Raw genomic sequence first — 57,671 nt, 5'->3', positions numbered from 1 at the left:
TACGCGTCGTAGGGCGCGACTTGGAGGCCGACGACGGCGCGGACCGAGTGGCCCTCGGGGGCGCCCGTCGCGTGGAAGCTGAAGCGGTACGACTCGCCCTTGACGAGCGTCAGGTCGTTCTGGCCGACGGCGGCGTCCCAGCGGTTCGCCGTGCCGCCCGGCACGTCGGCGCAGAGGCCGCCGCCGGACGGCCCGGCGGTGACGCCGCTCGTCCACCAGGACTCGGTGCCGGCGTCGAAGGTGCCGTTTCTGACCTGCTCGACCTCGTCCGCCCCCGCGGGACCGGCGGGCACCGCGGTGAGACCCGCCGCCAGCAGGGCGGTGAGGGACAGCAGGGCGGTTCTGCGTCTGTTCACTTCGTGGGCTCCTCGTGAGGGGGCGGAGCGGCAGGGAGACGGAAGCATCGCGATGGGAGCGCTCCCATGCTGCCGGAGGACATGTTCGCGGTCGAAGCGCGGAGCCGTCAACGGGGTGGACGGGACGCGTCCGAAGGGTTGTCAGGGACACCTCTCGCTCCTACAGTGCCCCCGAAGCGTGAGGTGGGAGCGCTCCCAAAGGCCGTCGCGGCGTTCCCCGTTCGGGTTCCGCTCGCTGCCGCTCCGCGCCGCTCGACCTCACCGCCGGCCGCTCGACCCGGACCGCTGACCGCCGGCTGCTCGACCCCGACCGATCACCGCTGACCGCTCACTCCCAGAGAGGCCCCCCGCATGCGAGCGTCACCCCACCGCTCCGGAACCGCGCGCGGCGTGCTCGGCGCGCTGCTCGTCACCCTGGCCACCGTCGCGGCCCTCATGACCGCCGCACCGGCAGCGCAGGCCGAGACCCTGATCTGCGAACAGTACGGCTCCACCACCATCCAGGACCGCTACGTCGTCCAGAACAACCGCTGGGGCACCGCCGCCGCCCAGTGCGTCACCGCCACCGACACCGGTTTCCGGGTGACCCGGGCCGACGGCTCCGTGCCCACCAACGGCGCCCCCAAGTCGTACCCCTCGGTCTTCAACGGCTGTCACTACACGAACTGTTCGCCGGGAACCCGGCTGCCCGCGCAGATCAGCGGGATCGCCGACGCCCCCAGCAGCATCTCGTACGGCTTCGTCACGGACGCCGTCTACAACGCCTCGTACGACATCTGGCTGGACCCGACGCCCAGGACCGACGGGGTGAACCGGACCGAGATCATGATCTGGCTCCACAAGGTCGGCCCGGTCCAGCCGATCGGCTCGCAGGTGGGCACCGCCACGGTCGGCGGGCGCACGTGGCAGGTGTGGACGGGCAGCAACGGTTCCAACGACGTCATCTCCTTCGTCGCCCCCTCGGCCGTCGCCAGCTGGAGCTTCGACGTCATGGACTTCGTCCGGGAGACCGTCACCCGGGGCATGGCCCAGAACAACTGGTACCTGACCAGCGTCCAGGCCGGGTTCGAGCCGTGGCAGAACGGCGCCGGGCTCACGGTGAACTCCTTCTCCTCGACCGTGAACCTCGGCACCCCCGACCCGGGAGAGCCCGGTCCCGGCGAGCCCTCACCGGCGACGGCCTGCAAGGTGACGTACGCGACGAACGTCTGGCCCGGCGGCTTCACCGCCGAGGTCGCCGTCGCCAACACCGGGACGGTGGCGCTCGACTCCTGGAACCTCGCCTTCACCCTGCCTTCCGGGCAGCGCGTCACGCAGGCCTGGAACGCCGCCGTCACCGGGACCTCCGGGGCCGTGACGGCGACCGGCCTCGCGCACAACGCGCGGATCGCGGCGGGTGCCACGCAGTCGTTCGGATTCCAGGGCACCTACAGCGGCTCGTTCGCCCGGCCGTCCGGATTCACCCTCAACGGCACCGCCTGCACGTGACCAGAGGCGCACCCCACACACAGGAGGCACCCGTGGCTCGACGCAAGAAGCGACTGCTCTCGCTGGCAGCGGTCCTCACGACCCTGCTCGGCGGACTCGGCCTGGTCCTGCTGGGCCAGGGCAGCGCGCAGGCCCACGGCGTCACGATGACGCCCGGGTCGCGCACGTACCTCTGCTGGCTCGACGCCAAGACCAGCACCGGCTCCCTGGACCCGACCAACCCCGCCTGCCGGGCCGCGCTCGCCGAGAGCGGCCCCAACTCGCTCTACAACTGGTTCGCCGTCCTCGACTCGAACGCGGGCGGCCGCGGCCCCGGTTACGTCCCGGACGGCACGCTGTGCAGCGCCGGCGACCGGTCGCCGTACGACTTCACCGGCTACAACGCCGCCCGCGCCGACTGGCCCCGCACCCACCTGACGTCCGGGCGGACGATCCAGGTCAAGCACAGCAACTGGGCCGCGCACCCGGGCTCCTTCCGGGTCTACCTGTCGAAGCCCGGCTACTCCCCCACCGCCGAACTCGGCTGGGACGACCTGGAGTTGATCCAGACCGTCACCGACCCGCCGCAGACCGGATCGCCGGGCACCGACGGCGGGCACTACCACTGGGACCTCCCGCTGCCCGCGGGCCGCTCGGGCGACGCGGTGCTGTTCATCCAGTGGGTGCGCTCGGACAGCCAGGAGAACTTCTTCTCCTGCTCCGACATCGTCTTCGACGGCGGGAACGGCGAGGTCACCGGCATCCGCGGCTCGACCCCGACCCCCACGCCCACCCCGACCCCCACTCCCACGCCCACTCCGACCCCCACGCCCACCCCGACTCCCACGCCGACCGACCCGCACACCGGCTGCATGGCCGTCTACACCGTGACCAACTCCTGGACCGGCGGCTTCCAGGGCTCCGTCCAGGTCATGAACCACGCCACGACGGCGCGTGACGGCTGGGCCGTACGGTGGACACCCGGCCCCGGCACCCGGATCAGCAGCCTCTGGAACGGCGCCCTGACCACCGGCACCGACGGCACGGTCACGGTCAGGAACCTCGACTACAACCGCACCCTCCCGCCGGACGGCAGCGCCACCTTCGGCTTCACGGCGACCTCGACCGGCAACAACCACCCGGTCGGCTCGATCGTCTGCGTCGGCACGTAACTCCCCGCCAGGACGCCGGTTCCCGCCGCGCGCGGGAACCGGCGTCCTGGCCTGTCGGGGGTGACGCGGGAGAGCCGTCCGGTGCGGGAGACGCCCTTGACCCCCCGTGGCGTCAGCCACTACCTTGCGGTCGACGTCGGCCCGCGACGACCGGAAGGAGGCGACCGACCATGTGCACCACTGATCTGAGTCGCCTCGCCCACATCACGGTCTGGGTTCCGGGCCGCATCGCGCACGGCTGCTGACGCGCCGTTCCGCCGCGCCCCTCTCTTGAGCGCACGCGCGGCGCCTTCCGGGTTTTCCGTCATCCCTTCCTGCCGGTACGCCGCTGACGCGTGCCGTCGCGCGCCCGTTCGCGAGACGTGGCGCCGCTGACCAGAGAGAGCTGCCCGACCTTGGCGAACATGATGAATCGACCGATCCAGCACGGAAGCGAGGGCCCCTCGTGGTGACGGCGCGGATCACGGTCAACGGGACCGAGACGCCCCTCGCTCCCGCCCCGGCGCACACCACGGTGCTGGACTTCCTGCGCGAGCGTGGTCTCACCGGTACGAAGGAGGGCTGCGCCGAGGGCGAGTGCGGGGCCTGTGCGGTGCTGGTGGCCCGGCCCGGGGTGACGAAGCCCACCGACTGGGTGGCGGTGAACGCCTGTCTGGTGCCGGCCGCGGCGCTCGACGGGCAGGAAGTCGTCACCTCCGAGGGGCTCGCCCGGGCGGGCGCGCCCGGAGAGGCGCCCGCCCTGCACCCGGTGCAGGAGGAGATGGCGGTCCGCGGCGGCTCGCAGTGCGGCTACTGCACGCCGGGCTTCGTGTGCAGCATGGCCGCCGAGTACTACCGGCCCGGCCGGTGCGCGCACGGTGCGGCGGCGGAGAGCGAGGCGGTGGCCGAAGCGGGGGCGGGGACCGAGGCGGGGGCGGAAACGGGGGCCGACGCCGAGCACGGGCCGAACGGCTTCGATCTGCACGCGCTGAGCGGCAACCTGTGCCGCTGCACCGGCTACCGCCCGATCCGCGACGCCGCGTTCGCCGTCGGCGCGCCGGACGAGGAGGACCCGCTGGCGCGGCGCCGCGACGAGGCGCCGCCGACGCCGGTCGCCACCGTCTACGCGCAGGACGGGAGCGAGTTCCTGCGCAGGAGCACCCTCGCCGAGACGCTGGAGCTGCTGCGCGAGCGGCCCGACGCGGTGGTGGTCGCGGGCTCCACCGACTGGGGCGTGGAGGTGACGATCCGTTCCCGGCGGGCGCGGTGCGTGGTCGCTGTCGACCGGCTCCCCGAGCTGCGGGAGCTGCGGGTCGGCGGTGACGCCGTCGAGATCGGGGCGGCGCTGACGCTGACCGAGATCGAGCGCCGCCTCGACGGGCGGGTGCCGCTGCTGGCGGAGCTGTTCCCGCAGTTCGCGTCCCGGCTCATCCGCAACGGCGCGACCCTCGGCGGCAACCTGGGCACCGGCTCCCCCATCGGTGACAGCCCGCCGGTGCTGCTCGCGCTGGAGGCGTCGGTGGTGCTCGCCGACGCCGACGGGGAGCGGGAGGTCCCGCTCGCGGAGTACTTCACCGGCTACCGGCAGAGCGTGCGCAGGCCCGGCGAGCTGATCCGCGCGGTGCGCGTTCCGCTGCCGCTGTCGCCGGTCACGGCCTTCCACAAGATCGCCAAGCGGCGTTTCGACGACATCTCCAGCGTGGCGGTCGCCTTCGCGCTCGACGTCGAGGACGGGCTCGTCCGCAAGGCCCGCATCGGTCTCGGCGGCGTCGCCGCCACCCCGGTCCGGGCGCTCGCCACCGAGGCCGCCCTGGAGGGCAGGCCGTGGACGGCGGAGACCGTCGAGGCCGTGGCCCCGGTGCTGCGGGCGGAGGGCACGCCGATGGACGACCACCGCGCCAGCGCGGGCTACCGCTCCGCGATGCTCGGGCAGAGCCTGCTCAAGCTGTACGCGCAGACCACCGAGGCGGTTTCCCGATGAGCCAGTTGTCCCAGCGGCCCGAGAAGGCCGTCGTCGGCGTCCCGATGCCGCACGAGAGCGCCGCGCTGCACGTCACCGGCGCCGCGCTCTACACCGACGACCTGGTCCAGCGGACCAAGGGCGTGCTCCACGCCCATCCGGTGCAGGTCATGAAGGCGCACGGCAGGATCACGGCGCTGCGGACCGAGCCCGCGCTCGCGGTGCCGGGCGTGGTCCGTGTCCTGACCGGCGCCGACGTGCCCGGTGTCAACGACGCCGGGATGAAGCACGACGAACCGCTCTTCCCCGACGTGGTGATGTTCCACGGCCACGCGGTCGCCTGGGTGCTCGGCGAGACGCTGGAGGCGGCCCGGCTCGGCGCGGCGGCCGTCGAGGTGGAGCTGGAGGAGCTGCCCTCCGTGATCACGCTGCGGGAGGCTATCGCGGCGGAGAGCTTCCACGGCGCCCGGCCCGTGATGGTGACCGGCGACGTGGACGCGGGCTTCGCCGACTCCGCGCACGTCTTCACCGGTGAGTTCCACTTCTCCGACCAGGAGCACTTCTATCTGGAGACGCACGCGGCGCTGGCCCACATCGACGAGGGCGGGCAGGTGTTCGTCCAGAGCAGCACCCAGCACCCTTCCGAGACGCAGGAGATCGTCGCGCACGTGCTCGGACTGCACAGTCACGAGGTGACGGTGCAGTGCCTGCGGATGGGCGGCGGCTTCGGCGGCAAGGAGATGCAGCCGCACGGGTTCGCGGCCGTCGCCGCGCTCGGCGCCCGGCTGACCGGCCGGCCCGTCCGGGTTCGGCTCAACCGCACCCAGGACCTCACCATGTCGGGGAAGCGGCACGGGTTCCACGCGTCCTGGCGGATCGGCTTCGACGCCGACGGACGGATCCGGGCGCTCGACGCCACCCTCACCGCGGACGGCGGCTGGAGCCTGGACCTGTCCGAGCCGGTGGTGGCGCGCGCCCTGTGCCACATCGACAACACGTACTGGCTCCCCAACGCCCGCGTGGCCGGGCGCGTCGCCAGGACGAACAAGGTCTCCAACACCGCCTTCCGCGGCTTCGGCGGACCACAGGGCATGCTGGTCATCGAGGACATCCTCGGTCGTTGCGCGCCCCTGCTCGGCCTGGACCCCATGGAGCTGCGGGAGCGCAACTTCTACCGGCGGGGCCAGTCCACGCCGTACGGGCAGCCGGTCCTGCACCCGGAGCGGATCTCCGCCGTGTGGGAGCAGGTGAAGGAGAACGCCGCCGTCGCCGAACGGCGGCGCGAGATCGCCGCGTTCAACACGGCGCACCCGCACACCAAGCGGGCGCTCGCGGTCACCGGCCTCAAGTTCGGCATCTCGTTCAACCTCACCGCCTTCAACCAGGGCGGTGCGCTGGTGCTGATCTACAAGGACGGCTCGGTCCTGATCAACCACGGCGGCACCGAGATGGGCCAGGGCCTGCACACGAAGATGCTGCAGGTGGCGGCGACCGCGCTGGGCGTCCCGCTGCACAAGGTGCGCCTGGCCCCCACGCGTACGGACAAGGTGCCCAACACCTCGGCCACGGCCGCGAGTGCCGGGGCGGACCTGAACGGCGCGGCGGTGAAGAACGCCTGCGAGCAGCTGCGCGAGCGGCTGTCGCAGGTCGCCGCCACCCGTCTGGGGGTGAACGCCGCGGACGTGCGCATCGTCGAGGGCGTCGCGCGGGCCCTGGGCGGTGAGGCGGAGCTGGCCTGGGACGACCTGGTGCGCACCGCCTACTTCCAGCGCGTGCAGCTGTCGGCGGCGGGTTTCTACCGCACGGAGGGGCTGCACTGGGACGCGAAGGCGTTCCGGGGCTCGCCGTTCAAGTACTTCGCCCACGGCGCGGCGGCGGCGGAGGTGGAGGTGGACGGCTTCACTGGGGCCTACCGCGTCCGGCGGGTGGACATCGTGCACGACGTCGGCGACAGCCTCTCGCCGCTGATCGACATCGGTCAGATCGAGGGCGGCTTCGTCCAGGGCGCGGGGTGGCTCACGCTGGAGGACATGCGCTGGGACGCGAGCGACGGGCCGCACCGCGGCCGGCTCCTCACCCAGGCCGCGAGCACCTACAAGCTGCCGAGCTTCTCGGAGATGCCCGAGGAGTTCCACGTCACGCTGCTCCGGAACGCCACGGAGGAGGGCGCGGTCTACGGCTCCAAGGCGGTGGGCGAGCCTCCGCTGATGCTGGCGTTCTCGGTGCGGGAGGCGCTGCGGGAGGCCGTGGCCGCGTTCGGGCCGGGCGGCGTCGCCGTCGAGCTGGCCTCGCCCGCGACGCCGGAGGCGGTGTACTGGGCGATCGAGGCGGTCCGGCGGGGCGGTGCGGGCCGGGGTGCCCTCCGTGAGGGGGGTACGGACGCGGGTGGTGCCGACCCGGGCGGTACGGTGCCGGGCGGCACGGCCCCGGGCGCGGTCCGCGGTGACGCGGAAGCGTTGAGCGGTGCCTGACATGACGTGGGTCGCCGCGGTCGCGCGGCTGCGGGCACGCCGGGAGTCCGGCGTGCTCGTGACCGTCGCGACCGTGCGCGGCCACGCCCCGCGCGACGCCGGCGCGAAGCTCGTGGTCGGGCGGACCGGGACCTGGGGCTCGATCGGCGGCGGCAACGTGGAGGCGGTGGCGATCGACCGGGCCCGCGAGATGATCGCCGCCGCCGAGGGCGCGCCGGAGCTCCTCGACTTCGCGCTCAACGACAAGGTGAGCAACCGGCACGGCGTGCAGTGCTGCGGCGGCACCGTCTCGGTGCTGCTCGAACCGCTGGCGGTCGTACCGGCGTTGGCGGTGTTCGGCGTCGGGCACGTCGGGCTCGAACTGGCGCGCATCATGGCGCGTCAGGACCTCGACCTCCATCTCGTCGACAGCCGCGCCGAGATGCTCACGGAGGAGCGGCTCGCCGTCCTGGCGGACGCGGTCGCGCAGGTGCACGTGCACCACACGCCGCTGCTGCCCGAGGAGGTGCTGGAGGAGCTGCCGCCGGGCACCCACGTCCTGATCATGACCCACGACCACGCCGAGGACGCCGCCCTGTGCGACGCCGCCCTGCGAACGCCGGGCCTCGGTCCGGTGGGGCTGATCGGTTCGGCGGCCAAGTGGGTGCGGTTCCGGAAGAGGCTCCTCACCGAGGGGGGCCACGACGCGGCGGCCGTCGACCGGATCAGGACGCCGATCGGGCTGGGCGACCTCACCGGGAAGGAACCGGCGACGATCGCCGTGAGCGTCGCCGCCGACGTGCTGCGCGCGTTCGAGGCCGAGGGCCGCTGAGCCCCCGGCCGCCGTGCCGGGCGGGGGCCGACCGGGCGCGTCGCGGGTGGCGTGCGGGTGGGGCGTCCGTCAGGCGTCCCAGGTGACCGGCAGACTCTTCACCCCGTAGATGTCCGCCGTCTCGGGACGCAGGGCCACCTCCTCGGCCGGCACGGCGAGGCGCAGCGTCGGGAAGCGGGCGAGGAGCGCGGAGAAGGCGACCCGCATCTCGACGCGGGCCAGCTGCGCCCCCAGGCACAGGTGGATGCCGTGCCCGAAGGCCAGGTGCCCGCCGGACTCCCGCCGGAGGTCGAGGGCGTGGGGATCGGTGTATCGGTCGGGGTCGCGGTTGGCGGTGTGGTACGAGAGGACGACGGTCGTCCCGGCCTCGATGGTCTGGCCGCCGATCTCGACGTCCTCCAGCGCGGTCCTCATGAAGGACTTGGCGACGGTCAGGTACCGCAGGAGTTCCTCGACGGCCCGGTCGATCAGCGTGGGATCGTCGCGCAGTGCGGTCAGTTGCGCGGGGTTCCGCAGCAGCGCGAACGTGCCGAGGGAGAGCATGTTGGCGGTGGTGTCGAATCCGGCCGCGAGGAGGATGAGGCTGATCCCCCGCAGCTCCTCGTCGGTCAGGTCGCTGTCGGTGAGTTCGCTCAGGATGTCGTCGGTGGGCTCGGCGCGCTTGGCGGCGACGAGTTCCGCGAGGTAGGTCTGGGTCGCGGTGTAGGCCGCGATCAGCTCCTCCTCGCTCGTCTCGCCGTTCATGAAGGTGTCGATCTGCTCCTGGAAGGAGTCCCGGTCCTCGTAGGGCACGCCGAGGATCTCGCAGATGACGATGGTGGGGATGGGCTTGGCGAACGCCGTCACCAGGTCGGCCGTCGGCCCGTTCGCCTCCATGGCGTCCAGGCAGTCGGCGGTGATCCGCTCGACGCGCTCGGTGAGCAGGCGCATCCGCCGCGCGGTGAACTTGCCCACGAGCGGCTTGCGGTAGCGGCTGTGGTCCGGCTCGTCCATGAGCAGGAACTCGCCGGGCGGCGCGGGCGGGAGCTCGAAGTCGACCACGTTCAGGAGGTCCTTGCGCGCGCTGAAGCGCGGGTCCGCGAGCACCGAGCGGACCAGGTCGTGACCGGTGATCAGCCAGCCGGGCTTGCCGCCGGGGTGGGTGTAGCGGCTGATGGGGCCGTGCTGCCGGGCCTCCGTCAGCTCGGCGGGCGGGTCGAAGGGGCAGCCCGGCGGGCGCTCCGTGGGCAGCGCCGTGACGGTGTGGACGGATGCGCTCATGGCCGTTCCTCGTCTCGCGACATCGGTTGTTCACGTCACTGGAAAGCTACGTTGCGTTCGCTGAACGGTCAATGCGCTTCTTCGCATAAGTGCTGGTAGGGCGCGCAATATTGGGGCAATGACGGTGGCAGTGAAGGCAATGACATGTTGCAATGAAACGTTAGACCCCGGGGCCGGCGAGCGAGGTCAGCCGCAGCGGTAGGTGAAGGCCGCCTCCGCGGCGGGCGCGCTCGGCGAGGTGATCACGAGGCGGGCCACGGCCTCGTGGGTGCCGACCCCCTGGAAGGTCCAGAGCAGGTGGAGCCGCGCCTCCCGCTGTCCGCGCGCCACCTTCTCGCGCAGGGTCGCGGACCGGGTGCCGTCGCTTCGCTCCCAGTGGTACGTCACGGTGCCGGGCCTGCCGTCGGTGCGCACGAGGCCCACCACGTCGGCGGTGCCGTCGCAGCCGGGCGGGCGCGCGGGCGCGGTGACGGTGACGTCCCGCACGGCCACCCCGGGGCCGTACTCCCGCCAGGCGAGGAAGACCAGGACGGCGGCCAGGATGAGGCCCGCGAGCGCGTACCGCCGCCGGGAGCGCGGACGGGCGGGGCGGGGCGGCGGGGCACCGGGCAGGGTGCCGTGCCAGATCTCCGCGGCGGTGGGGGTGTCGGCGGCTCGGCGGGCGGCGGCCCGGGTCACCCCCGGCCCGAAGCGCAGGACCTCGCCCTCCACGCGGTCGGGCGTCGGTGGCGGCACCGGCCCCTGGAACCAGTGGCTGCCCAGTTCGGTGGCGCTGTAGCCGTCGTCGTCGCTCATGTGATCACGCACCGTCGCGTCAGGATCTGCTGGAGGGAACCGCCGTTCGCGGCGGCCGGGTTCGTCGTCGCCCGCGCCGCCCAGGAGCAACCGGAGCCGCGGAACACATGCGGGAGCGTGAGGGTGTAGCGGGTGGCGCCCTCCCGCCGGACGGTCTCCGAGCCGTCCGGCGCACCGGGCGATCCCTGGTCGTCGCCGGTGAACCACTCGACGAGGAGCGTCACCGGCCCCGTCCCGTCCGTCGTGATCTCGACGGTCGCCTCGGCGGTGGCCGGCCCGGTCTGGCGCAGGCCGCTGACGGAGACCGCCTTCACGGAGACCGGCGGCGCGGTCGTCGGCGCGTCCGTCGTCGTCGGCGGGGCCGTGGGGGGCCGGGTCGTGGGGGCGGTCGGGGTGCCGGGGTACGGCGTGGTGGGCGGCGAGGTCGTCGTGGGGTCCGTCGGGGAGCCGCCGGGCTCGGTGGCCGGGCCGGGCGTGGAGGGCGGGTCGGTCGGCCCCGGTTCCGACGCCGTCGGCGGCGGTGTCGGTACCGCCGTCGGCGTCACCGTCGGCGTCGGGGCCGGGGTCTCGGGGACCGCGGCCGTCTCCGGTGAGGGCGTGCGTGGCGTGGTACTCGTCGTGGCGAAGGCCTCGGCGGCCCGGTCGCCTTCGTTCTCCTCTCCCCCGGCGCGGGCGGCGAGGGCGAGCAGCAGCGCCAGCACGAGCGCGGCCGCGCCCGCGGGCAGCCCACGGGGCCACCTCCACCAGGGGCGCGGGGGCAAGGACCCGGGCAGCGGGGGCCGGGGCTCCGGCAGCGGGGGCTCGGGCAGCCTCGTCGTGGCGAGGGCGGTGGTGCCCTCCGCCGTACCGCCGGAGGACGGGAAGAGCAGCGGCAGGAGCGCGGCCAGCGCCGCGAGCCGACCGCGCCCCCGCTCCTCCCAGTCCGGGCCGTACGCGGCGGCGGCGACGGTCTCCAGCTCGGTGACGAACGCGGCCGCGTTCCCGGGCCGCTCGTACGGGGCCTTGGCGAGCCCCCGGCGGATCAGCGGGCGCAGCGGTTCCGGCGCCTCCCCGTCGGGGACCGGCGCCTCCAGGTGCTGCAGGGCCAGTTCCGCGACGTTGTCCCCGGCGTACGGCTTGCGGCCGGTCAGGCACTCGAAGAAGGTCGCGGTCGCCGCGTAGACGTCGGCCGCCGGGGAGGCCGGGGCGCCGCTCCACTGCTCGGGCGCCATGTAGGCGGGCGTGCCCGCGACCCCGGGCCTGCTGTCCCGTCCCGCGGCGATCCCGAAGTCGACGAGCTTGGACGATCCGTCGGCGGCGACCAGGACGTTCTCGGGCTTGTAGTCGCGGTGGACGACGCCCGCCCGGTGCGCGGCGGCGAGGCCCAGGAGCGAGCCCTTGAGGACGACGAGGGCGGCCTCCGGGCCGGTCGAGCCCTCGCGGGCGAGCAGGGCGCGCAGGGCGACGCCGTCCACCAGCTCCATCACGATGGCCGCGCCCCCGGGAGCCTCGACGTACTCGTGGAAGCCCACGACGTGCGGGCTGTCGAGCGCCCCGAGCAGCCGGGCCTCGGACCGGAAGCCGCGCACGAACGCCTCGTCCGCGCGCAGCCGTTCGTTCAGGTACTTGACGGCCACCGGCACCCCGGTCGCGTCGTGCGTGGCGAGCGCCACGCGCCCGCTGCCGCCCGCGCCCAGCTCCCGGGACTCGGTGTACCCCGGGACCACCCATGCGCTCATCCCCGCCCCCTCGGCGTCCGGCCACCCTCCCCCAGAGGGACAGATTCTCGCCACGGCCGGTTCCCGGAAAGAGCCGACGTGGGCGGGGAGGGTGCGGGGCGCCCGGGAGAAGGCCTCAGGCGACCGTGAGGACGATCTTGCCCGTCGTACGGCCCTGCTCGCCGATCGTGTGGGCCTTCGCGGCCTCGGCGAGCGGCAGCACCGTCTCGACCACGGGGCGCAGCGCACCGCGCTCCACCAGGGCCGCGATCTCCCGCAGGCCGAGGTGGTCCGGCTCGACCAGGACCCAGGAGGCCCGCACCCCGTCCGGGGCGGCGGGCACGTCGTCCGGGCCCGGCAGGGTGATCAGCCGCCCGCCCTCGCGGAGCACCTTCAGGGACCGCTCGGCCGTCTCCCCGCCGAGGCCGTCCAGGACGACGTCCACCTCCGAGACCACGTCCTCGAAGCGCGCCCCGCGGTAGTCGACCACCTCGTCCGCCCCCAGCTCCCGCACCAGGTCGTGCTTGGCCGCGCTCGCCGTACCGATGACGTACGCCCCGCGGGCCTTGGCGATCTGCACGGCGAAGTGCCCCACGCCGCCGGCCGCCGCGTGGACGAGGACGCGCTCGCCGGGGCGGACGTCCGCCGTGTCGACGAGGGCCTGCCAGGCGGTGAGCGCGGCCAGCGGCAGCGCCGCGGCCTCGACGTGGCTCAGGGAGGCGGGCTTGGGGGCGAGGTGACGCGCCGGGGCCACCATGTACTCGGCGTACCCGCCGGCCTGGCGCGGGAACAGCGGCATGCCGAAGACCTCGTCGCCGGGGCGGAAGATCCCCACGCCGGGTCCGACGGCCTCGACCGTGCCGGAGACGTCCCAGCCGACGACCGGAACGGGCGCCCAGTCGATCAGGGCCCCGCTGGCGCGGGTCTTCCAGTCCACGGGGTTCACGCCCGCCGCGCGGACCCGCACCAGGACCTCGTTCAGGCCGGGCTCCGGGCGCTCCACCTCGCGCTCGACCAGCTCCTCCGGTCCGCCCCACTGCTCCACGACCACCGCACGCATCCGTCTGCCTCGTTTCCGTCTCGCTCGGTCGCGCCGCCGGAGGCTTCCGGCGGCGACGTGTCCACGATCCGGCACCCGGACCCTCCGCGGTATTGGCCGCCCGGCCACCATGTGACAGGATTTGGCCATGAACCGCACCGCAGCCGCGACACCGCACCGCGTCGCCGTGCTCGCGCTCCCCGGCGTCCCTCCCTTCGAACTCGGCATCCCGTCGCGGGTGTTCGGCAGCGCGAACGACTCCGACGGCCGCCCCTTGTACGAGGTCACCGTCTGTACGGCCGACGGAGCGCCGGTCCTCACCGACGCCGGGTTCGTCGTGCAGCCCGCCGCGGGCCCCGAGGCCCTCGCCGCCGCCGACACCGTGGTCCTGCCGCCCACGCACGCCATGCCCGAGCTGGGCCGGGGCGGCCCGCTCCCGCCCGAGGTCGCGGCGGCCATCGCCGGCGTCCGGCCGGGAGCCCGGCTGGTGTCGATCTGTTCCGGCTCGTACGTCCTGGCCGCCGCCGGGCTCCTCGACGGCCGGCCGGCCACCACGCACTGGCAGCTCGCGCCGGAGTTCCGCCGGGCCTACCCCCACGTGAAGGTCGACGAGGAGGTCCTCTTCGTCGACGACGGCGACGTGCTCACCTCCGCGGGCGTGGCGGCGGGCGTGGACCTGTGCCTGCACATCATCCGCCGGGACCACGGCGCGGCGACGGCCAACCGCGCCGCCCGCGTCTGCGTGGTTCCTCCCTGGCGGGACGGCGGGCAGGCCCAGTTCATCGACCGGCCGGTGCCGGAGCCGACCGTGGCCACCACCACCGACACCCGTGCCTGGGCCCTGGAGCACCTCGCGGAGCCGCTCACCCTGCCGCGGCTCGCCGAACACGCCCGGATGAGCCTGCGCTCCTTCACCCGCCGGTTCCGTGACGAGGTCGGCATGACGCCCGTGCAGTGGCTCACGGCACAGCGCCTGGAACTCGCCAAGCAGCTCCTGGAGACGACGGACCTGCCGGTCGACCTGGTGGCCCACCGGGCCGGGCTCGGCTCCGGGAACTCGCTGCGCGCCCACATGCGGACCGCGTTCGGCATTTCGCCGGCCGCCTACCGCCGCGCCTTCGGCGCCGGCGCCCGGCCGGACGGAGCCGCCCCGGCGACCGGTGCCACCCCGGGGGACGCCGGAGGCGGTCGGAGCGGCACGCGTGCGGCCCGCTCCTGAGGTCCCGGAGCCGTCCGCGCGGGCCCCGGAGCCGTACGCCCCTGGTCAGGGCAGGGGCTGGCCGCCCGTGGCGTTGACGATCTCGCCGGTGATGTAGCTGGAGGTCGGCGAGGCCAGGAAGACGTAGGCGGGCGCCATCTCCGCGGGCTGGGCCGCCCGCCCCAGGGGTGACTGGCTCCCGAAGTCCTCGACGTCGGGCATGGTCGAGGGGATGAGCGGCGTCCACACCGGCCCGGGCGCGACCGCGTTCACCCGGATGCCGCGCTCCGCCAGCATCTGCGCCAGGCTGTGCGTGAAGGAGACGATGGCCGCCTTCGTCATCGCGTAGTCGAGCAGCGGCGGGCTCGGCTGGTAGCCCTGGACGGAGGTCGTGTTGATGACGCAGCCGCCGCGCGGGATGTGGGCGAGGGCCGCGCGGGTGAGCCAGAACATGCCGTACAGGTTCGTCTTCATCACGCGGTCGAACTGCTCCGTGGTGATGGTCTCGATCCCGCCGGGCTGCGCCATCTGGTAGGCGGCGTTGTTCACGAGGACGTCGATCCGCCCCAGCTCGGACACCGCCGTCTTGACCAGCGCCTCGCACTGGCTCTCCTCGCGCAGGTCGCAGGCGACCGGCACGGCGGTGCGGCCCGCGTCGCGGACGAGGCGGGCGGTCTCCTCCGCGTCGTCCCGCTCCTCCGGCAGGTGGGTGAACACCACGTCGGCGCCCTCGCGGGCGAACGCCAGACAGACGGCCCTGCCGATGCCGGAGTCGCCGCCGGTCACGAGCGCCGCCCGGTCCGCGAGCACCCCGTGCCCGCGGTACGACTCCTCGCCGTGGTCGGGGCGCGGCCGCATCTCCTCGGTCGCGCCCGGAGGGTCCTGGCGCTGGTCGGGCTGCGGGGGGCGGGGGTGGAGCGTCTGCGGGTCGGGGACGCGGGGCTCTTCCTGAGAGGACATCCGGTGACTCCTGGGTTGCCGGTGAGGGGGTCGCGTCGGCGGTGCCCCCGGGATACGCCTACGGAGATCGACTACCCGGGGCCCGGCCCACCATCCGCCGCCGTTCGGGTCCTCCCCACCGGGCGGGCGGCCCGGCCCGGTGCGTAGGACGGGACGACGGGGGTACCCGCCCGGGCATGTCCGATCGCAACGCTCCCGCGAAGAACGGCGGGGAACGACACGGGGAACGACACGGGGAACGACACGGCGACCGACGCGGGGAGCGGTACGGGGAGCGGTACGAGGGACCCGGCGAGGAACGCCGACCCGCGGCCGACGAGCCACCGGAGCCCCGGGACGTGGGCCCGGGCCCCGCGATCGAGGAGCGCGCGCCCGACTCGCCCCTGCGGCTCCCCCGGCACGCCTGGGTCGCGGTCCTGAAGGGCTCCGTGCGGGAGTTCCGGTCCGACGAGCTGACGGACCGGGCCGCCGCCCTCACGTACTACGGCGTGCTGTCCCTCTTCCCCGGGATGCTGGTGCTCGTCTCGCTGCTCGGCCTCAGCGGGCGGTCGGCGACGGACCGGGTCCTCGACACCGTGCGCGACCTCGCACCCGGGCCCGCGCGGGACGTGCTCGGCCGGGCGCTGGAGAACGTCCAGGGAGGCACGGGCGCGGGCATCGTCATGGCGGTGGTCGGTCTCGCCCTGGCCCTGTGGTCGGCCTCCGGCTACGTCGGGGCTTTCATGCGCGCCGCCAACCAGGTGTACGACATGCCGGAGGGCCGTCCGGTCTGGAAGGTGCTGCCGATCCGGCTGGGGATGACGGCGGCGCTCATGCTCATGGCCACGGCGAGCGGTCTCATCATCGTCTTCACCGGGGACCTGGCGCGCCGCGCGGGGGACGTCCTGGGCGTCGGCGACACCGCGCTGACGGTCTGGTCGATCGCCAAGTGGCCGGTCCTGGTCCTGCTGGTGATCGTGATGATCGCGCTCCTGTACGGGGCGAGCCCGAACGTGAAGAGCAGGGGATGGCGGTGGGTCACCCCGGGCAGCGTCCTCGCGCTGCTGATCTGGATGGTGGCCTCGGCGGGGTTCGCGCTGTACGTGGCCGAGTTCGCCTCGTACAACAAGACCTACGGCACGATGGCCGGCGTCATCGTCTTCCTGGTGTGGCTGTGGATCAGCAACCTGGCCGTGCTCCTCGGTCTGGAGTTCGACGCCGAGGCGCTGCGCCAGCGGGCGGTCCTGGGTGGCCTGCCGCCCGACGTGGAGCCGTACGCCGAGCCGCGCGACACGCGCGCGTGGACCGAGGAGGACGTGCGGGCGGTGCGCGAGGGGGCGGAAGCGGACGGACAGCCCGCCCCCGGAACGGCCGGGCAGGAGCCGCGCACGCGTCGGGAGGAGTGACCGGGGAGCCGGTCGCGGGTTTCGGGGCGGTTGCCAGGGGCAGCCGCCCCGTTTTCGTACCGGAGGCGCCTCGTGCCCGGCACGCGCGACGCCCGGTCGTCCCGGACGCGTCCGGCCCGCGCGACGGGGGCGTCAGCCGAAGTCGGGGACGGGGTGGTCCGGGGCGAGGGCGGCGGCGACGCGCTGGACGATGAGGTGCGCCGAGTGGCCGCCGGGGGTGGTGGGGCCCTGGGTGGTCGAGACGGCGATCGCCAGGCGCCGGGACGGCAGGTAGGCCTGGGACGCGGAGTAGCCGAAGAACAGCGGGTGCTGGGCGATCCAGTCGCCGAGGACGAGTACGCCCATGCCGTAGTGGGTGGCCCGCGTGTTCGGGAGGCAGACCGTCGCGGGACACCGCTCGGTCGGTGTGCCGAGCCCCACCGTCCCCGGGTCGAGCAGCTCGCGCCGGGAGGCCGGGGAGAGCAGCTCGCCGGAGCCGATGCCCGCGGCCGACCGGTTCAGGTCGCAGATGTCCGTCGTCTCGACGGCGCCGGGCGCGGTGGTCCACGAGGGGTTCCAGAAGGTGGACTCCTCGTACGTCCCGCGGTCCGCCGTGAAGGCGTGCAGGACGGGCTCGGGGATGTCCGGCGTGAAGGCGTTCCGGGTCTCGCGCAGCCCGAGCGGGCGCAGGACCTGCTCCCGGAGCAGCACGTCGAGGCGGGTTCCGGTGATCTTCTCCAGGGCGGCGCCGAGGAGGACGAAGTTGGCGTGCGAGTAGTTCCAGTTGGTGCCCGCCTTGTACCAGCGCGGCTTGCCGGTCGCCAGGGCCACGAGCTCGTCGGCGGTCCACTGGCGGAACGGGTTCGCGACGACGGCCTTCTGGAACTCGGGCTCGCGGACGTAGTCGACGAGACCGGTGGTGGAGGCGGCCAGCATGCGCAGGGTGATCTTCTCGCCCTGCGGGAGGTCGGGCAGCCAGCGGGCGACGGTGTCGTCGAGGTCGACCCGGCCCTGGTCGACGAGGCGCAGGAGCGCGGTGCCCATGTAGCTGATGGCGATGTTCCCGTTCCGGAAGTGCATGGCGGGCGTGGCGGGCACGCCGGTCATGGACTCGCCGAGGGCGCTGGTCACGACCTCGCGGCCGTCGACGGTCACCCGCAGGATCACGGACGTGAGGCCCAGGTCCGCCTTGACCCGCTCGGCGATCCGGAGGACGTCCCGTGCGGGGCTGCCCCTCGGCGGCGGGGAGGCGACGCAGGGGCCGCGGTGGCCGCCGCCGTCGCCGGCCGGGGCCTCGGCCGGGGTGCCGGCCGGTTCGCCGACGGCCGTCACGGGGGCTCCGAGGGTGAGGAGCGCGGTGAGGGCGGCGATCGCGGCGCGGCGCGGCCGGGACGGGGAACGCGAAGGTCTCATGGCCGGAGTATCGGCCGGGGCCGGCCGCGCGGCGGCCGGGCCGCCGTCGACCCGCACGGACATCACCCGTCAGGCCCGGTGGCGCGGCCGTTCGGGGACGCGGGGGGGGATGGCGGGCCGTCAGAGGGGCGGCCGGAGTGTGGCGGCGCCCGCCTCTCCCGGGGACGGCGTCCCCGAGCGTTTCAGGGTGAGCGGCGAGGGGTGCCGGGCGGGTCGATCCGGGTCGCGATGCCGTCGAGGATCAGGTCGAGGCCGAGCGCGAAGTCGGCGTCGGAGGCCGAGGCGTCGGGCGCCTCCGGGCCGGGGACCACGGGATCGGGGACCACGGGGTGGGGGGCGTCCGCGTGGGAGGCCGAGGCGTCGGGCGTCTCGACCTCGGAGGCCGAGGCGTCGGACGCGCCCCGCGCGGGCGTCTCGAACACCGTCGAGGCGAACAACCGGGCCGTCTCGGGGAAGAGTCCGGGGTCCACGAGCCTCGCCAGCGCACGGCCGTAGGCCCCTTCGGCCTCGGCCTGGGCCTGCCCCTCGGCCCGGCTCCGGGCCAACTCCTGCTCCTGCCTGGCCGACTGGACGACATAGCCGCCGATCAGCGAGAGGGCGCCGAGCTTGTGGGCCCAGTCGAGCGGCGTCCGGGCGAGGATCGCGAGCGCCGCCTCCATCCAGGCGATCCGGCGGGGCCCCGAGGGCGGTCCGGCCAGGGGCAGACGGGCGAGCCACGGCCGCTGCCGGTACACGGCGCGCTGTGCCCCGGCCCAGGCACGGAGGCCCGCGCGCCAGTCGTCGTCGGCGGCCGCGGGGGGCGGGGCGCCGAGGGCGTGGTCGGCCATGAGGGCGAGGAGTTCGTCCTTGGACCCCACGTACCGGTAGAGGGACATCCCGGTGACACCGAGCCGCTCGGCGACCTTCGGGAGCGTCACGCCGTCGAGGCCGTCGCGGTCGGCGGTCTCCACCGCGGTGGAGACCACCCGGTCGACGTCGAGGGAGGCGGGGCGGCCGAGGCGTGCGGTCTCCGGGAGCCGCCACAGGCGGCGCAGCGCGGCCGGAACGGTGTCTTGGCTGGTCATGGCCCTCTCTCGACGCCCGGAGGATGCGCGCACATCATGCCGGAGCCCCCGGGGGTTCGCGTGATAGTTTCTCTGACAAATTAAAGACCTCTGCACCCCGGGAACGGAGTGTGACACGGTGATCGGAACGGTGTTCCGCAGCGAGGACGTCCCCGCCGCCGAGCGGCTCGACCGCTGGCGGGAGCTCATCGGCCGGACCAGGGCGACCGACGCGGCCACGAACCGGAGCGGCGGCTTCCGTGCCGACCTCCACCTCATGGAGCTGGGCCCGGTCACCGTGTGGCGGTCGTCCTCGTCCCCCGCGCGGCTGCGGCGCACCGCGCGTGGCGTCCGGCGCGCGGACGCGGACCTGTACCACTTAACCCTGATGGTCGAGGGCCGGCTGTCGGTGGTGCGGGAGGACGGCCGGTCCGTCGGCATCGGCCCCCGCGGACTCCTCGTGGACGACAACGCGCAGCCCTGCGAGGCCCGCGCCGCCGGGCTCCCCGCGGCCGACGGGCGCCCCGGCCTCGTCTCGGGGGTGGGGGTGGACTTCCCGAAGGCGCTGCTCCCCCTGCCGCCGGGGAAGGTCGAAGGCCTCCTGGGACGTGGGCTGCCGGTGGGCACGGGGCCGGGCGCCCTGCTCGCGGACTACCTGGCCGGCCTGGACCGGCAGGCCGAACACCTCCACGCCTCCGACGCGCCGCGGCTGGGAGCGGTCCTGCTCGACCTGGTGTCCGCCGCGTTCGCCCACACGCTGCGGGCCGAGGCCGCGCTGCCGCAGGAGACCCGGCAGGAGGTACTCGCCCGCCAGATCCGGTCCTTCATCAGGCGGAACCTGCACGACCCGGAGCTGACGCCGGGGGTCATCGCCGCCGCGCACCACATCTCCCTCAGCCATCTGCACCGCGTCTTCACCCGGCACGCGCACGGCGAGACGGTCGCCGCCTGGATCCGTTCGCAGCGGCTGGAGCGGGCCTTCCACGACCTGGCGGATCCGTCGCTGCGCGCGGTGCCGATCCACGTGGTGGCGGCCCGCCTGGGGATGCCGCGGGCCTCGGACTTCACCCGCGCGTTCCGGACGGCGTACGGGCTGTCGCCGAAGGAGCACCGGCTCGGGTCGGGGCGGCGCGGGACCGAGCCTGACACGCAGCGCCAAGGAAGCGCGGACGCTACGACAACACGGCCGGCCGGCGGCGCGGAAGGATGATCGGCATGGACCGACCGGACGTCATCGACACCTGCACCCGCATGGCCTGGTACGCCGACGCGCGCGACTGGGACCGCCTCGCCGAGGTCTTCGCCGACAAGGTGACCCTCGACTACACCAGCCTCAACGGCGGCGAGCCCGTCACCCTCGCCCCCGCGCAGATCGTCGAGGGCTGGCGGACCGGACTCGGCGCGTACGCCGCCACCCACCACCTCCTCGGCAACCACCTGGTCACCGTCGACGGCGACACCGCGGAGTGCACCGCCACCTTCCAGGCCACCCATCGCAAGACCGACGACACGCTGTGGACGCTGGGGGGCACCTACCGCTTCGGCCTGGTCCGCACCCGCGCCGGCTGGCGCATCGCCTCCGTGCTGATGACCGCGGTCTGGAGCGACGGCGAACGCTGACGCGGCCGACCGACGCGGCCGACCGTCACCGCCTCGCCCTCGCCCTCGCCCTCGCCCTCACCGACGGACCACCACCAGAACCGCTTGGGAGTACGCACATGACCCAGACACGCCGAGTGACCTTCGACAGCGCCGGCGTCACCCTCGTCGGCAACCTCTTCCTGCCGGACGACGCCGACGCGAAGGCCCCGCTGCCCGGCGTCGTGGTCGCCGGCACCTGGACCAGCGTCAAGGAGCTGATGGCCGACCGGTACGCCGAGCGGCTCGCCGCCCGGGGGTACGCCGCCCTCTCCTTCGACTTCGCCGGGTTCGGCGAGTCCGGGGGCGAGCCCCGGGACGTGGAGGACCCGGCCCGCAAGGTCCGCGACATCCACCACGCCGTGGGGTTCCTCGCCGCCGACCCCTCGGTCGACGCGGACCGGCTGGGCGCGCTCGGGATCTGCGCGGCCGCGATGTACATGGCCGACAACACCGCCCGGGACCCGCGGGTCCGCTCGCTCGCGCTCGTGGCGCCGTGGCTGCACGACGCCGGGATCTGCGAGGACGCCTACGGCGGCCCGGCGGCGGTCGCCGCGCTCGTGAAGGAGGGCCTGGACGCCCGGGCGCGCTTCGAGGCGACCGGTGAGGTCGCCTACGTGCCGGTGGTCTCGCCGACCGACGAGCGCGCCGCCATGCCGTACGACATCGACTTCTACCTCAACCCGGCGCGCGGCGGCATCCCCGCCTGGCCCAACCGCTTCGCCCTCATGGCGTGGGCCGACTGGCTCACCTACGACGCGCTCGCGCTCGCCCCCCGGATCGACCGGCCCACGCTGCTGGTGCACAGCGAGGACGCCGCGATCCCCGAGGGGGCGCGCCGCTTCCACGACGGGCTGGCCGGCCCCAAGGGCATCGTGTGGACGGAGGGCACCCAGTTCGACTTCTACGACACCGAGCCCCAGGTGACGAACGCCGTCGACGCCGTCGACGCCCACTTCGCGAGGACGCTGCGCTGAACCTGGCCCGCGGCGCCACCGGGCACGTCGGCGGCACCGGGCACGTCGGCGGCACGGACCTCTCTCCCGCGGCCGAGCGCGGCCGGATCCTGGTATGGACCTGACAAGCGGAGGGCGCTAGCGTGGCGGGCGGCGCTCGCTGAGAGCGCTCTCAGAGCGTTCGACTCCCCCACACCAGGAGGTCTCGTGAAACGCACCACCCCCCTGCGCGCCGCCGTCGCCGCCCTGCTCCTCGCGGTCGTCCCCGTCGCCGCCCACGTCGGCACGGCGAACGCCGCCCCGCTCCCCGACCCGGCCCCCGGCATGCCCAGCGCGTCCGCGGGACTGCTCGACGCCCTGCGGCGGGACCTGGGCCTCACCGCCGCCCAGGCCGAGGAGCGGCTGCGCGCCGAGAAGGCCGCGACCGCCGTGGAGCGGGCCGCCCGGCAGGCCACGGGCGGCGCGTACGGCGGCTCCTGGTTCGATCCGGCCACCGGCCGGCTCGTCGTCGCCGTCACCGACCGAGCCGAGGAGGCCGAGGTGCGGGCGCTGGGCGCGGACACCCGGCTCGTGCGGCACAGCGCCGCCGCCCTCGACCGCGCCAAGGCCCGTCTGGACGCGCTCCCGGCCCCGGCCGGGGTCGCCGGCTGGCACGTCGACCCGCGGGCGAACAGCGTCGTGGTCACGGTCGTGGGCGCCGAGCGCGAGGCCCCCGCCGTACGGGCCTTCGTCGACCGGGCCCGGGCCGGCGGGCCGGTCACCGTCGCCGAGACCGCCGAGGCGCCCCGTACGTACGCGGCGGGAACCGTGGGCGGCGACCCGTACTACACCGGCAACGTCCGCTGCTCGATCGGCTTCTCCGTGCACGGCGGCTTCGTGACGGCGGGACACTGCGGACGCGCCGGGGCCGCGGTGCGCGGCTGGGACGGGTCGGCCATGGGCACCTTCCAGGGCTCCTCGTTCCCCGGGGACGACTACGCGTACGTCAGCATCCACAGCGGCTGGTGGACGGTCCCCGTGGTGCTCGGCTGGGGCACGGTCCCGGACCGGCTCGTACGGGGCTCCGCCGAGGCGCCCGTCGGCGCGTCGATCTGCCGGTCGGGGTCGACGACGCGCTGGCACTGCGGCACCGTCCTCGCCAAGAACGAGACCGTCAACTACAGCCAGGGCGCCGTGTACCAGATGACGAAGACCAGCGTCTGCGCCGAGGGCGGCGACTCCGGCGGCTCGTTCATCAGTGGCGACCAGGCGCAGGGCGTCACCTCGGGCGGCTGGGGCAACTGCTCCTCCGGCGGTCAGACCTGGTTCCAGCCGGTCAACGAGATCCTCAACCGCTACGGTCTGCGGCTGCACACCGCCTGACCCGGCGCGGCCCTGCCGGCGACCGGCTCGCCGACAGGGCCGCGCCCACGGCGACGCGGACGCGCGTCCGTGACTACGCCGGTCGGCGTCGGGTAGGCGCCGGGCGTGAACGCGCAGGAGAACAGCCGCCTCGCGACCATCGACACCCTGGACGAGCTCGCCTCGCTGCTGGCCGGGCGGTCCGGCCTCTTCGTACGGTGGTCGCTGGGCCCCGACAGCGATCTGCCCGCTCCCGGCAGCCGGGACGACCTGACGGGCGTCCGGCTGCCCGGTCTGTCGGCGAACCCGCTCGACCCCGAACCGTGGTGGGGCGACCGGTCCCTGCGGACCTGGGCGGCGCGGCGCCTCTACGACTACTCCCACCTTCCCGGCGTCAAGGACAGACGTACGCGGCCGTGGGTGCTGCGGGCACGGGAGTGCGGGCGCGGCCCGGACAACGAGCCCCTGGTCACGGACGTGGAACCCGTCGGCTGGATCGGGCGGCGCGTCATCGAGGAGGCGACGGAGGAGATCGCCCGGCACAACGGGCGCTGGGGGACCCTCAACCGCGACCGGGAGCCGGGCGGGGAGCGGGACCCCCGGCGGTCCGGGCGCGGGCCGCCACCGCGACGGCGCGCATGAACGCGCGCCGCGTGGGCAGCGGCAGCCATGGCCGCCGTACGACGTCCCCGGCGCCCGGCGTCCCGGCACCTCCCGGGCCGAGCCGCCCGACACCACCAGCCAGGTCCACGTCCTGGGGAGGCGACCCATGGGTTTTCCGCTGCCGGACAGCGTCGACGCGCTGAAGGACATGATCGGACGGGAGATCTCCTCGCTCCGCGCCTCGGTGCGCAGGACCGCCACGGGCCCCGCCCCCGCCGCGGTCGGCCCGGACATCACCTCGCCGGTGCGCTCGATCGCCTCGGAGGCGCCGGCCGCCCGGGACGGCGCGAGCCCCTGTGCGTGCGGCACGCACGACCCCGGCGCCCCGGGTCTGTGCGGGGCGCTCACGGCCATCCCCGTCTCCGCCGCCCTCCTGGAGCCGGTGAGGGACGACGAGACCGGGGCCGTACGGGACTTCCGGCTGGTCGCCGGCAACCGCGTCCAGTCCGCCGACTGGCTGGAGAGCCCGGACCAGCAGGTCGGGCAGCGGCTCCTCGAAGCGCGGCCCGGAGCGGCGCAGAGCGGGCTCCTCGGCTCGCTCGTCGACCTGGTGGAGAACGGCACCGCCCTGCGGGGGCGCGTCGTCGACTACACCGAGCAGCGCCTCGGCCGGCTCCACCGCGCGTCGCTGCTGTACTCGGCGGCGCCCTGCGGTGAGCAGGTGCTGCTGACGTGGCGGCCGGTGCGGAGCCGGACGGAGCTGCTGACGATCGACGCCCAGTACCTGGCGTCGCTCGGCTGGGGCAACTGGGACCTGCTCTCCGGGAAGGTGACCTGGTCGGAGGGGCTGAGCCGGATATTCCACGCGGACGTGGGGATGCCGTGGTCGCTGGACCAGCTGTGCGACGCGCTGCTGCCGGACGATCTGACGGCGTTCTCGGAGTTCCTGACCTCGGTGCTCGCGGGTGAGGAACCGGCGTGGACGCGGATCCGGTTCCTCGTCGTCGGGGAGATCCGTACGCTCGACCTGCTCGGCCGCCCCGTCGCGGGGACGGACGGCCGCCCGTGGGCCGTGAACCTCGTCGCCCGTGACCTCACCCCGCAGATCCGCAGCCGGCGGCGCCTGGCCGAGACGGAGCGCGAGTCGGACCGGCTGCGGCGGCGGACGGAGGCGGAGCGGCGGGTGGCGGACGCCCTGCGGGAGGCGCTGCTGCCGACGCACTCGGAGGCGCTGGCCGCCGTGGGCCTGACGGTCGCCGCCTCGTACCGGCCGGCCGAGCCGGACGCGGCCGTCGGCGGTGACTGGTACAAGTGCCGGCTGCTGCCGGACGGCCGGGTGCTCGTGGCGATGGGCGACGCCTCGGGACACGGCCTGGAAGCCGTCGCGCGCATGGCCCAGCAGCGGCACGCGCTGGCGGGCCTCGCGCAGACGGGGGCGTCCGCCGGGGAGATCACGACCTGGCTCAACGAGCTGGTGTGCAGTGACCCGGACGGCCAGACGGCCACCGTCGTGACCGGGCACATCGACGACGACCATGTCCTGCACTGGGCGGACGCGGGCCACCCGGCGCCGCTGCTGCTCCGCGACGGCCGCTGCGAGCCCCTGGTCACCGGGCACCGCGGGCCGCTGCTCGGCGCCCTGCCCGGGTACGCGTACGAGACGTCGGCGACCCCGTTGCGCCGGGGCGACCTGCTCCTGCTCTACACCGACGGCATGGTGGAGCGGCGGGGCGAGGACGTGACGAAGGGCATCGAGCGCCTCGCCGACGCACTGACCCGCGCCCCGGACGTCACCCCCGGCCCCCTGATCGAGTTCCTGCTCGCCGACCCCGAGCAGACGGGCCACGAGGACGACGCCTGCATGCTCGCGATCCGCATCGACTGACCCACGCCGCCGTCGCCCGCCCCGGTCCCCCGTCCACAGCGACGTGGGGGAGCCGGGGGCCACGACGCGGCGCGGTCGGTTCCCTGTACGGTGCAGTGGTTTCCGTTGGAAGGGGACGGGACGCGACCGCGAGGAGACCCGCATGTTCATCCAGCCCTGGGACGCCGGCCTGGACGAAGCCGAGTGGCAGACCTGGATCGCCGAGGGGCACGACTTCGGCCTCCTCAGCGTCAACGGGCTGCCCGGCGAGGCGCCGGCCGCCGTCCCCACCCACTTCACCGCCGCCCCCGGGCACCTCCTGGTCCACCTCGCCCGGCCGAACCCCGTGTGGAAGGCGATCGAGCACGACCAGCACGTGCTCTTCACCGTCTTCGGGGACTACGCCTTCGTCCCCGGTCCCTGGCGCGCCAAGGCCGGTACGCCGCCCGCGGACGGCGTGCCCACCAGTTACTACACCGCCGTCCAGTTCACCTGCCGGGCCGTGATCGTCGACGACCCCGAGGGGAAGGCCGAGCTGCTGCGGCGCCAGCTCGCGCACTTCCAGCCGGACGGCGACCACGCGCCCGTCGCGGTCGGGCAGCCGCCGTACGGCCGCATGCTGTCCGGCATCCGCGGGCTTCGCCTCGACGTCACCGACGTACGGGCGAAGTTCAAGTACGACGACCACAAGCCCGTGGAGCACCGGGCGTCCGTCGCGGACCGGCTCGCCTCGCGCGGCGAGGGGCTCGACGCGTCGACGGCGCGGCAGCAGCTGCGGCGCCTGGACCGCATGGGCCCCTGGAACTCCTGACGCCCACGACGGGGACGCGCCGCCTCCGGAGTCATGGCGACGTCCGGAGGCGGCGCGCTGTACGGCAAGGGCCCTCACGGGCGGGCCGTCGCCGTCAGGAGGCGGACGGCACCGTGTCCTCGAAGGCCGTGCCCGCCGCGCGGTAGGCGCCGACCTTGGCGGCGACCTGGGCGGGGGTCAGGACCTGGTCCTTGACGTGCAGGACGTAGTCGACCTTCTGGTCGTAGGCGCGCGGGGTCGTCGAGGTCTGGCCGGCGAGGTCGATCAGCCACTGGTTGAAGTTGATCGACATCGGGCGTTCGGGGAGGTAGCGGGCGTCGTGGCGCCCGAACTCCTGGCCGTCGACGTAGTACACGATCGAGGTGTTGTCGATGGTCAGCACGAGGTCGTGCCAGCCGGCGTAGCTCGTCCGGACCTCGGAGTGCTGGTTGACGGCCTCCCAGGGGTCGGGCCGGTAGGTCTCCCACGAGGTGGTGTAGAGGATGTTGGCGGGCTCGCCCCAGCCGCCGTTGGGCAGGTACTCGAAGTCGTACTCGGCGTAGTCGTCGGCCATCGGCGCCTTGAGGTCGTTGATGGTGAAGAAGGTCTGGACGATCCGGTCCCCGTCGGGGCCGGAGAGCGGCGCGTCGGAGAAGCGGACGCGGGCCGCGTAGGTGCCGTTCTTGAACTTGACGGCCCGGGTGAGGATCTCGGTGTGGCGCGTGGACTCGCCGGTCCCGGCGGTCGAGGTCCGCAGGTTCATGATCGAGTTGGTGCCCTCCTTGGCGAAGGTGACGTTCTCCGGCGCCCAGGTGGCGCCGGGCACGCCGGGGCCGCCGGAGTTGGAGCGCACGCTCCACCCGTGGGCGCCGATCGCCGGGTCCGTGTGGCCGGTGTAGTCGAAGTCGTCGAAGAGCGCGGCGCCGGTCGGCGGAGGCGTCGTGGGGGGCGTGGTCGGGTCGGTGGGCGTCGGGGTGGGCTCGTTGCCGGCCGGGGCGGTGCCCCAGACCTGGACGCCGCCGACGGTGGCGGTGACCTTGGACCAGTTGGCGTACGTGGTCTGGGCCGGGCCGAAGGAGTAGTCGTCGTTCTGGTTCAGCGGCTGCCAGTTGGAGCGGTGGAAGCGGAGCTGCATGTCGCCGGTGTCCGCGCCGGGCGCGAGCGAACCGGCACCGGCGGTGAAGCCGACCTCCAGGTAGCGGTCGGCGGTCGCGGTGGGGTGGGCGAGGGTGCCGAAGGTGCCGGTGAGATGGGCGCAGCCCTTCACGGCCCAGGAGCAGGCGTAGGTGTACGAGGCGCCCGCCTCGGCCTTGAAGTAGTAGCGGACCTTGACCTGGCTCAACGGCACGCTGGAGGTACCGGTGTTGACGACCTTGAGCCAGGGCTCGACCTGGTCGCCGCCGGTGGCGCTCTGCCGGTACTGCACGGTGACGGCCTCGCCGGCCGCGGCCGCGGGCAGGGCGGTGAGGGCGGTGGCGCCGAGCCCGGTGACCGCGGCGACGGCGAGCGCGGCCCGCACGCGGAGGCTGCCGGTCCTGTTCCTGTCGCTCATGGGGATTCCTTTCCTCGGGTGGGGAGGGACGGGGACGGGGTGGAGAGGCGGCGCGGCACCCCGAGGGCGTCGAGCCGGGTCCTGTGGTGGCGGAGGCGTTGAAGGAAGCCGGGCCAGTCGTGGCGGCCGGTCCAGACGGCCTCCGCGAGGGCGCAGAGCCGGGGGAAGGTGAGGTACTCGGCGTGCGCGGCGGTGGGGACGTACTCGGTCCACAGCTGGGCCTGCGAGCCGAGCACCCGGGCGGTCTCCTCGGGGCTCCAGTGGGCGGGCGCCGGGTCGTTGCCGTGGACGGTCCGCAGGTCGACGATCCCGCCGGCCTGGCCGGGCGGTTCGGCCGGGTCCTCGGACTGGGGGTAGTCGAGGTAGGTGGAGCGGTGCGGGGTCATGACGACCTGGTGGCCGCGGCGGACGGCGGTGCGGCCGTGGTCGGCGTCGCGCCAGGGCATGACGGTGAAGTACGGGGGGAGGTCGGCGCCGTTCTCGGTCCAGCCGAGCGGTTGGCGCCCGGCGGCGAGGAGGTGGTCGCCGATCCGCTCCGTGAACCAGCGGTGCAGGCTCCCGGGGCCGTCGAGGCCCTCGTCGGCGATCCGGCGGAGCGCGGTCGGCGCGGTGTGCCATTCGGTGGTGGGGCACTCGTCGCCGCCGACGTGGACGTACGGGGAGGGGAAGACGTCCATGACCTCGTCGAGGACGTCGCGGCAGAAGGCGAGGGCCGTGTCGTGGACGCCGAGGACGGTGTCGCAGACGCCCCAGCGGTCCCAGACGTCATGGGTGCGGCCCGGGTGGTTGCCGAGTTCGGGGTAGGCGGCGAGGGCGGCGCGGACGTGGCCGGGCATCTCGATCTCGGGCACGACGGTGACGCCGCGCTCCGCCGCGTACGCGACGAGGCCGGTCAGTTCGGCGCGGGTGTAGGCGCCGCCGCGGGGTGCGCCGCCGATCTCGGTGAGGCGGGGGCGGGCGGCGACCGGCATGCGCCAGCCCTGGTCGTCGGTGAGGTGGAGGTGGAGGACGTTGAGCTTGTGGAGGGCGAGGAGGTCGACGTACCGCCGCAGGTAGGAGGCGGGGCGGAAGTGGCGGGCGACGTCGAGCATGGAGCCGCGCCAGGGGAAGCGGGGGACGTCGGTGACCTGGACGCAGGGCACGGACCAGTCGACTCCGGTGACGGGCGCGTCGCCGAGGGCGTCGACGGGCAGCAGCTGGCGGAGCGTCTGGACCCCGGCGAGGAGGCCCTGCGGCCGGGCGGCCCGCAGCAGCACGCCTTCGGGGCCGACGGTGAGGCCGTACCCCTCCGCGCCGAGGCCGGTGAGGGCGGGGTCGACGGCCAGCACGACGGAGCCGTCCGGGGCCGCGTGCAGCGGCAGTCCGGTGGCGGGGCGGAGCAGGGTGCGCAGCAGCCGGGCCGCGTCCTCCGCGCCGGGCGCGACCTTGAGGGTGGTGGCGGGGCCGAAGGTGAAGGTGCCGGGCAGCGGGGAGAGGTGGGTGGGCTGGGGGACGAGTCGGGGCAGGGGCATCGCGGGGCGTCATCCCTTCACGGCTCCGCCGGTCATGCCGGCGGCGACCCGGCCCTGCAGGACCAGGAAGAGGACGAGGACGGGCAGGGCGAAGAGCGTGGAGGCGGCCATGGTGGCGCCCCAGTCGGTGCCGAAGACGTTGGAGAAGGAGGAGAGCCAGACGGGCAGGGTGCGGTCGTCCTGGTTCTTGATGATGAGCATGTTGGCGAAGGCGAACTCGTTCCAGGCGGTGATGAAGCCGAAGAGCGAGGTCGCGAGCAGTCCGGGGGCGAGCAGCGGGAGGGTCACGCGGCGGAAGGCGGCGGCCCGGGTGCAGCCGTCGACCTGCGCGGCCTCTTCGAGTTCGGCGGGCACGGCGGCCAGGAAGGAGCGGAGGGTGACGATGGTGAACGGCAGGGTGATCATGAAGTAGACGAGGCTGAGGGTGGCGAGCCTGTCGAGCAGGTCGGCGTCCCGGGCGATGACGTACATCGGGATCAACAGCGCTTCCCAGGGCGCCACTTGGGCGATGAAGACCATGAGGACGAAGGCGCGCCGGCCGCGCCAGCGCAGGCGGGCGACGGCGAAGGCGGCGGCGAGGGCCACGACGAGGGCGAGCAGGACGCAGCCGGCGGTGACGAGCAGGCTGTTGCCCCAGAAGGTCCAGAACCCGTCGGCGGCGACGGCGCGTCGGAAGTGGTCGAGGGTGACGGAGACGGGCAGGAAGCGCGGGGTCTCGGACTGGATGTCGCGGGTGGGCCGGAAGGCGGTGAGGACCATCCAGTACACCGGGAAGACGGCCAGGAGGAAGACGAGCGCCGCCGCGGTGTTCAGGGGGAGTCGGCGCAGGGCGCGGCGCGGGGTCACCGGTCGGCCTCCGGTCGGAGCAGTTGGCGGAAGTAGGCGATGAGTACGGCCACGAGGAGCAGGACGGTGAGGGTGGAGACGGCCGCTCCGAGGTCGTAGCGGTGCAGGGACTGGGCGACGCGGTAGGCGTAGACGGGCAGGGTGGTGGTGGCCTCGCCGGGGCCGCCCTTGGTGACGGCCCAGATCTGGGCGAAGCAGCGGAAGACCCAGATGACTTCGAGGCAGAGGACGAGGCCGAAGACGGGCCGCAGGAGCGGCAGGGTGACCGAGCGGAAGATCCGCCAGGCGCCGGCTCCGTCGAGGCGGGCCGACTCGTACAGCTCGGCGGGGACGGTCAGCAGCGCCGAGTGGAGCGTGATGGCGGCGAACGGCACGGACTGCCAGACGACGAGCAGGACGAGGACGGTGAACGCGGCGGGTCCGTCGGCCAGCCACGAGTAGCCCTCGAAGGACGCGAAACCGAGGCGGACGAGCACCCAGTTGACCACGCCGAGACGGGAGGCGAAGAGCCACTGGAAGACGGTGGTGGTGGCGATGACGGGGCTGGCCCAGGCGAGGACGAGCCCGCTCGTCACCAGGACGCGCGCGGCGCGGCCGAGCCGCTGGAGCATCAGGGCGACCAGGGTGCCGATGACCATGATCAGGACGACGTTGACCAGGGTCCACCAGAAGGTGCGCCGTACGACCTCCCAGAACTCCGGGTCGGTCAGGACGGTCCGGTAGTTGCGGAGCCCCACGAACCCGGCGCCGCCGCGGATGAGTTCCCCCATGCCGTACTGCTGGAGGGAGATCAGCAGGTTGCGGACGAGCGGGTAGCCGAGGAGGAGGACTCCGCCGAGGACGGTCGGGGCGACGAGGAGGTAGGGCCACAGGGCGGCCCGGTCGGGACGTCTCACGAGCCGAGGGTCCTGGTGATGCTCTCGGAGGCGGTCGCGGCCGCCCGTGCGGGGTCGGTGCCGGTGAGGACGGCGGTCATGTACTGCTTGACGGGGTTGGTGGCCTCGACGGCCGCCCACTGCGGGGAGTTCGGGGTCGCCCGGCCCTGGGCGGCGCCGGCGGCCATGGCGGCGGTTCCGGCGTCGCCCTGGATGACGTGGGCGAGGGAGGTGCGGTTGGGGACGTAGCTCATCGTCCTGGCCATGTCCGTCTGCCACTTCTCGCCGGCGAGCGCCTTCACGACCTCGTAGGCGGCGTCGGGGCGGGTGGAGGCCTCGGGGACGATGAGGTCCGAGCCGCCGGTGAAGACGGCGCCGGGCTTCCGCGGGGACTTTCCGGGGACGGGGAAGAAGCCGAGCTTGCCCTTGAGCGCGGGGTTGAGCTCCTCGACGATCTTCGCGCCGCCGGGGACGGCGATGATCTGGGCGACGTCGCCCTTGGCGAAGACCTCGGCCTGCGGGGGCTTGGCCTCGTCGGAGTCCTTGGGGCCCTTGCCGAGGGCCTGGAGCCGCCGGTAGAAGTCCATGCCTGCGAGGGCCTGCGGGGTGTCGAGCGCCCCCTTCCAGCGGTCGCCCTCGCGGACGGCGAGGTCACCGCCCTCCTCCCAGACGAAGCCGGCGAGGGCGTACCAGTTCTGGCCGGGGAGGTAGATGCCCTGGGTTGCGCCCCGGTTGAGCTTCGCGGTGACGGAGAGCCACTCGTCCCGGGTCTTCGGCGGCGCGGTGACGCCCGCCCGGGCGAAGAGGTCCTTGTGGTAGATGACGACGCGGTTGGCGGCGTACCAGGGGATGCCGTACTGCCTGCCGTCGACCCTGCCGGGCTCGGCGAGGCCGGGGAGCCAGTCGGCGCCGCCCAGTTCGGCCACCTTGTCGCTGAGGTCGCGGACGCCGCCGCTGGCCGCGTACTGGGCGACCTGGGTGTTGCCGACCTCGATGACGTCCGGGGCGTCCTTGCTGGCGAGGGCGGCCGTGACCTTCTCGCCGATGCCGTCCCACTCCTGGATCTGGATGTCGAGGTCGAGGTCCGGGTGGTCCGCCTCGAAGCCGGTGCGGAAGCGGGTGAGGAAGGCGTCGGTGACGCTGTCCTTCATGATCCAGACGGTGACCTTGCGCGGTCCGTCGGAGGTGGCGGGGTCGCCGGGTCCGCCGCAGGCGGCCGTGGCGGCGAGGGCGAGCACCGCCGCGAGGGCGACGCCCCCGGCGCGGCTTCCGGCGAGGGGGCGGCTTCCGGCGAGGGGGCGGGGACGGGCGAGGGGGCGGGGTGTGGGCTCCGGAAGTCTCGCCGGGGTCACGGGCTTCATGCGCACCTCGATGGATGGTTGACCAATTGGTCAGGTGGTCAGGTGTGTGACCAGAAGGTGGCATGGACCAATGGAGCCGTCAATCCCCTGGAATGCATGGGATGTTCACAGGACGTCCGGCGAACTCCTGGGGTTACCATCGGACTTACCAGTTGACCAGTCAGGGAGAGTGGCATGACGGACGGCTCCTCCACCGGAGTGCTGAAGCGGGAGCGGGTACGCGAGCACCTGCTCGGCCTGATCGAGGCGGGCGGCCCCGGCGACCCCGTCCCCTCGGAGCGGACGCTCTGCGCCGCCCTCGGCGTCTCCCGCCCCACCCTGCGCGCCGCCGTGGACGAACTGGTCGCCACCGGCCTGCTCGTACGGGAACACGGCCGCGGCATGTTCGTCGCACCCGCCAAGATCACCCAGCGCCTCGCCCCCGACGAGGCACCCTTCACCGTCCCGCGCGCCGCGGGCAGCTGGTCGAGCACCGTCCTGGAGTCGGCCACCGTCCGGGCCGGCGCGCGCATCGGCCGACGGCTTCGCCTCTCCCCCGCCGCCCCGCTGCTCTACGTCGCCCGTCTGCGCCTCGTCGACGGCGCGCCCATGGCCATCGAGCACCTGCACATCCCCGCGGACCTCGTCGGCGCGGCGCTCACCCCGGAGGAGCTGGAGGCGGGCGACCTCTACGACCATCTGCGGGAGCACCACGGAGTCCGGGTCCGGGAGGCGACCCAGTCCATCGAGCCCACGGTCGTCAGCGAGGACGAGGCCGCGCTCCTCGACGTGCCCGTCCTCTCGCCCGCGCTGCTGATCGAGCGCCTCACCCTCGACACCACGGGCCGCCCCGTCGAGTACGTGCACTCCGTCTACCGGGGCGACCGCTACCGCATCGTCTCCCGGCTCGACTTCACCCACGACGGCCTCGTGACCTCCTCGACCGAGGGAGATGCATACTGACCGGCAGCGGACGGCGCACCGGGGAGGAAGCAGCGTGGAGCTCAAGCGCGAACGGGTACGGGAGCACCTGCTGTCCGTGATCGACGGCCGCCGTCCGGGCGACGCCATCCCCTCGGAGCGGACGCTCTGCGCCGCCCTCGGCGTCTCCCGCCCCACCCTGCGCGCCGCCGTGGACGAACTGGTCGCCACCGGCCTGCTCGTACGGGAACACGGCCGCGGCATGTTCGTCGCACCCGCCAAGATCACCCAGCGCCTCGCCCCCGACGAGGCACCCTTCACCGTCCCGCGCGCCGCGGGCAGGTGGACGAGCACGGTGCTCGACCTCGGCCCGGTCCGGGCGGGCGCCCGCATCGGCCGCAGGCTGCGGCTCTCCCCCGCGGCGGAGCTCGTACGGGTCACCCGCCTCCGGCGGGTCGACGGCGCCCCGGTCGCCCTGGAGCACCTTCACGTGCCCGCCGAGCTGGTCCCGGGGCTGACCGCGGCCGACATGGAGGGCGGTTTCTACGCCCATCTGCGCGAGAAGCGGGGCATCCGGCCGGCGCGGGCGGTGCAGTCCATCGAACCGACCGTGCTGAGCGAGGAGGAGGCCGCGCTCCTCGACGTGCCGGTCCTCTCCCCCGCCCTGCTCTTCGACCGGACGACCACCGACGGCGACGGCCGTCCCGTCGAGTACGTCCGCTCCCTCTACCGGGGCGACCGCTACCGCATCGTCTCGCGGCTGACCCTGGGCGACGGCCCGTCCGGCGAGCCCGGGGAGCCCGCGGCGGACGGGGCCTGGTGGGGCGCCGTGGACTGAGCCGGGCCATGGGCGAGGACGGGGCCGAGGACGCGTACGACGTAGGAGGCGACGTCGGCGCGGTCGCCGCGAGGGGACCGGCGCCGGCCCGGGCGGGTCGGGCTAGCCGCGGTCGCCCGCGGTGACGGCGGGGGCGGGGGCGGTGGCCCGCGGCTCCTCCTGCACGGCGGAGTCGGTGAGGTCGCGGCCGCGGGTCTCGCGGGTGACCACCACGGTGATGGTGGTGACGACGGCGGCCAGACAGAGGTAGACGCTGACGGGGGTGGAGGAGTCGTACTCCTTGAGGAGTTCGACGGCGATGATCGGGGCGAGGGCTCCGGCGACGATGGAGGCGAGCTGGGAGCCCATCGAGGCACCGGAGTAGCGGACCCGGGTGTCGAACATCTCGGAGATGAACGCGGCCTGCGGCCCGTACATCGCGCCGTGCAGGAGCAGCCCCGCCGTGACGGCCAGGGTGATCACGGGGAACGAGGTCGAGTCGACGAGGCCGAAGAAGACGAACGCCCAGACCGCCATGCCCGCGGAGCCGATCAGGGTGACGGGCCGGCGTCCGACCCGGTCGGAGAGGGCGCCCCACAGCGGGATGGTGACGAAGTGGACGGCGGAGCCGATGAGGACGGCGTTGAGGGCGGTGCTCTTCGGCAGCTCCAGGTGGACGGTGACGTACACGAGGAGGAACGAGGTCAGGATGTAGTACGAGATGTTCTCGCCGAAGCGGGTGCCGATGGCCGACAGGACCTCGCGCCAGCTGCGCCGGAACACCTCGACGACCGGGGCCTTCTCCTTCACGCCCCGCGCGGCCTCCGCCTCAGCCCTCGCCTGGGCGGCGAGGAACACCGGGGACTCGGACACGGAGACGCGGATCCACAGGCCGATCACGACGAGGACGCCGGAGAGCAGGAACGGGACGCGCCAGCCCCAGGACTGGAACGCCTCCTCCGACTGGAAGGCGGCGAGCAGCGCGAGGACACCGGTGGCGAGGAGGTTGCCGCCGGGGGCGCCCGCCTGCGGCCAGGAGGCCCAGAAGCCGCGGTGCTTCTCGCCGCCGTGCTCGGAGACGATGAGCACGGCACCGCCCCACTCGCCGCCGAGCGCGAAGCCCTGGACGAGGCGCAGCAGGGTCAGCAGGACCGGCGCCCAGACGCCGATGGCGTCGTACGTGGGCAGCAGGCCCATCGCGAAGGTCGCGCCGCCCATCATCAGGAGGCTGAGCACGAGCAGCTTCTTGCGGCCGATCTTGTCGCCGTAGTGGCCGAAGACGATGCCGCCGAGGGGGCGGGCGGCGAACCCGATGGCGTACGTGATGAAGGCGATCAGCGTGCCCACCAGCGGGTCGGCGCTGGGGAAGAACAGCGTGTTGAACACGAGGGCGGCGGCCGAGCCGTACAGGAAGAAGTCGTACCACTCGATGGTCGTGCCGATGAGGCTGGCGGCGACGATGCGGCCGATGCCGCCTCTCGGCGTGGTGGTGGCGTCAGACATGGGTTCACCGGGTTTCACGAACGGAACGGGACGGATGGTACGGGAGGGGGGACAGGGGTTCGGGGGCCGTACGGGGACGGGGGGCGGGCGCGGGACGGTGCCGGCTCCGGCGTGGGCCGCCGGGTCCGGTCCGGGTCCGGTCCGGGTCCGGTCCGGGTCCGTCAGCCGGCGGTCCAGCCGCCGTCGAGCGGCAGGGAGGCGCCGGTCAGGTAGCCGGAGTGGGGGCCGCACAGCCACAGGACGGCGGCGGCGACCTCCTCGGCCTCCAGGAGCCGCTTGACGGGCGAGCGGGCCAGCATGACGTGGGCGAGGACGTCGCCCTCGCTGATGCCGTGGGCGGCGGCCTGGTCGCGGACCTGGCCCTCGACGAGCGGGGTCCTGACGTAGCCGGGGTTGACGCAGTTGCTGGTCACGCCGTGCGGGGCGCCTTCGATCGCGGCGACCTTGCTCAGCCCCTCCAGGGCGTGCTTGGCGGCGACGTAGGCCGACTTGTAGGCGCTGGCCCGCAGCCCGTGGACGCTGGAGACGTTGACGACGCGGCCCCAGCCCCGGGCGTACATGTGCGGCAGGACCCGGCGCATCAGCAGGAACGGCGCGGTGACCATCACCTTCTGGATCAGCTCGAAGCGCTCGGTGGGGAACTCGGTGAGCGGGGCGACGTGCTGCAGGCCGGCGTTGTTGACGAGGACGTCGACCTCGGCCGGGAGGCCGTCGATCGCCGCCCCGTCCGCGAGGTCGACCTGGTGGGCCTCGCCGCCGGCGGCCTCCGCGACGGCCTTGGCCGCCTCGCCGTCCCGGTCGACGACGTGGACGAGGGCTCCCGCCCGGGCCAGGGCGAGCACACAGGCCCGGCCGATGCCGCTTCCGCCGCCCGTCACGAGGACGGTGCGTCCGCTCAGGTCGACCGCGGCGGCGGGCGACGGCGGGGCGGCCGGGGTGGGAAATGTGTTCGTCATGGCCGGAAACAGTAGGGAGCGCGGAGGTCCGCTCCCATGGCGGTGGCCACCATAAAGACCTCTTGGGGAGTGGTGGCCCACACCATGGGTGCAGGGATGCGGTCAGGAGCGGGACGAGGGCCGGCCGGCGTCCGGTCCGTCCAGGGCGCAGCCGGTCACCAGGGCCGCGGGGTCGGCCCCCGCGGGCAGGGCGACGGTCCGCGAGGCGGGCGGCCGGTGGGACCCGGCGAGCCACCCTTCGAGGGCGGTGAACGCCGAGCGGTGGCAGGGCGTCAGCGGCCGCAGCCGGTCGGGGAAGGCGTCGAACAGCGCGTCGGCGTGGGTGCCGCCCTCGACGCGGTAGTAGCGGTGCAGGGCGCCGCGGCCCGCCTCGCGCACCATGCGGGCGTACACGTCGGAGTCACGGCCGATGGGCAGCAGGGCGTCGAGGGTGCCGTGCAGGGTGATCAGGGGCTTGCCGATGCGGCCGGTGAGCGCGATCCGCTCGACGGCCCGGTGGACCTCCTCGGGCCGGGACGCGTAGTCGTAGTCGGCGTCGCAGCCGGGGGTGCCGGTGGCGCAGTAGGGCGTGCCCGCCTCGGTCGCCCCGTCGTAACCGGGGTCGAGTTCCTCGCGGTAGATGCGCTGCGTCAGGTCCCAGTAGACCTGGTGGTGGTACGGCCACAGGAACTCCGACCCGGCCGGGAACCCGGCGGCGTGCATCTCCTCCCGGGCCCGCGCCGCGCCCTCGCCGCCGGCAGCGTACACGGGGTAGGCGCGCAGGGCGCGCGGCAGGAAGTCCAGCAGGGTGGGGCCGTCGGCGCGCCAGAGGGTGCCTTCCCAGTCGACTCCGCCGTCGTAGAGCTCGGGGTGGTTCTCCAGCTGCCAGCGGACGAGGTAGCCGCCGTTGGAGATGCCGGTCACGAGGGTGCGGGTGGGCGGGCGGTGGTAGCGCTGGGCGATCGTGGCGCGGGCGGCCCTGGTGAGCTGGGTGAGCCGGTCGTTCCACTCGGCGACGGCGTCGCCGGGGGCCTCGCCGTCCCGGTGGAAGGCCAGGCCCGTGTTGCCCTTGTCGGTGGCGGCGTAGGCGTAGCCGCGGGCCAGCACCCAGTCGGCGACGGCCCGGTCGTTGGCGTACTGCTCGCGGTTGCCGGGGGTGCCCGCGACGACGAGGCCGCCGTTCCAGCGGTCGGGCATGCGGATGACGAACTGGGCGTCGTGGCGCCAGCCGTGGTTGGAGTTGGTGGTCGAGGTGTCGGGGAAGTAGCCGTCGAGCTGGATGCCGGGGACTCCGGTGGGGACGGGTAGGTCCCTCGGGGTGAGACCGGCCCAGTCGGCCGGGTCGGTGTGGCCGGAGGCGACCGTGCCCGCGGTGGTCAGTTCGTCGAGGCAGGCGGCCTGTTGGTGGGCGGCGCCCGGCACCCGCAGCTGGGTCAGCCGGGCGCAGTGGCCGCCCGCGCCGTCGGGGGTGCCGGGGGCGGCCGGGCTCGCGGCGGTGGCGGGCGCCGAGGTGAACACCAGGGCCGCCAGGGCGAGGGCGGTCGACGCCCTGCGCGGCCAGGCGCGGGGTGCGGGGCCGGGGGTCGGGCCGGGGGTCGGTCGTGGGGTGGGACGCATGGGTGTGCCTCCGGGTGTGGCGAACAAGGACGCGCGGGAGGCTATGGCGCCGCGTCGGCCGCGTGACATGGGTGCGGCACCCACCGTCGCGACTCCGGTGGTGGTTCGGCCCACCACCTGGTCTCCGCCGGTGCCCTGCGGTCGGAGGGCGTCCCGTCGGTGACCGGCCGTCATACCGAGTCGGGGGCGGGCCGGGCCATGGCCCGCCGTCACACAGGCCCTCCGGCAAGGCTGGCTGTCCCGCCCATGTCAGCGCGGTGGCAGGCGCCTTGATGATGCACGTCACACCGACGCACGTCCCGCCGACCCACGTCACACCGACCCACGCCCCACCTCCGCACGTCCCCACCGTGCGCCTCCCACCCGTGCCCGGACCCCGCCGCTTCCTCGGTCCCGGGTGCGTCCGTACGTCTCGACAGAAGGCACCCGTCATGACAGAGCCGCAACCGCCCGCTCCGTTCCGCCCCGCCCCGCGGGCCCGCCGCCCCTTCGCGGGTCTCCGCCGCTGGGTCACCGCCGCCGCGGGGGCGCTCGCCCTCACGGCCGGCCTGGTGGTCGCCGCGGGCCCGCAGGCGTCCGCCGCGGGCCTGACCCAGGTCACCTCGTTCGGTTCCAACCCCGGCAACCTCACCATGCACACGTACGCCCCCGACACCCTGGCCCCCGGCGCGCCGCTGGTCGTCGCCCTGCACGGCTGTACGCAGAGCGCGGGCGACTACTACGCGCACTCCGGATGGCCCAAGGTCGCCGACCGCTACGGCTTCGCCCTGGTCTTCCCGCAGACGAGCGGCGCCAACAACGCCAACTCCTGCTTCAACTGGTTCGAGTCGGCGGACAGCGGGCGCGGGCGCGGCGAGGCGCTGTCGATCAGGCAGATGGTCGACACCGCCGTCGCCCGCTACGGCAGCGACACCCGGCGCGTCTACATCACCGGCCTCTCCGCGGGCGGTGGCATGACCGCGAACATGCTCGGCGCCTATCCCGACGTCTTCGCCGGCGGCGCCGTCGCCTCCGGCCTGCCGGCGTTCTGCGCGACGAGCGTCTCGGCGGCCTACACCTGCATGTACAGCCCGCCGAACAGGACGCCCGCCCAGTGGGGCGACCTCGTGCGCGCCGCCGCGCCCGCCGGTACCACCTCCTGGCCGCGCGTGGCGATCTGGCAGGGCACCGCGGACACCACGGTCGTGCCCGCCAACGCCACCGAGCTGCGCGACCAGTGGACGAACGTCCTGGGCCTCGGCCAGTCGCCGTCGCGCACCGAGAGCCTCTCCGGCGGCACGACGCTGACCGCGTACGACGACGCCTCCGGACGGCCCGCCGTGGCGGTCTACTCGGTTGCCGGGATGGCGCACGGCCTCGCCGTCGACCCGGGCAGCGGGGCCGAGCAGTGCGGCACCGCCGGAACGTACTACCTCGACACCCTCTGCTCCAGCCTCCACACCGCCCGCTTCTGGGGCCTCGACGGCCAGGGCGGCGGCCCCGGCCCGGGCACCCTGCCCGCCCCCGCGGGACTCGCGGTCACCCGCACCACCGACACCAGCGTCTCCCTGAGCTGGCAGGCGGTCGCCGGCGCGGCCTCGTACCAGGTGTACCGCGGCGGTACGAAGGTGGGCACCGTCGCCTCGACGGCGCACACCGACACGGGTCTCGCCCCCGGCACGGCGTACGGCTACACGGTGGCGGCCGTGGACGCGGCGGGGGCGGTCGGCGCGGTCTCCTCCGCCGTGACCGCGACGACCACCGGCGCCACGCCCACCTGCCACACGGCGAGCAACTACGACCACACGGTCGCGGGCCGGGCCCACCAGAGCGGGGGCTACACCTACGCCGCGGGCTCCGGCCAGGCGATGGGGCTGTGGAACACGTTCACCGTGCGGACCCTGAAGCAGACGGCCCCCGGCTACTACGTCCTCGCGGACGCGGGCTGCGCGGTCTGATCCACCCCGCGGCTGATCCGCCCCGGAAGCCGGGGGGCGCCGGGGACCGGGGGGCCGGGGACCGGGGGGCCGGGGGGCCGGGGGGGTGCCTCGGCCCCCGAAGCCCGGCGGCCGCCGGATGCCCGGCCTCCCGGTGCATGAAGTGCGCGGATGGGGTGAGACGCCGGGGCATGAGCACACGCCGCACGGACCCGGTTCGGGGCAAGGTCGTCGTGGTCACCGGCGCGTCCAGCGGCATCGGGCGCGCCGTCGGGCTCGCGTTCGCCCGGCGCGGGGCCCGGGTCGTGCTCGCGGCGCGCAGCGCGGACGTGCTGTGCGCCGTGGCCCGCCGCTGCGCGGACGCCCATCCAGCCGCCGACGCGCTCGCCGTGCCCACCGACGTCACCGACGAGAGAGCTGTGGAGGCGCTGGCGGCCGCGGCGCTCGCGCGGAACGGCCGGATCGACGTCTGGGTGAACGTGGCGGGCGTCGGCATCCTCGGCGCCGCCGACCGGGCGCCCGCGGAGGACGTTCGCCGGCTGTTCGACGTGAACGTGATGGGCGTGGTCCACGGGGCCCGTGCCGCCCTGCCCGTGATGCGCCGCCAGGGAAGCGGCGTCCTCGTCGACGTCTCCTCCGTGCTGGGCGGCGTCGTCCGGGCGCCGTACATGTCGGCGTACGCGATGTCGAAGGCCGCGCTGGTCACGTTCGACGACGTGCTCCGGCAGGAGCTGGCCCTCGCCGGGGCCCGGGGCATCCACGTGTGCAGCGTCCTGCCCGGCGGGGTGGACACGCCGTTCTTCCTCCACGCCGCCAACCACACCGGTCGCCGGGTGCGGGCGCTGCCCCCTCTCGTCTCCCCCGAGCGGGTGGCGCGGGCCGTGGTCCGCGCGGCGCGGACGCACCCCCGCAGGGTGGTCGTCGGCGTCTCCGCGCACCTTCTCGCCCGGGCGTACCGCCTGGCGCCGGGCCCCGTCCGGGCGCTCCTCGCCCGCGCGACCGAGTACCACTTCCTCTCGCCGGCCGACGGAACCCCCGTCACCACCGGCATCCTCCACGCGCCGTCCGGCGCCGCCGCCGCGGCGCGCGCCAATGATCGCGGCGGCGGGTGAACGGAACATCCCCACGAGTCCCGAGGAGGCCGTCATGGCCGTGCGCCACCAGCTCATCCGCAAACCCCCGGCCGCGGTGTGGTCGGTGCTGTCCGACGGCGCGCTCTACGCGCGCTGGGTGGTCGGCACCGACGAGTCGTGGAACCGGGACGGACAGTGGCCCGCCGAGGGGTCGGAGATCGGGTACGCCCTGCGGTTCGGGCCGCTGGAGTACCAGGGCCGGACCGTCTCGCGCATCTACGAGCCGGGGCGCCGCCTCGAACTGGAGTCGATGGCCGGCCGGTCGGGCAGCGCGAGGATCGCGATCACCGTCGAGGCCTGGGGCGAGGACACGCTGGTGATCGTCGACGAACACCCCCTGGCGGGCCCGGCGGGGCGCTGGCACAACGCGGTCCTGGACGTCGCCCTCCAGCTCCGCCACCGCGCCATGCTGGCCCGGCTGGCCGAGCTCGTGGAGTCGGAGCCCGAGACCGACCCACCGTCCGGGGACGCGGCGGCTGAGGCGTCGGGCGCGTCCGGTCCGCGGCGGTCCGGCCCCGAGACGGGCGGCCCCCGTGTCGGCGCCTGACGCGGTGGTCGTGGGCGCCGGTCCCAACGGGCTCGTCGCGGCCAACGTCCTCGCGGACGCCGGCTGGCGGGTCGTCGTCCTGGAGGCGCAGGACGAGCCGGGCGGCGCGGTGCGCAGCGACCGGGGCGTCCACCCCGACTACGTCCACGACCTGTTCAGCGCGTTCTACCCGCTGGCGGCCGCCTCGCCGGTGCTCCGCGCCCTGCGGCTCGAGGACCAGGGACTGCGCTGGGCGCACGCGCCGGCGGTCGTCGCCCATCCGCTCTCCGACGGCCGCTGCGCGGTGCTCTCCCGTGACCCGCGGGAGACGGCCGCGTCCCTGGCGGGCTTCGCGGGGCCCGACGGGGAGGCCTGGGAGCGGCTGTACGAGCGATGGGGCCGCATCGGCGACGACCTGGTGGGGTGTCTGTTCGCACCGTTCCCGCCGGTCCGGTCCGGGCTGCGGCTCGTCGCGCGCACCGGCCCCGCCGAGGGCCTGCGCCTCGCGCGGACCATGCTGCTGCCGGCCCGGCGGTTCGGTGAGGAGCACTTCGTGGGCGAGGGCGGCAGGCTGCTGATCGCGGGCAACGCGCTGCACGCGGACCTCGGCCCGGAGTCCGCGCTCGGGGGCGGCTTCGGGTGGCTGATGTCGATGCTCGGGCAGGCGCACGGTTTCCCCGTGCCGGTCGGCGGGGCGGCCGCGCTCACCCGGGCCCTGGTCCGGCGGCTCCAGGCGCGCGGCGGGGCGGTGCACTGCCGTCGTACGGTGAGTGAGGTCGTCGTACGGGGCGGCCGCGCGGTGGCGGTCCGCACCGAGGACGGCGGGGAGGTGCCCGCGCTGCGCGCGGTGTTCGCCGACGTGCCGGCGACCGTGCTGTACGGGCGGCTGGTGGCGCCCGAGCACCTGCCGGGGCGGCTTCTGGAGGACCTGCGGCGCTTCCACTGGGACCTCGCCACGGTCAAGATCGACTGGGCGCTGTCGCGTCCGATCCCGTGGACCGCGGAGGGCGCCCGTGGCGCCGGGACGGTGCATGTGACCGAGGGCGTCGACGAGCTGACCCGGTTCTCCGCCCAGCTGGCGACGGGGCGGGTCCCCGACGTGCCGTTCACGGTCCTCGGCCAGATGACGACGGCCGACGCGACGCGTTCCCCGCTGGGTACGGAGTCGGCCTGGGGCTACACCCACGTGCCGCAGGAGATCCGGGGCGACGCGGGGGACGACGGGCTGCGGGGGCGCTGGGACGAGCGGGAGAAGGACGTCGTCGCCGCGCGCGTGGAGGCGGGCATCGAGCGCCTCGCCCCGGGGTTCCGGGCCTCGGTCCTGGACCGCCGGGTGCTGGCGCCGCCCGACCTGGAACGCATGAACGCCGCGCTGGTCGGGGGCGCCGTCAACCAGGGCACCACGAGCCTGCACCAGCAGCTTGTCTTCCGTCCCGTACCCGGCACGGGGCGCCCGGGGACCCCGGTCCGCGGGCTCTACCTCGCCTCGGCGGCCGCCCACCCCGGTGGCGGGGTCCACGGCGCTCCCGGGGCCAACGCCGCCCGCGCCGCCCTGCGGCTGCCGCGCCCGCCCCGGTCGATGCGGCGCGTCCGGCCCCGGCCGTACCGCTGAACGGCTCCGCGCGATGTTCGACGCGCGGACGACCGGGCAGACGTGGAGAAACCCTTTCCCACAGGAAACATCCGACCAGTCCGGAAACATGCGACCCATTCAGAAACACCCGATCGGTCCAGGAACACCCGACGAGTCCGAGAACAGCCGAGCAGTTCAGGAACACCCGACCCCCGCGAAGGAGCGCCCTGTGACAGCGAACCCCACCCCGGACGCGGCCGCCGAGTCCGGCGGCCCCGGTCGGCCCGGCGTGCAGCCCCCGTCCCTGGAGGAGCCCACGCGTCCCCACGGCCCGCTGCCGCCCAAGCCGGACCAGGACGGTCCGGAGACCGTCAGCCCCACGGGCCAGGCCACCGGGGAGGATCCCGCGCGGTCGGCCCAGAGCGGTGCGTACCTGACGACCGCCCAGGGGGCCCGGCTGTACGACACCGATCACTCGCTCAAGGCCGGCAGCCGTGGGCCCGTACTCCTCCAGGACCACCACCTGCGGGAGAAGATCACCCACTTCGACCACGAGCGCATTCCGGAGCGGGTGGTGCACGCGCGCGGGGCGGCGGCCCACGGCGTGTTCAGGAGTTACGGGACGGCGAGCCGGCTGACGAAGGCGGCGTTCCTCGCGGAGGACGTCGAGACGCCGGTGTTCGTACGGTTCTCCACGGTCCTCGGCTCGCGCGGCTCGGCCGACACGGTCCGCGACACGCGCGGGTTCGCGACGAAGTTCTACACCGAGGAGGGGACGTTCGACCTCGTCGGGAACAACATCCCGGTCTTCTTCATTCAGGACGCCATCAAGTTCCCCGACATCATCCACGCGGGCAAGCCGCATCCCGACCGGGAGATCCCGCAGGCGCAGAGCGCCCACGACACGTTCTGGGACTTCGTCTCGCTGCACACCGAGGCCACGCACCACACGCTGTGGAACATGTCCGACCGGGGCATCCCCCGTTCGTACCGGATGATGGAGGGCTTCGGCGTCCACACCTTCCGCCTCGTCGCGCAGGACGGCGGGACGACGCTGGTCAAGTTCCACTGGAAGCCCAGGCTCGGCGTGCACTCGCTCGTCTGGGAGGAGGCCCAGCTCGTCGCGGGCATGGACCCGGACTTCCACCGCAGGGACCTGTTCGACGCCATCGAGTCGGGCGCCTTCCCGGAGTGGGAGCTGGGTGTCCAGACGTTCCCGGACACGCCTGACCAGACCTTCGAGGGGATCGACCTGCTCGACCCGACGAAGATCGTGCCGGAGGAACTCGCCCCGGTGCAGCCGGTGGGGCTGCTGACGCTGAACGCCAACACCAAGAACTTCTTCGCCGAGACGGAGCAGGTCGCCTTCCACCCCGGTCACCTCGTGCCCGGCATCGACATCACCGACGACCCGCTCCTCGCCGGCCGCCTCTTCTCGTACCTGGACACGCAGATCAGCCGGCTCGGCGGCCCCAACTTCGCCCAGCTGCCGATCAACCGGCCGCACGCGCCGGTCAACGACATGCTGCGCGACGGCATGCACCAGACGGCCGTCCACACGGGCGTCGCCCCGTACCGCCCCAACTCCCTGGACGGCGGCTGCCCGTTCCTCGCGGGCGCGGACACCGGCGCGTACATCGAGGCGCCCGTCCCGGTCCCCGCGTCGACGAAGGTGCGCGAGGCGCCCCAGTCGTTCGCGGACCACTTCTCGCAGCCCCGCCTCTTCTGGCTGAGCATGACGCCGACGGAGCGGGAGCACATCATCGCGGCCTACACGTTCGAGCTGGGCAAGTGCTACGAACAGGCGGTGAAGGAACGGGTCCTGGCGGTCCTCGCCAACATCGACCCCGTCCTCTGCGAGGGCGTCGCCACCGGGCTGGGCCTGCCCGTGCCCCCGGCGACCGTGCCCTTCGACGACGTCACGCCGAGCCCCGCCCTGTCCCAGCTGGGCCGGACCTGGCCCACGGACGGCCGGATGATCGGGATCGTCGCCGACGAGGCCGACGCCGACGGCCTTGCGGCCGCGCGCGCGTTCCGCGAGGCGGCGCTCGCGGCGGGCGCGATGCCGCTGGTGATCGCCGCGACCGGCGGGGTCCTCGACGCCGACGGCGAGCCGCTCACGGTGGACCGGACGTTCGCCACCGCGCGGTCGACGGAGTTCGACGCGCTGTACGTCGCCGCCAGCCCCGCGCCGGGTCTGGACGCGCAGGGGGCACGGGACGCCAAGGCCGGTCACGTCGCGGCCGACGCCCCGCTGGTCGATCCCCGGGTGGTGCTCCTGCTCACGGAGGCCTACCGCCACGGCAAGGCCATCGGCGGGACGAGCGCGGCGGCGGGGGCGGCCCTGCAGGCCGCCGGGCTGTCCGCGGACGCCGCCGGGATCGTCCTCGGTGACGACACGGGTCAGGTGCTGTCCGAGCTCACCGACCTGCTCGGCGGGCACCGGGTGTGGCAGCGCTTCCCCGCCTCGATCTGACTCCGGTGGAAGGACCGCGCGCGATGCACACCGCACACGACACGAACGGACAGGCCACGGACCGGCAGGACACGGAGCGACCCGACACGGACCGGCAGGACACGGGGCGGCGCGACGCGGACCGGCAGGACACGGAGCAACCCGACACGGACCGGCAGGACACGGGGCAGCCCGACACGGACCGGCAGGACGCGGACGGGCGCGAGGCCGCTCCGGCGCCGCGGTACGCCGTCCCGGAGGCGCTCGCGTTCCGGCCGCGCACGGCCGTGGTGACGGGCGCCGACTCCGGCATCGGCAGGGCGGTCGCCGTGCTGCTCGCCCGGCAGGGCCTGGACGTCGGCATCACCTGGCACCGGGACGAGGAGGGCGCCCGTGCCACCGCGGAGGAGGTGCGGCGGCACGGCCGCCGGGCCGTGGTGGAGCAGCTCGACCTCTCCGCGCTCCCGGACGCCGCGGACGTCGTCGACCGGCTCGCCGACGCGCTCGGCGGGGTCGACGTCCTGGTGAACAACGCCGGAACCGGCACGGCCACGCCCTTCCTCGACCTGGACCTCGCGACCGTGCGGCACGTCCTCGACGTGGACCTCGTCGGGCCGCTGCTCTGTTCCCAGCGGGCTGCCCGGCGCATGATCGCCGGGGGCGGCGGGGGCCGGATCGTGAACGTGACCTCCGTCCACGAGCACCAGCCGCGCGTCGGCTCGGGACCGTACTGCGCCGCCAAGGGCGGCCTCGGGCTGCTCACCCAGGTCATGGCCCTGGAGCTGGCGGAGCACGGCATCACGGTCAACGCGGTCGCCCCCGGGGAGATCGCCACGCCGATGACGGGCCAGGAGGACACCGACGTACGGGAGGAGTCGCGGCCCGGCGTCCCGCTGGGGCGCCCCGGCGACGCGCGGGAGGTCGCGGCCGTGATCGGCTTCCTGGCCGGTCCCGACTCCTCGTACGTCACGGGGGCGTCGTGGGCCGTGGACGGCGGCATGCTCCGGATGGGGCCGATGGCCGGCTCCCATCTCCGGGAGGACGACTGGCGCCGTCCCTGAACCGGCGGGCCCCGCGCCGGGCGCCCGGGCTTGTGGCCCGGCGCCCGGCGCGGGCGCGTTCGGGGGGTGCGTCGGGCTGGCGCCGGGGGGCGTTGGGGGGCGTCGGGCTGGTGCCGGGTTGGCGACGTCACGGGGGCGCAGGGGTGTCTGGGTGGCGCCGTCGTGGCACTTACGGCCATCAGGGTGAAGCCGTCGGCACGGCCGAAGCCCTCGCACGGGCCGCGGCGTCGGCGCTGTCGCGGGCTCCCGGCCCGGGTCACGGAACGCTCACGCGGGGTTCTTTTACGGACATGTCCGTATTCGAGGAGTAGCGCTTCTCGGCGTGGGTAACCGCCGTCCGGGCTTCGGGTGGACCGCTTCCGGAGCCGCGGACGAGTCCGGGAAATCCCCGGCACGCGCCCGGCGGCCACCCCCCTCCCGCCTCCCCCGCACCGGGGCGGGCGTGCCGGCCGACACCGGAAAGGTCCCCCATGCGCGTTCTCGGCATCAACGCCCTCTTCCACGACCCCGCCGCCGCCCTGATCGTCGACGGCGTCACCGTCGCGGCCGCCGAGGAGGAACGTTTCTCCAGGCGCAAGCACGGCAAACGGCCCGTTCCCTTCTCCGCCTGGGAACTCCCCGAACAGGCCGCGCGATGGTGCCTGGAACGGGCCGGGCTGCGCCCCGAGGACCTGGACCTCGTCGCCTACTCGTACGACCCCGGGCTCGCCCGCCCCGCCGCCGATCTGGGGCTCGACGACCCCTGGGACAGCCTCCGCCAGGCCTACGCCGAGCACGCGCCCGGCTTCCTCGCGACCGCCCTGCCCGGTCTCGACCCGTCGGCCGTCCGCTTCGTCCCCCACCACATGGCGCACGCGGCGTCCGGAGCGTTCGGCGCGGAGGCGGCGGAGACCTCCTCGGTCCTCGTCCTCGACGGACGCGGGGAAGCGGCCTCGCACCTCGCCGCGCGCAGGCTCGGCAACCGCCTCGAACCGCTGCGCGCCCAGACGCTGCCCCACTCGCTGGGCCTCGTCTACGAGGAGCTGACGGAGCACCTCGGGTTCCTGCGCTCCTCGGACGAGTTCAAGGTGATGGCGCTCGCCTCGCACGGCACGCCCCGGATGCTCGGGGAGCTGCGCCGGTACGTCCGGCCGACGGGCGACGGCGGGTTCCTCGCCCACGGCGTGCCCTGGTCGGAGCTGTGCCCCCCGCGCGCGGCCGACGAGCCCTGGACCCAGGCGCACGCGGACGTCGCCGCCAGCGCACAGGCCGTCCTGGAGGAGACGCTGCTCGACCTCGCGCGCTGGCTGCACGGACGCACCCACGACAGCGTGCTGACGCTGGCCGGCGGGGTGGCCCTGAACTGCGTGGCGAATGCCCGGATCGCGCGCGAGGGCCCGTTCTCCCGCGTCTGGGTGCAGCCCGCCGCCGGTGACGCGGGCACCGCCCTGGGCGGGGCGCTGCTGCTGTCGGCGGAGGCCGGCGTGGACCCGGCGCCGATGCCGGGCGCCGCGCTCGGCCGGGAGTGGACGGACGCGGAGCTCGCCGGGCGCCTCAAGACGGCGGCCGTGCCCTTCGAGCGCCCGCCCGACATCGCCGCCACCGTGGCCGAGGCGCTGGCCAACAACGCGGTCGTGGCCTGGTTCCAGGGACGCTCCGAGTTCGGCCCCCGGGCCCTCGGGCACCGCTCGCTGCTCGCCCACCCGGGGCACGCAGGGAACCTGGAGCGGCTCAACGACATCAAGGGGCGCGAGCAGTTCCGCCCGGTCGCGCCGATGGTCCTCACGGAGCGGTCCGCGGAGATCTTCCGGGGGCAGTTGCCCTCCCCGTACATGCTCTTCGTCCACGACGTCGCACCGGAGTGGCGCGAGCGGATCCCCGCGGTCGTCCACGTCGACGGCACCGCGCGGATCCAGACGGTGGACCGGCTGCAGGAGCCGCTGGTGGCGCGGATGCTGGAGGAGTTCGAGCGCCGCACGGGCCTGCCCGTCGTCGTCAACACGAGCCTCAACACCGCGGGACGCCCCATGGTCGACGACCCCAGGGACGCGCTGGAGTGCTTCGGCTCCACCCCGGTCGACCTGCTCGCCATCGGCCCCTTCGCGGTCCGCAGGGGCGAGATGTTCCGTGCCGGGCACCAGGGCTGGAACGCCGGGACCGGCGAGGGCGGTGCCCGGTGACCGGCCGCAGCCCCCGCCACCACGTGGACCTCGGCCACGCGGAAGCCGTCGACTACGCGGTGGTCGTCCCGACCACGGGTCGCCCGAGCCTCGCCCGGTGCCTGGAGGCCCTCGCCCGCACCACCGGCCCGCTGCCGTCCCGGGTGGTCCTCGTCCACGACCGGCCGCGCGCCGACGGCACCGTGCCCCCGCTGCCCGTGCCCGAGGCGCTGCGCGCGATCACCACGGTCGTGCCGGGCCGTGCCCGGGGACCGGCGGCGGCGCGGAACACCGGCGCCCGCCGGGCCGGGGACGTGCCCTGGGTCGTCTTCCTCGACGACGACGTCGTGCCGTCGGCCACGTGGGGCGAGGACCTCGCCCGCGACCTGGCGGCCGCGTCCGCGACGACGGCCGCCGTCGCGGCCCGGATCGAGGTGCCGCTGCCCGCCGACCGGCGGCCGACCGACGGGGAGCGCAACACCGCCGCCCTCGCGACGGCCCGCTGGATCACCGCCGACATGGCGGTGCGGCGCCAGGCCCTGGAGGCCTCCGACGGCTTCGACGAACGCTTCCGCCGCGCTTTCCGGGAGGACTCCGACCTCGCCCTGCGGCTGCTCGGCAGCGGCTGGGAGCTGCGCCAGGGGACGCGCAGGACCGCCCATCCCCCGCGCCGGGCCGACCGGTGGATCTCGGTCCGCCAGCAGGCGGGCAACGGTGACGACGTCCTGATGCGCCGCCTCCACGGCCCGCACTGGCGCGTCCTCGCCGGAGCGCACCGGGGCCGGCTGCCCCGGCACCAGGCGGTCACGGCCGCCGCGTGCGCCGCGCTGGCCTGCGCCGTCACCGGACGACGGCGGGCGGCCGCGTGGTGCGGCGCCTTCTGGTTCGCCGGTACGGCCGAGTTCGCGCTCGCCCGCGTCCTGCCGGGCCCCCGCACCCCCGCCGAGGTCGTCGACATGCTCCTCACCAGCGCCGTCATCCCGCCGGTCGCCACCTGGCACTGGCTGCGCGGCTCCCTCGCGCACCGGGCCGAGCGGCCCCGCGGCCCGGCCCGTCCCCCGGTCCCGGCGCCCGTGCCCACGCCCGCGCCCCGGGACGAACGGCCGGAGGCCGTCTCGTGAGCCCCGGCCGGACGGTGCCCGTGACGCTCCGCGCGGGGACGGCGGGCGACGGCCCCTGGCTGTACCCGGCCACGGGCCGCCTCCGACCCCGTCCGCAGGCCCGTGCCCGTGCCCGGTCCGCGGACGGGCGGGGCGCGGGTCCCGACGCCGTGCTGTTCGACCGGGACGGGACGCTCGTCGCGGACGTGCCGTACAACGGGGACCCGTCCCGGGTGCTGCCGCTCCCCGGTGCCGTCGAGGCCGTGGCGCTGCTGCGCGCGGCGGGCGTCCCCGTCGGAGTGGTGAGCAACCAGTCCGGGGTGGCGCGCGGCCTGCTCACACCGGACCAGGTCGCGGCGGTACGGGACCGGGTGGACCGGCTCGTCGGCCCGTTCGCGGTGTGGGCGGTCTGCCCGCACGGGCCCGACGACGGCTGCGGCTGCCGCAAGCCCGCGCCGGGGCTGGTCCTCGCCGCCTGCGCCCGCCTGGGCGCGCGGCCCTCGCGCTCCGTGGTGATCGGCGACATCGGCAGCGACGTCGAGGCGGCCGAGGCCGCCGGAGCACTCGGCATCCTCGTACCGACGCGGGAGACCCTCTCCGCCGAGGTCGCCTCGGCGCCCCGCACCGCACCCGACCTGCTGACCGCCGTACGGATGGCACTCGACGTCCATCGGCCGCGCGGCCGGGACGGCGGCCCGTGAGCGCCGCGCCGCGCACGCTGGTCGTGCGCCTCGACAGCGCCGGTGACGTGCTGCTCGCCGGGCCGGCCGTGCGCGCCGCGGCGGCGGGCTCCTCGTGGACCGCGATGCTCTGCGGCCCGGCGGGCGCCCCGGCGGCGCGGCTGCTGCCCGGCGTCGACGAGGTCCTCGTGCACGAGGCGCCGTGGGTGGGTCTGGAGCCGCCGCCGGTCTCGCCGCGCGCCTGCCGCGAGCTGGTCGAGGCGGTGGCCGCCCGCCGCTTCGACCGGGCGCTCGTCCTCGTGTCGTACCACCAGAGCCCGCTGCCCGCCGCCCTGCTGCTCCGCATGGCGGAGGTGCCGTGGATCGGGGCCGACAGCGAGGACTACCCGGGCGCGCTGCTCGACCTGCGGCACCGCCGCGAGGACGGGCGGCACGAGGCGGAGGCGGCGCTCGACCTGGCGCGGGCGGCCGGGTTCCCGCCGCCGGCCGGCGACGACGGCGGGCTCCGTGTCGTACCGCCGCCGGACACGACGGCGCTGACGGGGCCCGGACCGTACGTCGTGGTGCACCCCGGGGCCGCCGTTCCCGCCCGGGCGTGGAGCCCCGGGCGCGCCGCGCGGGCGGTGGCCGCCCTTGCGGCCGCCGGCCACCGGGTGGTGGTGACGGGGGCCGCGGCGGAACGGGACCTGACGGCGCGCGTGGCGGGCCGTCACGCCCTCGACCTCGGGGGCGCGACCGCCGGGCTCGGCGCCCTGGCGGGCGTGCTCGCCCGGGCCGGCGCCGTGGTCGTCGGGAACACCGGCCCCGCGCACCTGGCCGCCGCCGTGCGGACCCCGGTGGTCTGCCTCTTCGCACCGGTCGTCCCGGCCGGCCGCTGGCGGCCGTACGGGGTCCCCCACGTCCTGCTCGGAGACCAACGGGCCCCGTGCGCGGACACCCGGGCCCGGGTCTGCCCGGTGCCGGGTCACCCCTGCCTCGACGGCGTGGGCGACGGGGAGGTCGTGGCGGCGGTCGACGCGCTGCTCGGCCGCCCGTCCCCCTCCCCCGACGTGCCGGGCGGAGACGGCAGGGCCCGGAACGACGCCCGGACCCGCTCCCGTCCCCGTACGGACGACGTGTCCGACGCGAGAGGGGGCGTCCCCGCGTGAACGAGCCGCTTCGACCCCCCGCCGACGCCGTCCCTTCCGCGTGCGGAACGCGCCCGATTCATCAAGCCGATCCAGCCCACCGGGCCCACAGAGCCCACCGAGCCCACCGAGCACCGTCGACGCACGCGCATCGCCGCACGTCACGGCGGTTCGCACCGCTTCCCGGGACCCCCGGGGGGCGCCTCATCAGGGAGGCCCGCTCATGACATCCCTCGCTCCGCGTCCCCTCTCCGTAGCCCTCGTCTCCGAGCACGCGAGCCCGCTCGCGACGCTCGGCGGCGTCGACGCCGGGGGCCAGAACGTGCACGTCGCCCAGCTCGCGGGTGCCCTCGCCGACCGGGGCCACCGCGTGACGGTGTACACCCGGCGGGACGACGCCGACCTGCCGGTGGTCGCGCCGCTGCGCGACGGGGTCAGGGTGCACCACGTGCCCGCGGGCCCGCCCGTGCCCGTACCCAAGGACGAACTGCTTCCGCACATGAGGGAGTTCAGCCGATACCTGGCCGGGCAGTGGCGGACGGAGACGCCCCACGTGGTCCACTCGCACTTCTGGATGTCGGGCCTCGCCACCCTGTGGGCCACGCGGGAGGTGCCCGTCCCGTTCCTGCACACCTACCACGCGCTCGGCACGGTGAAGCGGCGCCATCAGGGCGCGGCCGACAGCAGCCCGCCGACCCGCGTCGCGCACGAGACCGAGGTGGGCACCGGCTGCGACCGGGTGCTCGCCACCTGCCGGGACGAGGTCGAGGAGCTGGCCGCCATGGGGATCGCGCGCGCCGCCTGTGACATCGTGCCCTGCGGCGTGGACCCGGTCGCCTTCCGGCCGGACGGCCCCGCCGTCGCCCGCGGCCCCTTCCGCTACCGGCTCCTGCACCTGGGGCGGCTCGTTCCCCGCAAGGGCGCCGCGGTCTCCGTCGCCGCGCTCGGCAGGCTCCCGGGCACCGAACTCGTCGTCGCGGGCGGGCCGCCGCCCGCCGGCCTCGACGCCGACCCGGAGGTGCGGAGGCTGCGCGCGCTCGCCGAGGAGCTGGGCGTGGCGGACCGGGTCCGGTTCACCGGCGCCGTGCCGCCGTCGGTGGTCCCCGCGCTGATGCGGGGCGCGGACGTCGTGCTGTGCCCGGCGGACTACGAGCCGTTCGGCATCGTGCCGCTGGAGGCGATGGCCTGCGGGCGGCCCGTGGTGGCCAGCGCCGTGGGAGGCCAGCTGGACTCGGTCGCGGACCGGGTGAACGGCCGCCTCGTGCCGCCCCGCGACCCGGCGCTCCTCGCCGCGACGGTACGGGTCCTGCTGGCCGACCCGGTCCTGCGCGCGGAGTACGGGAGGGCGGGCCGGCGGCGCGTCCTGGAACGGTTCACCTGGGCGCGGGTCGCCGCCGCCACGGAGGAGTCCTACCGGGCGGTGCTCGCCGCCCACGCCCCGCTGGCGGCGGCGCTTTGAGCGGCCGCGCGATGAACTCCCGCGCCGGGCGGGGCCCGTGGGGCGCGAACGCGTCCGCGCACGATGCGTACCGAGGAGGTGGTGCGTCATGAACCCCAGCACCGCACGACAGGTGCCCGGAGGCCGGCGGAGGCGCCGCGCGACGCCGGGCGCCCTCGTGGCCCTGGGCGCGGCGACCGCGCTCGCCCTGGCGGGCTGCGGGGACGACGGCGACGGCGACGGGGGCTCCGCGGACCCGACGAACGCCACCACGGCCGTCTGCGAGGAGCTGGCGGGCCTGCGGAGCCACAGCGAGGAGCTGCGGAACAAGGACTCGTCGGCGACCGTCCAGGGCATCCAGGACGTCAGGGCCGACATGAGCGACGACATGGGGAAGATCCAGGAGGCGGCCGGGGACGCCGGGGTGGACGTCACGGCGCTCCGGGCCGCCTTCCGGGAGCTGGACGTCACCATGGACCACCTCGACCGGAACATGAACGCCGCCGCCGCGCTCGACCAGGTGACGCCCCCTCTGGACAAGCTCGACAAGGCGCTCGTGAGCACGGAGGACGCGGCCGGATGCGTCCGGCAGTGAGGCCCCCCGCCGAGCACGCCTCGACCCGATCGGATCTCCCGACCCGATCGGGTGCCCCGCCCCGGCCCGGGGCACCGCCCCGGTCCCGCGCCCCGGCCCGGCCCGGGGCACCGAGGCTCCCGGCGAGGCATGCCGTGCCACGTCGTGGGTACCGGCAGGAGGCGTCAGGAGACGTAGCTCCGCGTGAGCGGTCTCCGGAAGGCCCCCGCCCGTGCGGTGTCCCGGGACGGCGGGGCCGAGTCCCGCGCAGGTGCCCGCACCCGCGGCCCCGCTCCCTCTCTCCGTCGGAGGAGACCACCATGGCAACGTCCTTCCCGACCCGCGTCCGGCACGCGGTCGTCACCGGCGGCGCCGGATTCGTCGGCTCCCATCTGTGCGGCGCGCTGCTCGACGCGGGCGCCGCGGTGACCTGTGTCGACGACTTCAGCACCGGACGCGTGGCGAACATCGCCGCGTTCCTCCCCCACCCGGACTTCCGCCTCCACGAGGCGAACGTCTCCGCACCCTTCCGGATCGACCCGCCGCCCGATCTCGTCCTCCACTTCGCCTCCCCCGCCTCGCCCGCGGACTACCTGCGGCTTCCGCTGCACACCCTGGAGGCCGGCAGCCTGGGCACGCGCAACGCCCTCGCCGTGGCCCGCGCCGCGCGCGCCCGGTTCGTGCTCGCCTCGACGTCCGAGGTGTACGGCGACCCGCTGGAGCACCCGCAGAGCGAGCGCTACTGGGGCAACGTCAACCCGGTGGGCCCGCGCAGCGTGTACGACGAGGCGAAGCGCTTCGGCGAGGCGCTCACCATGGCGGAGGCGGCGGAACACGGCACGGACACCTGTGTCGTACGCCTCTTCAACACGTACGGGCCCCGGATGCGGGGCTACGACGGCCGGGCCGTACCGACCTTCGTCCGGCAGGCGCTCGCGGGCGAGCCGTTGACGGTCACCGGCGACGGGCTGCAGACCCGGTCCCTGTGCTACGTCGACGACACGGTGCGCGGCATCCTCGCGGCGGCGGCGCACGGGATGAGGGGACCCGTGAACCTCGGCAACCCGACGGAGATCACGATGCTCGAACTGGCCCGCTGGATCGTGGAGCTGACGGGCTCGCGCTCGGAGATCCGGTTCATCGAGCGGCCCACGGACGATCCGGCGGTGCGCTGTCCTGACATCACCCTGGCCAGGGGCAAGCTCCAGTGGGAACCGGTGGTGCCGACCGAGGAGGGCCTGCGGCGCACGATCGCCTGGTTCCGCGCGTCGGCGGACGCGAACACGTCGGCTCCGGACCCGTCCTCGCCCCCGGCCGCGCCGGCCCCGGCTCCTCGGGAGGGCTGACCCGTGAACATCCTTCTGTGGCACGTGCACGGCTCCTGGACCACCGCCTTCGTGCAGGGCCCGCACACCTACCTGGTGCCGGTCGACGCCGAACGGGGCCCCGACGGACGCGGCCGCGCCGAGACGTTCGTCTGGCCGTCCTCCGTCCGTGAGGTGACGCCCGAGGTGCTCGCGCGGACGCAGGTGGACCTCGTCGTCCTCCAGCGGCCGCACGAGGAGGAGCTGGCCACCCGGTGGATGGGCGGCCGGCGGCCGGGGCGTGACGTGCCCGCGGTCTACCTGGAGCACAACACACCGCGCGGAGACGTCCCGGACACCCGTCACCCGGTGGCGGACCGGCCGGACCTGACGCTCGTTCACGTCACGCACTTCAACCGGCTGTTCTGGGACAACGGCTCGACCCGCACCGTCGTCATCGAGCACGGCGTCGTCGACCCCGGCCACCTGTACACGGGCCGGCTGGCCCGCGCCGCCGTCGTCGTCAACGAGCCGGTCCGGCGCCGCCGTTACGTCGGTACGGACCTGCTGCCGGGGCTCTCGGAGGCCGTACCGCTCGACGTCTTCGGGATGCGGACGGAAGGGCTGGCCGAGGAGCTGGGCGTGCCCGCCGACCGGTGCCGCTCGGCCGACCTGCCCCAGCGGCACCTGCACGCCGCCATGGCCGAGCGCCGCCTCTACCTCCACCCGGTGCGGTGGACGTCCCTGGGACTGTCCCTGATCGAGGCCATGCACCTGGGGATGCCCGTGGTGGTGCTCGCCTCCACCGAGGCGGTCGAGGCGGTCCCGCCCGGCACCGGAACGCTCTCCACCCGTCCCGAGGTCCTGGCCGAGGCCGCCCGGCGCTATCTCGACGACCCGGAGGCCGCCGCCCGGGACGGGGCGAGGGCTCGGCAGGCGGCCCTCGAACGGTACGGCCTCAAGCGCTTCCTCGACGACTGGGAGCGGCTCCTCGCGGAGGTGAGCCCGTAGCGGACGTGAGCACCCAGCGGGGGTGAGCGCCTCACGGTCGTCACCCCCCACCGGCGTCCGGCCGGCCACAGGCCGACGAACGGACGCGCACCTGGTCACCGAGATCGGAAGGAGGTGGGCCGGGCCAGTCAGCGGATGCCCGACCCGCGCACCATGAGCGAATCCCTCACGTACGAGAGCGCCGAGCGCCACTGCCGGATGCTCCAGCTCGCCCTGGAGCACCTGCGGGGCCACGGTCTCGGTCGGCTGGAGCGATGGGGCGGCCGGCTCGCCGAACTGCTGCCTCCCGGCGCCCGTCTCCTCGCCGCGGGCAACGGCGGCAGCGCCGCCCAGGCCCAGCACCTCACCGCCGAACTCGTCGGGCGGTACCTGCACGAGCGGCCCGCCTACTCGGCGATCTCGCTGCACGCCGAGACGTCGAGCCTCACCGCGATCGGGAACGACTACGGATTCGAGCAGGTCTTCGCCCGTCAGGTCGCCGCGCACGGCCGCGCCGGAGACGTGCTCCTGCTGCTCTCGACGTCGGGACGCAGTGCCAACCTCCTCTCCGCCGCCATGACGGCGCGCTCCGCCGGCCTCGCCGTCTGGGCCCTCACGGGCCCCTCGCCGAACCCGCTGGCCGAGGCCGCGGACGAGGCCCTGTGCGTGGACGGCGACACGACGGCGACCGTCCAGGAGACCCATCTGGTCGCCGTCCACCTGCTGTGCGAGTTCTTCGACGCGGCGGTCGCCGAGCGCCCGGCGGCCACGGACCGGAACGCCCCGGTGGACCGGTCCGCGCCGGTGGACCATCACCCGGGCGCCCCCGCGGGCCTACCGGCGCGGCCCTCGGCCAACGGCGCTCCGCATCCGGCGCCGCTGCCCACCGTCCGACTCCTGAGGAGGCCCTCGTGACCGCGAACGGACCGCTCGTCGTGGTGGGGGACCTGCTGCTCGACCGGGACGTCACGGGTGAGGTCACCCGGCTGGCGCCGGACGCCCCCGTCCCCGTGGTGGACGTCGGGGAGGAACGGGCCCGGCCGGGCGGCGCGGGGCTCGCCGCCGTCCTGGCGGCGCGGCACGGCTGCGACGTCGTCCTCGTCACGGCGCTCGGCGAGGACGAGGCGAGCGCGGCCGCCCGCCGGCTCCTGCGCGACCGGGTGCGCCTGGCGCCGATCCCGCTGGAGGGGACGCTGCCGGTGAAGACCCGGGTCCTGGCGGGCGGCCGTCCGGTGGTGCGGCTGGACCGGGGCGGCGGCATCCCGGGCCGGGCGGACCCGCGGAGCCTCGCGGCGCTCGCCGGGGCCCGCGCCGTCCTGGTCGCGGACTACGGACGGGGCACGGCGGACGCGCTGCGGGAGGCGCTCGCGGCGGCCGCCGGGCGGGTGCCGGTCGTGTGGGACCCGCATCCGAAGGGCGGCCCGCCCGTGGCCGGGGCGCGGCTCGTCACCCCGAACGCCGCCGAGGCCTTCGTGACCCTGCACGACGCCTTCTCGACCGGCTCGTCGATCATGCCGCAGAAGAAGAACCCGGACATCGCCGAGCTGGCCCGGGGCAAGTCC

The 57,671-nt window shown here is 74.8% G+C and carries 48 protein-coding genes (1 of these 48 running past the window's edge); 32 read left to right on the top strand and 16 right to left on the bottom strand.

Features of this window, described 5'->3' with window-relative positions:
• Positions 1–356 carry the 5' portion of a glycoside hydrolase family 9 protein gene (locus ACWDVG_RS17795; protein WP_451700161.1) on the bottom strand. The gene continues 1,885 nt to the left of window position 1, outside the view, so only the first 356 of its 2,241 coding nucleotides appear in the window; the start codon lies at positions 354–356; the stop codon falls past the left edge of the window.
• 351 nt (positions 357–707) lie between these two features.
• Between ACWDVG_RS17795 and ACWDVG_RS17790 the strand changes: the two genes are divergently transcribed.
• From ACWDVG_RS17790 to xdhC, 5 genes are all read left to right on the top strand, one after another.
• A complete protein-coding gene (locus ACWDVG_RS17790; protein ID WP_451700160.1) occupies positions 708–1,844 on the top strand; it encodes a GH12 family glycosyl hydrolase domain-containing protein in 1,137 nt (378 codons plus the stop codon).
• A 32-nt stretch (positions 1,845–1,876) separates the two neighbouring features.
• Positions 1,877–2,995 carry a lytic polysaccharide monooxygenase gene (locus ACWDVG_RS17785; protein ID WP_451700159.1) on the top strand — a complete coding sequence of 373 codons (1,119 nt, stop codon included), beginning with the start codon at positions 1,877–1,879 and terminating at the stop codon, positions 2,993–2,995.
• Between the two features lie 445 nt (positions 2,996–3,440).
• Complete coding sequence (locus ACWDVG_RS17780) at positions 3,441–4,955, top strand: xanthine dehydrogenase small subunit (protein WP_451700157.1); 1,515 nt, start codon at positions 3,441–3,443, stop codon at positions 4,953–4,955.
• Positions 4,952–7,405, top strand: coding sequence for a xanthine dehydrogenase molybdopterin binding subunit (gene xdhB, locus ACWDVG_RS17775; protein WP_451700156.1), 2,454 nt, complete (start codon positions 4,952–4,954; stop codon positions 7,403–7,405). Before ACWDVG_RS17780 ends, xdhB begins: the two co-directional genes overlap by 4 nt.
• 1 nt (position 7,406) lies before the next feature.
• The gene (gene xdhC / locus ACWDVG_RS17770) at positions 7,407–8,216 is read left to right on the top strand and encodes a xanthine dehydrogenase accessory protein XdhC (protein ID WP_451700155.1); all 810 of its coding nucleotides are present in this window, start codon (positions 7,407–7,409) and stop codon (positions 8,214–8,216) included.
• A 69-nt stretch (positions 8,217–8,285) separates the two neighbouring features.
• Here the strand turns inward: xdhC and ACWDVG_RS17765 are convergent, their stop codons facing one another.
• The 4 genes from ACWDVG_RS17765 to ACWDVG_RS17750 form a co-directional block, all read right to left on the bottom strand.
• The gene (locus ACWDVG_RS17765; protein WP_451700154.1) at positions 8,286–9,476 is read right to left on the bottom strand and encodes a cytochrome P450; all 1,191 of its coding nucleotides are present in this window, start codon (positions 9,474–9,476) and stop codon (positions 8,286–8,288) included.
• Between the two features lie 186 nt (positions 9,477–9,662).
• A complete protein-coding gene (locus ACWDVG_RS17760; RefSeq protein WP_451700153.1) occupies positions 9,663–10,271 on the bottom strand; it encodes a hypothetical protein in 609 nt (202 codons plus the stop codon).
• Positions 10,268–11,989, bottom strand: a complete 1,722-nt coding sequence (locus ACWDVG_RS17755; protein WP_451700152.1) for a protein kinase domain-containing protein — start codon at positions 11,987–11,989, stop codon at positions 10,268–10,270. Before ACWDVG_RS17755 ends, ACWDVG_RS17760 begins: the two co-directional genes overlap by 4 nt.
• A 115-nt stretch (positions 11,990–12,104) precedes the next feature.
• On the bottom strand, positions 12,105–13,028 hold the full coding sequence (locus tag ACWDVG_RS17750) for an NADP-dependent oxidoreductase (protein WP_451700151.1): 924 nt from the start codon (positions 13,026–13,028) through the stop codon (positions 12,105–12,107).
• A 127-nt stretch (positions 13,029–13,155) separates the two neighbouring features.
• Between ACWDVG_RS17750 and ACWDVG_RS17745 the strand changes: the two genes are divergently transcribed.
• The gene (locus ACWDVG_RS17745) at positions 13,156–14,226 is read left to right on the top strand and encodes a GlxA family transcriptional regulator (RefSeq protein ID WP_451700150.1); all 1,071 of its coding nucleotides are present in this window, start codon (positions 13,156–13,158) and stop codon (positions 14,224–14,226) included.
• 45 nt (positions 14,227–14,271) lie between these two features.
• Here the strand turns inward: ACWDVG_RS17745 and ACWDVG_RS17740 are convergent, their stop codons facing one another.
• Positions 14,272–15,165, bottom strand: a complete 894-nt coding sequence (locus ACWDVG_RS17740) for an SDR family oxidoreductase (RefSeq protein ID WP_451700149.1) — start codon at positions 15,163–15,165, stop codon at positions 14,272–14,274.
• Between the two features lie 176 nt (positions 15,166–15,341).
• Here ACWDVG_RS17740 and ACWDVG_RS17735 point away from each other — a divergent pair, with 176 nt between their 5' ends.
• Positions 15,342–16,550: a YihY/virulence factor BrkB family protein gene (locus ACWDVG_RS17735; protein WP_451700148.1), complete on the top strand. Its 1,209-nt coding sequence runs from the start codon at positions 15,342–15,344 to the stop codon at positions 16,548–16,550.
• A 132-nt stretch (positions 16,551–16,682) separates the two neighbouring features.
• Here the strand turns inward: ACWDVG_RS17735 and ACWDVG_RS17730 are convergent, their stop codons facing one another.
• Both ACWDVG_RS17730 and ACWDVG_RS17725 read right to left on the bottom strand, forming a co-directional pair.
• On the bottom strand, positions 16,683–17,942 hold the full coding sequence (locus ACWDVG_RS17730; protein WP_451700147.1) for a serine hydrolase domain-containing protein: 1,260 nt from the start codon (positions 17,940–17,942) through the stop codon (positions 16,683–16,685).
• 182 nt (positions 17,943–18,124) lie between these two features.
• Entirely contained in the window at positions 18,125–19,006 is an 882-nt protein-coding gene (locus ACWDVG_RS17725) for a TetR/AcrR family transcriptional regulator (protein ID WP_451700146.1), read from the bottom strand.
• 118 nt (positions 19,007–19,124) lie between these two features.
• Here ACWDVG_RS17725 and ACWDVG_RS17720 point away from each other — a divergent pair, with 118 nt between their 5' ends.
• The 7 genes from ACWDVG_RS17720 to ACWDVG_RS17690 all read left to right on the top strand — a co-directional run bounded on the left by ACWDVG_RS17720 (position 19,125) and on the right by ACWDVG_RS17690 (position 26,198).
• Positions 19,125–20,195 (top strand): AraC family transcriptional regulator, encoded by a 1,071-nt coding sequence (locus ACWDVG_RS17720; RefSeq protein WP_451700145.1) that lies wholly within the window; start codon positions 19,125–19,127, stop codon positions 20,193–20,195.
• A gap of 5 nt (positions 20,196–20,200) precedes the next feature.
• Positions 20,201–20,605, top strand: a complete 405-nt coding sequence (locus tag ACWDVG_RS17715; protein ID WP_451700144.1) for a nuclear transport factor 2 family protein — start codon at positions 20,201–20,203, stop codon at positions 20,603–20,605.
• Positions 20,606–20,703: 98 nt separating this feature from the next.
• The gene (locus ACWDVG_RS17710; protein WP_451700143.1) at positions 20,704–21,600 is read left to right on the top strand and encodes an alpha/beta hydrolase; all 897 of its coding nucleotides are present in this window, start codon (positions 20,704–20,706) and stop codon (positions 21,598–21,600) included.
• Between the two features lie 186 nt (positions 21,601–21,786).
• On the top strand, positions 21,787–22,941 hold the full coding sequence (locus ACWDVG_RS17705; protein WP_451700142.1) for a S1 family peptidase: 1,155 nt from the start codon (positions 21,787–21,789) through the stop codon (positions 22,939–22,941).
• A gap of 105 nt (positions 22,942–23,046) precedes the next feature.
• On the top strand, positions 23,047–23,562 hold the full coding sequence (locus ACWDVG_RS17700; protein WP_451700141.1) for a DUF6098 family protein: 516 nt from the start codon (positions 23,047–23,049) through the stop codon (positions 23,560–23,562).
• A gap of 127 nt (positions 23,563–23,689) precedes the next feature.
• Positions 23,690–25,408 carry a PP2C family protein-serine/threonine phosphatase gene (locus tag ACWDVG_RS17695; protein WP_451700139.1) on the top strand — a complete coding sequence of 573 codons (1,719 nt, stop codon included), beginning with the start codon at positions 23,690–23,692 and terminating at the stop codon, positions 25,406–25,408.
• Positions 25,409–25,550: 142 nt separating this feature from the next.
• A complete protein-coding gene (locus ACWDVG_RS17690) occupies positions 25,551–26,198 on the top strand; it encodes an FMN-binding negative transcriptional regulator (RefSeq protein ID WP_451700138.1) in 648 nt (215 codons plus the stop codon).
• Positions 26,199–26,292: 94 nt separating this feature from the next.
• On the opposite strand, the gene ACWDVG_RS17685 is transcribed toward ACWDVG_RS17690, so the two are convergent.
• The 5 genes from ACWDVG_RS17685 to ACWDVG_RS17665 are packed head-to-tail and all read right to left on the bottom strand — an operon-like array spanning position 26,293 to position 32,322.
• On the bottom strand, positions 26,293–27,729 hold the full coding sequence (locus tag ACWDVG_RS17685) for a cellulose binding domain-containing protein (protein ID WP_451700137.1): 1,437 nt from the start codon (positions 27,727–27,729) through the stop codon (positions 26,293–26,295).
• Entirely contained in the window at positions 27,726–29,240 is a 1,515-nt protein-coding gene (locus ACWDVG_RS17680) for a beta-N-acetylhexosaminidase (RefSeq protein ID WP_451700136.1), read from the bottom strand. The genes ACWDVG_RS17685 and ACWDVG_RS17680 overlap by 4 nt, the downstream gene beginning before the upstream one ends.
• Before the next feature lie 9 nt (positions 29,241–29,249).
• A complete protein-coding gene (locus ACWDVG_RS17675; RefSeq protein WP_451700135.1) occupies positions 29,250–30,086 on the bottom strand; it encodes a carbohydrate ABC transporter permease in 837 nt (278 codons plus the stop codon).
• Positions 30,083–30,982 carry a carbohydrate ABC transporter permease gene (locus ACWDVG_RS17670; RefSeq protein ID WP_451700134.1) on the bottom strand — a complete coding sequence of 300 codons (900 nt, stop codon included), beginning with the start codon at positions 30,980–30,982 and terminating at the stop codon, positions 30,083–30,085. Before ACWDVG_RS17670 ends, ACWDVG_RS17675 begins: the two co-directional genes overlap by 4 nt.
• Positions 30,979–32,322 carry an extracellular solute-binding protein gene (locus tag ACWDVG_RS17665; protein ID WP_451700133.1) on the bottom strand — a complete coding sequence of 448 codons (1,344 nt, stop codon included), beginning with the start codon at positions 32,320–32,322 and terminating at the stop codon, positions 30,979–30,981. Before ACWDVG_RS17665 ends, ACWDVG_RS17670 begins: the two co-directional genes overlap by 4 nt.
• A gap of 174 nt (positions 32,323–32,496) precedes the next feature.
• Between ACWDVG_RS17665 and ACWDVG_RS17660 the strand changes: the two genes are divergently transcribed.
• Together ACWDVG_RS17660 and ACWDVG_RS17655 are read left to right on the top strand one after the other, a co-directional pair.
• Entirely contained in the window at positions 32,497–33,264 is a 768-nt protein-coding gene (locus ACWDVG_RS17660; RefSeq protein WP_451700132.1) for a GntR family transcriptional regulator, read from the top strand.
• Positions 33,254–34,060 carry a GntR family transcriptional regulator gene (locus tag ACWDVG_RS17655; protein WP_451700131.1) on the top strand — a complete coding sequence of 269 codons (807 nt, stop codon included), beginning with the start codon at positions 33,254–33,256 and terminating at the stop codon, positions 34,058–34,060. Before ACWDVG_RS17660 ends, ACWDVG_RS17655 begins: the two co-directional genes overlap by 11 nt.
• 102 nt (positions 34,061–34,162) lie before the next feature.
• On the opposite strand, the gene ACWDVG_RS17650 is transcribed toward ACWDVG_RS17655, so the two are convergent.
• The 3 genes from ACWDVG_RS17650 to ACWDVG_RS17640 form a co-directional block, all read right to left on the bottom strand.
• Positions 34,163–35,542, bottom strand: coding sequence for an MFS transporter (locus ACWDVG_RS17650; protein WP_451700130.1), 1,380 nt, complete (start codon positions 35,540–35,542; stop codon positions 34,163–34,165).
• A gap of 161 nt (positions 35,543–35,703) precedes the next feature.
• A complete protein-coding gene (locus tag ACWDVG_RS17645) occupies positions 35,704–36,498 on the bottom strand; it encodes a 3-hydroxybutyrate dehydrogenase (protein ID WP_451700129.1) in 795 nt (264 codons plus the stop codon).
• A gap of 102 nt (positions 36,499–36,600) precedes the next feature.
• The gene (locus ACWDVG_RS17640; protein ID WP_451700128.1) at positions 36,601–38,094 is read right to left on the bottom strand and encodes a 3-hydroxybutyrate oligomer hydrolase family protein; all 1,494 of its coding nucleotides are present in this window, start codon (positions 38,092–38,094) and stop codon (positions 36,601–36,603) included.
• Between the two features lie 431 nt (positions 38,095–38,525).
• Between ACWDVG_RS17640 and ACWDVG_RS17635 the strand changes: the two genes are divergently transcribed.
• The 16 genes from ACWDVG_RS17635 to ACWDVG_RS17560 form a co-directional block, all read left to right on the top strand.
• Positions 38,526–40,031: an extracellular catalytic domain type 1 short-chain-length polyhydroxyalkanoate depolymerase gene (locus ACWDVG_RS17635; RefSeq protein WP_451700127.1), complete on the top strand. Its 1,506-nt coding sequence runs from the start codon at positions 38,526–38,528 to the stop codon at positions 40,029–40,031.
• A gap of 170 nt (positions 40,032–40,201) precedes the next feature.
• Positions 40,202–41,122, top strand: a complete 921-nt coding sequence (locus ACWDVG_RS17630; protein WP_451700126.1) for an SDR family NAD(P)-dependent oxidoreductase — start codon at positions 40,202–40,204, stop codon at positions 41,120–41,122.
• A 34-nt stretch (positions 41,123–41,156) separates the two neighbouring features.
• Complete coding sequence (locus tag ACWDVG_RS17625; RefSeq protein WP_451700125.1) at positions 41,157–41,690, top strand: SRPBCC family protein; 534 nt, start codon at positions 41,157–41,159, stop codon at positions 41,688–41,690.
• Positions 41,677–43,281 carry a phytoene desaturase family protein gene (locus ACWDVG_RS17620; protein WP_451700124.1) on the top strand — a complete coding sequence of 535 codons (1,605 nt, stop codon included), beginning with the start codon at positions 41,677–41,679 and terminating at the stop codon, positions 43,279–43,281. The genes ACWDVG_RS17625 and ACWDVG_RS17620 overlap by 14 nt, the downstream gene beginning before the upstream one ends.
• 190 nt (positions 43,282–43,471) lie before the next feature.
• Positions 43,472–45,718 carry a catalase gene (locus ACWDVG_RS17615; protein ID WP_451700123.1) on the top strand — a complete coding sequence of 749 codons (2,247 nt, stop codon included), beginning with the start codon at positions 43,472–43,474 and terminating at the stop codon, positions 45,716–45,718.
• A gap of 266 nt (positions 45,719–45,984) precedes the next feature.
• Positions 45,985–46,758, top strand: a complete 774-nt coding sequence (locus ACWDVG_RS17610) for an SDR family oxidoreductase (protein ID WP_451700180.1) — start codon at positions 45,985–45,987, stop codon at positions 46,756–46,758.
• A gap of 470 nt (positions 46,759–47,228) precedes the next feature.
• Positions 47,229–48,917, top strand: a complete 1,689-nt coding sequence (locus ACWDVG_RS17605) for a carbamoyltransferase family protein (protein ID WP_451700121.1) — start codon at positions 47,229–47,231, stop codon at positions 48,915–48,917.
• Positions 48,914–50,017, top strand: coding sequence for a glycosyltransferase family 2 protein (locus ACWDVG_RS17600; RefSeq protein ID WP_451700120.1), 1,104 nt, complete (start codon positions 48,914–48,916; stop codon positions 50,015–50,017). The genes ACWDVG_RS17605 and ACWDVG_RS17600 overlap by 4 nt, the downstream gene beginning before the upstream one ends.
• The gene (locus ACWDVG_RS17595) at positions 50,014–50,697 is read left to right on the top strand and encodes a D-glycero-alpha-D-manno-heptose-1,7-bisphosphate 7-phosphatase (RefSeq protein WP_451700119.1); all 684 of its coding nucleotides are present in this window, start codon (positions 50,014–50,016) and stop codon (positions 50,695–50,697) included. The genes ACWDVG_RS17600 and ACWDVG_RS17595 overlap by 4 nt, the downstream gene beginning before the upstream one ends.
• Positions 50,694–51,824 (top strand): glycosyltransferase family 9 protein, encoded by a 1,131-nt coding sequence (locus tag ACWDVG_RS17590; RefSeq protein WP_451700118.1) that lies wholly within the window; start codon positions 50,694–50,696, stop codon positions 51,822–51,824. The genes ACWDVG_RS17595 and ACWDVG_RS17590 overlap by 4 nt, the downstream gene beginning before the upstream one ends.
• 202 nt (positions 51,825–52,026) lie before the next feature.
• A complete protein-coding gene (locus ACWDVG_RS17585; protein ID WP_451700117.1) occupies positions 52,027–53,262 on the top strand; it encodes a glycosyltransferase in 1,236 nt (411 codons plus the stop codon).
• Positions 53,263–53,350: 88 nt separating this feature from the next.
• Positions 53,351–53,836 carry a hypothetical protein gene (locus ACWDVG_RS17580; protein ID WP_451700116.1) on the top strand — a complete coding sequence of 162 codons (486 nt, stop codon included), beginning with the start codon at positions 53,351–53,353 and terminating at the stop codon, positions 53,834–53,836.
• Positions 53,837–54,135: 299 nt separating this feature from the next.
• Positions 54,136–55,161, top strand: coding sequence for an NAD-dependent epimerase/dehydratase family protein (locus ACWDVG_RS17575; RefSeq protein WP_451700115.1), 1,026 nt, complete (start codon positions 54,136–54,138; stop codon positions 55,159–55,161).
• A 3-nt stretch (positions 55,162–55,164) separates the two neighbouring features.
• Entirely contained in the window at positions 55,165–56,130 is a 966-nt protein-coding gene (locus ACWDVG_RS17570) for a glycosyltransferase (protein ID WP_451700114.1), read from the top strand.
• A gap of 153 nt (positions 56,131–56,283) precedes the next feature.
• Positions 56,284–57,024: a D-sedoheptulose-7-phosphate isomerase gene (locus ACWDVG_RS17565; protein ID WP_451700113.1), complete on the top strand. Its 741-nt coding sequence runs from the start codon at positions 56,284–56,286 to the stop codon at positions 57,022–57,024.
• Positions 57,021–57,671: PfkB family carbohydrate kinase (locus ACWDVG_RS17560; protein ID WP_451700112.1), on the top strand; the 651-nt coding region annotated here is incomplete at its 3' end. The genes ACWDVG_RS17565 and ACWDVG_RS17560, both read left to right, overlap by 4 nt.

This window comes from Streptomyces sp. NPDC003327, from assembly GCF_053589515.1.
This window is presented reverse-complemented; position numbering and strand designations above follow the sequence as displayed.

Excerpts from the sequence above, each read along its gene's own strand:
- ACWDVG_RS17655 (WP_451700131.1), top strand. The coding sequence starts at position 33,254 with ATGCATACTGACCGGCAGCGGACGGCGCACCGGGGAGGAAGCAGCGTG.
- ACWDVG_RS17715 (WP_451700144.1), top strand. The coding sequence starts at position 20,201 with ATGGACCGACCGGACGTCATCGACACCTGCACCCGCATGGCCTGGTAC.
- ACWDVG_RS17565 (WP_451700113.1), top strand. The coding sequence starts at position 56,284 with ATGAGCGAATCCCTCACGTACGAGAGCGCCGAGCGCCACTGCCGGATG.
- ACWDVG_RS17585 (WP_451700117.1), top strand. The coding sequence starts at position 52,027 with ATGACATCCCTCGCTCCGCGTCCCCTCTCCGTAGCCCTCGTCTCCGAG.
- ACWDVG_RS17745 (WP_451700150.1), top strand. The coding sequence starts at position 13,156 with ATGAACCGCACCGCAGCCGCGACACCGCACCGCGTCGCCGTGCTCGCG.
- ACWDVG_RS17625 (WP_451700125.1), top strand. The coding sequence starts at position 41,157 with ATGGCCGTGCGCCACCAGCTCATCCGCAAACCCCCGGCCGCGGTGTGG.
- ACWDVG_RS17760 (WP_451700153.1), bottom strand. The coding sequence starts at position 10,271 with ATGAGCGACGACGACGGCTACAGCGCCACCGAACTGGGCAGCCACTGG.
- ACWDVG_RS17695 (WP_451700139.1), top strand. The coding sequence starts at position 23,690 with ATGGGTTTTCCGCTGCCGGACAGCGTCGACGCGCTGAAGGACATGATC.
- ACWDVG_RS17730 (WP_451700147.1), bottom strand. The coding sequence starts at position 17,942 with ATGAGACCTTCGCGTTCCCCGTCCCGGCCGCGCCGCGCCGCGATCGCC.
- ACWDVG_RS17710 (WP_451700143.1), top strand. The coding sequence starts at position 20,704 with ATGACCCAGACACGCCGAGTGACCTTCGACAGCGCCGGCGTCACCCTC.
- ACWDVG_RS17755 (WP_451700152.1), bottom strand. The coding sequence starts at position 11,989 with ATGAGCGCATGGGTGGTCCCGGGGTACACCGAGTCCCGGGAGCTGGGC.
- xdhC (WP_451700155.1), top strand. The coding sequence starts at position 7,407 with ATGACGTGGGTCGCCGCGGTCGCGCGGCTGCGGGCACGCCGGGAGTCC.
- ACWDVG_RS17630 (WP_451700126.1), top strand. The coding sequence starts at position 40,202 with ATGAGCACACGCCGCACGGACCCGGTTCGGGGCAAGGTCGTCGTGGTC.
- ACWDVG_RS17680 (WP_451700136.1), bottom strand. The coding sequence starts at position 29,240 with ATGCCCCTGCCCCGACTCGTCCCCCAGCCCACCCACCTCTCCCCGCTG.
- ACWDVG_RS17605 (WP_451700121.1), top strand. The coding sequence starts at position 47,229 with ATGCGCGTTCTCGGCATCAACGCCCTCTTCCACGACCCCGCCGCCGCC.
- ACWDVG_RS17690 (WP_451700138.1), top strand. The coding sequence starts at position 25,551 with ATGTTCATCCAGCCCTGGGACGCCGGCCTGGACGAAGCCGAGTGGCAG.
- ACWDVG_RS17635 (WP_451700127.1), top strand. The coding sequence starts at position 38,526 with ATGACAGAGCCGCAACCGCCCGCTCCGTTCCGCCCCGCCCCGCGGGCC.
- ACWDVG_RS17765 (WP_451700154.1), bottom strand. The coding sequence starts at position 9,476 with ATGAGCGCATCCGTCCACACCGTCACGGCGCTGCCCACGGAGCGCCCG.
- ACWDVG_RS17660 (WP_451700132.1), top strand. The coding sequence starts at position 32,497 with ATGACGGACGGCTCCTCCACCGGAGTGCTGAAGCGGGAGCGGGTACGC.
- ACWDVG_RS17575 (WP_451700115.1), top strand. The coding sequence starts at position 54,136 with ATGGCAACGTCCTTCCCGACCCGCGTCCGGCACGCGGTCGTCACCGGC.
- xdhB (WP_451700156.1), top strand. The coding sequence starts at position 4,952 with ATGAGCCAGTTGTCCCAGCGGCCCGAGAAGGCCGTCGTCGGCGTCCCG.
- ACWDVG_RS17645 (WP_451700129.1), bottom strand. The coding sequence starts at position 36,498 with ATGACGAACACATTTCCCACCCCGGCCGCCCCGCCGTCGCCCGCCGCC.
- ACWDVG_RS17640 (WP_451700128.1), bottom strand. The coding sequence starts at position 38,094 with ATGCGTCCCACCCCACGACCGACCCCCGGCCCGACCCCCGGCCCCGCA.
- ACWDVG_RS17580 (WP_451700116.1), top strand. The coding sequence starts at position 53,351 with ATGAACCCCAGCACCGCACGACAGGTGCCCGGAGGCCGGCGGAGGCGC.
- ACWDVG_RS17665 (WP_451700133.1), bottom strand. The coding sequence starts at position 32,322 with ATGAAGCCCGTGACCCCGGCGAGACTTCCGGAGCCCACACCCCGCCCC.
- ACWDVG_RS17650 (WP_451700130.1), bottom strand. The coding sequence starts at position 35,542 with ATGTCTGACGCCACCACCACGCCGAGAGGCGGCATCGGCCGCATCGTC.
- ACWDVG_RS17685 (WP_451700137.1), bottom strand. The coding sequence starts at position 27,729 with ATGAGCGACAGGAACAGGACCGGCAGCCTCCGCGTGCGGGCCGCGCTC.
- ACWDVG_RS17735 (WP_451700148.1), top strand. The coding sequence starts at position 15,342 with ATGTCCGATCGCAACGCTCCCGCGAAGAACGGCGGGGAACGACACGGG.
- ACWDVG_RS17725 (WP_451700146.1), bottom strand. The coding sequence starts at position 19,006 with ATGACCAGCCAAGACACCGTTCCGGCCGCGCTGCGCCGCCTGTGGCGG.
- ACWDVG_RS17750 (WP_451700151.1), bottom strand. The coding sequence starts at position 13,028 with ATGCGTGCGGTGGTCGTGGAGCAGTGGGGCGGACCGGAGGAGCTGGTC.
- ACWDVG_RS17740 (WP_451700149.1), bottom strand. The coding sequence starts at position 15,165 with ATGTCCTCTCAGGAAGAGCCCCGCGTCCCCGACCCGCAGACGCTCCAC.
- ACWDVG_RS17790 (WP_451700160.1), top strand. The coding sequence starts at position 708 with ATGCGAGCGTCACCCCACCGCTCCGGAACCGCGCGCGGCGTGCTCGGC.